This is a genomic window from Streptomyces sp. NPDC057474 (assembly GCF_042802555.1).
Taxonomy (GTDB): domain Bacteria; phylum Actinomycetota; class Actinomycetes; order Streptomycetales; family Streptomycetaceae; genus Streptomyces.
On record NZ_JBHVDX010000037.1, the window covers coordinates 1 to 57,268 of the forward strand.

42 protein-coding genes and 8 pseudogenes are annotated in these 57,268 nt (G+C 68.1%); 28 read left to right on the top strand and 22 right to left on the bottom strand.

The window, feature by feature from the left end; genetic code table 11:
* Positions 1 to 893: 893 nt before the first annotated feature.
* Together ACFU53_RS13610 and ACFU53_RS13615 are read right to left on the bottom strand one after the other, a co-directional pair.
* A complete protein-coding gene (locus tag ACFU53_RS13610; protein WP_383990416.1) occupies positions 894 to 1,988 on the bottom strand; it encodes a sensor histidine kinase in 1,095 nt (364 codons plus the stop codon).
* Positions 1,989 to 1,998: 10 nt separating this feature from the next.
* Positions 1,999 to 2,694: a response regulator transcription factor gene (locus tag ACFU53_RS13615; RefSeq protein WP_383990419.1), complete on the bottom strand. Its 696-nt coding sequence runs from the start codon at positions 2,692 to 2,694 to the stop codon at positions 1,999 to 2,001.
* An 86-nt stretch (positions 2,695 to 2,780) separates the two neighbouring features.
* On the opposite strand from ACFU53_RS13615, the pseudogene ACFU53_RS13620 reads away from it, so the two are divergent.
* Positions 2,781 to 3,451, top strand: a pseudogene (locus tag ACFU53_RS13620) (M15 family metallopeptidase).
* 23 nt (positions 3,452 to 3,474) lie between these two features.
* Positions 3,475 to 4,554 (top strand): endonuclease/exonuclease/phosphatase family protein, encoded by a 1,080-nt coding sequence (locus ACFU53_RS13625; protein WP_383990422.1) that lies wholly within the window; start codon positions 3,475 to 3,477, stop codon positions 4,552 to 4,554.
* Positions 4,555 to 5,111: 557 nt separating this feature from the next.
* Here the strand turns inward: ACFU53_RS13625 and ACFU53_RS13630 are convergent.
* Entirely contained in the window at positions 5,112 to 5,588 is a 477-nt protein-coding gene (locus tag ACFU53_RS13630) for a hypothetical protein (RefSeq protein ID WP_383990425.1), read from the bottom strand.
* Positions 5,589 to 5,937: 349 nt separating this feature from the next.
* On the opposite strand from ACFU53_RS13630, the gene ACFU53_RS13635 reads away from it, so the two are divergent.
* Entirely contained in the window at positions 5,938 to 9,600 is a 3,663-nt protein-coding gene (locus tag ACFU53_RS13635) for a hypothetical protein (RefSeq protein WP_383990428.1), read from the top strand.
* A 533-nt stretch (positions 9,601 to 10,133) separates the two neighbouring features.
* On the opposite strand, the gene ACFU53_RS13640 is transcribed toward ACFU53_RS13635, so the two are convergent.
* Positions 10,134 to 10,343, bottom strand: coding sequence for a hypothetical protein (locus ACFU53_RS13640; RefSeq protein ID WP_383990431.1), 210 nt, complete (start codon positions 10,341 to 10,343; stop codon positions 10,134 to 10,136).
* A 589-nt stretch (positions 10,344 to 10,932) separates the two neighbouring features.
* Positions 10,933 to 12,225 (bottom strand): P-loop NTPase fold protein, encoded by a 1,293-nt coding sequence (locus tag ACFU53_RS13645; RefSeq protein ID WP_383990434.1) that lies wholly within the window; start codon positions 12,223 to 12,225, stop codon positions 10,933 to 10,935.
* Between the two features lie 538 nt (positions 12,226 to 12,763).
* Between ACFU53_RS13645 and ACFU53_RS13650 the strand changes: the two genes are divergently transcribed.
* From ACFU53_RS13650 to ACFU53_RS13670, 5 genes and pseudogenes are all read left to right on the top strand, one after another.
* On the top strand, positions 12,764 to 13,693 hold the full coding sequence (locus tag ACFU53_RS13650; RefSeq protein ID WP_383990537.1) for a site-specific integrase: 930 nt from the start codon (positions 12,764 to 12,766) through the stop codon (positions 13,691 to 13,693).
* Entirely contained in the window at positions 13,651 to 13,839 is a 189-nt protein-coding gene (locus ACFU53_RS13655) for a tyrosine-type recombinase/integrase (protein WP_383990531.1), read from the top strand. The genes ACFU53_RS13650 and ACFU53_RS13655 overlap by 43 nt, the downstream gene beginning before the upstream one ends.
* Positions 13,836 to 14,048: pseudogene (locus ACFU53_RS13660) on the top strand (helix-turn-helix domain-containing protein); the annotation flags it as partial. The gene ACFU53_RS13655 and the pseudogene ACFU53_RS13660, both read left to right, overlap by 4 nt.
* A gap of 10 nt (positions 14,049 to 14,058) precedes the next feature.
* Complete coding sequence (locus ACFU53_RS13665; protein ID WP_383990437.1) at positions 14,059 to 14,268, top strand: hypothetical protein; 210 nt, start codon at positions 14,059 to 14,061, stop codon at positions 14,266 to 14,268.
* Between the two features lie 115 nt (positions 14,269 to 14,383).
* On the top strand, positions 14,384 to 15,163 hold the full coding sequence (locus ACFU53_RS13670; RefSeq protein WP_383990440.1) for a class I SAM-dependent methyltransferase: 780 nt from the start codon (positions 14,384 to 14,386) through the stop codon (positions 15,161 to 15,163).
* 237 nt (positions 15,164 to 15,400) lie between these two features.
* Here the strand turns inward: ACFU53_RS13670 and ACFU53_RS13675 are convergent, their stop codons facing one another.
* From ACFU53_RS13675 to ACFU53_RS13685, 3 genes are all read right to left on the bottom strand, one after another.
* Positions 15,401 to 15,655, bottom strand: a complete 255-nt coding sequence (locus tag ACFU53_RS13675) for a hypothetical protein (RefSeq protein WP_383990443.1) — start codon at positions 15,653 to 15,655, stop codon at positions 15,401 to 15,403.
* A 421-nt stretch (positions 15,656 to 16,076) separates the two neighbouring features.
* Positions 16,077 to 16,841 (bottom strand): class I SAM-dependent methyltransferase, encoded by a 765-nt coding sequence (locus ACFU53_RS13680; RefSeq protein WP_383990446.1) that lies wholly within the window; start codon positions 16,839 to 16,841, stop codon positions 16,077 to 16,079.
* A complete protein-coding gene (locus ACFU53_RS13685; RefSeq protein WP_383990449.1) occupies positions 16,838 to 18,463 on the bottom strand; it encodes a GNAT family N-acetyltransferase in 1,626 nt (541 codons plus the stop codon). Before ACFU53_RS13685 ends, ACFU53_RS13680 begins: the two co-directional genes overlap by 4 nt.
* A gap of 112 nt (positions 18,464 to 18,575) precedes the next feature.
* On the opposite strand from ACFU53_RS13685, the gene ACFU53_RS13690 reads away from it, so the two are divergent.
* Positions 18,576 to 19,040 (top strand): Lrp/AsnC family transcriptional regulator, encoded by a 465-nt coding sequence (locus tag ACFU53_RS13690; protein WP_383990452.1) that lies wholly within the window; start codon positions 18,576 to 18,578, stop codon positions 19,038 to 19,040.
* A gap of 201 nt (positions 19,041 to 19,241) precedes the next feature.
* Here the strand turns inward: ACFU53_RS13690 and ACFU53_RS13695 are convergent, their stop codons facing one another.
* Positions 19,242 to 19,598, bottom strand: coding sequence for a hypothetical protein (locus ACFU53_RS13695; RefSeq protein ID WP_383990455.1), 357 nt, complete (start codon positions 19,596 to 19,598; stop codon positions 19,242 to 19,244).
* A 1,204-nt stretch (positions 19,599 to 20,802) separates the two neighbouring features.
* On the opposite strand from ACFU53_RS13695, the gene ACFU53_RS13700 reads away from it, so the two are divergent.
* Positions 20,803 to 21,621 (top strand): IPT/TIG domain-containing protein, encoded by an 819-nt coding sequence (locus ACFU53_RS13700; protein ID WP_383990457.1) that lies wholly within the window; start codon positions 20,803 to 20,805, stop codon positions 21,619 to 21,621.
* Between the two features lie 127 nt (positions 21,622 to 21,748).
* On the opposite strand, the gene ACFU53_RS13705 is transcribed toward ACFU53_RS13700, so the two are convergent.
* From ACFU53_RS13705 to ACFU53_RS13715, 3 genes and pseudogenes are all read right to left on the bottom strand, one after another.
* Positions 21,749 to 21,916, bottom strand: a complete 168-nt coding sequence (locus ACFU53_RS13705; protein WP_383990460.1) for a hypothetical protein — start codon at positions 21,914 to 21,916, stop codon at positions 21,749 to 21,751.
* Positions 21,917 to 22,026: 110 nt separating this feature from the next.
* A pseudogene (locus ACFU53_RS13710) lies at positions 22,027 to 22,325 on the bottom strand (hypothetical protein).
* Positions 22,326 to 22,428: 103 nt separating this feature from the next.
* The gene (locus ACFU53_RS13715) at positions 22,429 to 22,761 is read right to left on the bottom strand and encodes a hypothetical protein (RefSeq protein WP_383990463.1); all 333 of its coding nucleotides are present in this window, start codon (positions 22,759 to 22,761) and stop codon (positions 22,429 to 22,431) included.
* Between the two features lie 279 nt (positions 22,762 to 23,040).
* Here ACFU53_RS13715 and ctaD point away from each other — a divergent pair, with 279 nt between their 5' ends.
* Both ctaD and ACFU53_RS13725 read left to right on the top strand, forming a co-directional pair.
* A complete protein-coding gene (gene ctaD, locus ACFU53_RS13720; protein ID WP_383990466.1) occupies positions 23,041 to 24,753 on the top strand; it encodes a cytochrome c oxidase subunit I in 1,713 nt (570 codons plus the stop codon).
* The gene (locus tag ACFU53_RS13725; RefSeq protein WP_383990469.1) at positions 24,750 to 25,124 is read left to right on the top strand and encodes a hypothetical protein; all 375 of its coding nucleotides are present in this window, start codon (positions 24,750 to 24,752) and stop codon (positions 25,122 to 25,124) included. Before ctaD ends, ACFU53_RS13725 begins: the two co-directional genes overlap by 4 nt.
* A gap of 273 nt (positions 25,125 to 25,397) precedes the next feature.
* On the opposite strand, the gene ACFU53_RS13730 is transcribed toward ACFU53_RS13725, so the two are convergent.
* From ACFU53_RS13730 to ACFU53_RS13745, 4 genes and pseudogenes are all read right to left on the bottom strand, one after another.
* Entirely contained in the window at positions 25,398 to 25,574 is a 177-nt protein-coding gene (locus ACFU53_RS13730; protein ID WP_383990472.1) for a hypothetical protein, read from the bottom strand.
* A 56-nt stretch (positions 25,575 to 25,630) separates the two neighbouring features.
* On the bottom strand, positions 25,631 to 26,608 hold the full coding sequence (locus ACFU53_RS13735; protein ID WP_383990475.1) for a hypothetical protein: 978 nt from the start codon (positions 26,606 to 26,608) through the stop codon (positions 25,631 to 25,633).
* Positions 26,609 to 27,094: 486 nt separating this feature from the next.
* The gene (locus ACFU53_RS13740) at positions 27,095 to 27,517 is read right to left on the bottom strand and encodes a hypothetical protein (RefSeq protein ID WP_383990478.1); all 423 of its coding nucleotides are present in this window, start codon (positions 27,515 to 27,517) and stop codon (positions 27,095 to 27,097) included.
* A gap of 69 nt (positions 27,518 to 27,586) precedes the next feature.
* Positions 27,587 to 28,033, bottom strand: a pseudogene (locus ACFU53_RS13745) (transposase); the annotation flags it as partial.
* A 200-nt stretch (positions 28,034 to 28,233) separates the two neighbouring features.
* On the opposite strand from ACFU53_RS13745, the gene ACFU53_RS13750 reads away from it, so the two are divergent.
* Positions 28,234 to 28,992: a hypothetical protein gene (locus tag ACFU53_RS13750; protein ID WP_383990481.1), complete on the top strand. Its 759-nt coding sequence runs from the start codon at positions 28,234 to 28,236 to the stop codon at positions 28,990 to 28,992.
* 62 nt (positions 28,993 to 29,054) lie between these two features.
* Here ACFU53_RS13750 and ACFU53_RS13755 read toward each other — a convergent pair whose 3' ends face one another.
* The gene (locus ACFU53_RS13755; protein WP_383990484.1) at positions 29,055 to 30,248 is read right to left on the bottom strand and encodes a transposase; all 1,194 of its coding nucleotides are present in this window, start codon (positions 30,246 to 30,248) and stop codon (positions 29,055 to 29,057) included.
* A 138-nt stretch (positions 30,249 to 30,386) separates the two neighbouring features.
* Here ACFU53_RS13755 and ACFU53_RS13760 point away from each other — a divergent pair, with 138 nt between their 5' ends.
* A complete protein-coding gene (locus ACFU53_RS13760; protein ID WP_383990487.1) occupies positions 30,387 to 30,611 on the top strand; it encodes a hypothetical protein in 225 nt (74 codons plus the stop codon).
* Positions 30,612 to 30,646: 35 nt separating this feature from the next.
* Here the strand turns inward: ACFU53_RS13760 and ACFU53_RS13765 are convergent.
* Positions 30,647 to 30,793 (bottom strand): annotated as a pseudogene (locus ACFU53_RS13765) (AAA family ATPase); the annotation flags it as partial.
* A gap of 739 nt (positions 30,794 to 31,532) precedes the next feature.
* Between ACFU53_RS13765 and ACFU53_RS13770 the strand changes: the two are divergent.
* A pseudogene (locus ACFU53_RS13770) lies at positions 31,533 to 31,802 on the top strand (response regulator transcription factor); the annotation flags it as partial.
* 416 nt (positions 31,803 to 32,218) lie between these two features.
* Here the strand turns inward: ACFU53_RS13770 and ACFU53_RS13775 are convergent.
* On the bottom strand, positions 32,219 to 32,671 hold the full coding sequence (locus ACFU53_RS13775; protein ID WP_383990490.1) for a GNAT family N-acetyltransferase: 453 nt from the start codon (positions 32,669 to 32,671) through the stop codon (positions 32,219 to 32,221).
* Positions 32,672 to 33,045: 374 nt separating this feature from the next.
* On the opposite strand from ACFU53_RS13775, the gene ACFU53_RS13780 reads away from it, so the two are divergent.
* From ACFU53_RS13780 to ACFU53_RS13800, 5 genes and pseudogenes are all read left to right on the top strand, one after another.
* Entirely contained in the window at positions 33,046 to 34,026 is a 981-nt protein-coding gene (locus tag ACFU53_RS13780) for a threonine/serine dehydratase (protein WP_383990493.1), read from the top strand.
* Positions 34,027 to 34,259: 233 nt separating this feature from the next.
* Positions 34,260 to 34,706, top strand: coding sequence for a cupin domain-containing protein (locus ACFU53_RS13785; protein ID WP_383990534.1), 447 nt, complete (start codon positions 34,260 to 34,262; stop codon positions 34,704 to 34,706).
* A pseudogene (locus ACFU53_RS13790) lies at positions 34,604 to 35,131 on the top strand (iron-containing redox enzyme family protein); the annotation flags it as partial. The gene ACFU53_RS13785 and the pseudogene ACFU53_RS13790, both read left to right, overlap by 103 nt.
* A 107-nt stretch (positions 35,132 to 35,238) precedes the next feature.
* Positions 35,239 to 35,615: pseudogene (locus ACFU53_RS13795) on the top strand (transposase); the annotation flags it as partial.
* A gap of 466 nt (positions 35,616 to 36,081) precedes the next feature.
* Complete coding sequence (locus tag ACFU53_RS13800) at positions 36,082 to 37,296, top strand: wax ester/triacylglycerol synthase domain-containing protein (protein WP_383990496.1); 1,215 nt, start codon at positions 36,082 to 36,084, stop codon at positions 37,294 to 37,296.
* Positions 37,297 to 37,392: 96 nt separating this feature from the next.
* Here the strand turns inward: ACFU53_RS13800 and ACFU53_RS13805 are convergent, their stop codons facing one another.
* From ACFU53_RS13805 to ACFU53_RS13815, 3 genes are all read right to left on the bottom strand, one after another.
* Positions 37,393 to 38,253, bottom strand: a complete 861-nt coding sequence (locus tag ACFU53_RS13805) for an SDR family NAD(P)-dependent oxidoreductase (protein ID WP_383990499.1) — start codon at positions 38,251 to 38,253, stop codon at positions 37,393 to 37,395.
* A 170-nt stretch (positions 38,254 to 38,423) separates the two neighbouring features.
* Positions 38,424 to 40,766 (bottom strand): MMPL family transporter, encoded by a 2,343-nt coding sequence (locus ACFU53_RS13810; protein WP_383990502.1) that lies wholly within the window; start codon positions 40,764 to 40,766, stop codon positions 38,424 to 38,426.
* Between the two features lie 50 nt (positions 40,767 to 40,816).
* Positions 40,817 to 48,292 (bottom strand): SDR family NAD(P)-dependent oxidoreductase, encoded by a 7,476-nt coding sequence (locus ACFU53_RS13815; protein ID WP_383990505.1) that lies wholly within the window; start codon positions 48,290 to 48,292, stop codon positions 40,817 to 40,819.
* Positions 48,293 to 48,830: 538 nt separating this feature from the next.
* Between ACFU53_RS13815 and ACFU53_RS13820 the strand changes: the two genes are divergently transcribed.
* The 8 genes from ACFU53_RS13820 (at position 48,831) to ACFU53_RS13855 (ending at position 57,195) form a co-directional block, all read left to right on the top strand.
* Positions 48,831 to 50,231 (top strand): hypothetical protein, encoded by a 1,401-nt coding sequence (locus ACFU53_RS13820; RefSeq protein ID WP_383990508.1) that lies wholly within the window; start codon positions 48,831 to 48,833, stop codon positions 50,229 to 50,231.
* Between the two features lie 37 nt (positions 50,232 to 50,268).
* On the top strand, positions 50,269 to 51,042 hold the full coding sequence (locus tag ACFU53_RS13825) for an SDR family NAD(P)-dependent oxidoreductase (protein WP_383990511.1): 774 nt from the start codon (positions 50,269 to 50,271) through the stop codon (positions 51,040 to 51,042).
* The gene (locus ACFU53_RS13830; RefSeq protein ID WP_383990514.1) at positions 51,039 to 52,841 is read left to right on the top strand and encodes an ABC transporter ATP-binding protein; all 1,803 of its coding nucleotides are present in this window, start codon (positions 51,039 to 51,041) and stop codon (positions 52,839 to 52,841) included. The genes ACFU53_RS13825 and ACFU53_RS13830 overlap by 4 nt, the downstream gene beginning before the upstream one ends.
* Positions 52,842 to 52,964: 123 nt before the next feature.
* Positions 52,965 to 53,879, top strand: coding sequence for a short-chain dehydrogenase/reductase (locus ACFU53_RS13835; RefSeq protein WP_383990517.1), 915 nt, complete (start codon positions 52,965 to 52,967; stop codon positions 53,877 to 53,879).
* Positions 53,880 to 54,400: 521 nt separating this feature from the next.
* Positions 54,401 to 54,676 (top strand): polyprenyl synthetase, encoded by a 276-nt coding sequence (locus ACFU53_RS13840; protein ID WP_383990520.1) that lies wholly within the window; start codon positions 54,401 to 54,403, stop codon positions 54,674 to 54,676.
* Positions 54,673 to 55,725, top strand: coding sequence for a polyprenyl synthetase family protein (locus tag ACFU53_RS13845; protein WP_383990523.1), 1,053 nt, complete (start codon positions 54,673 to 54,675; stop codon positions 55,723 to 55,725). Before ACFU53_RS13840 ends, ACFU53_RS13845 begins: the two co-directional genes overlap by 4 nt.
* Positions 55,726 to 55,813: 88 nt before the next feature.
* Complete coding sequence (locus ACFU53_RS13850; protein ID WP_383990526.1) at positions 55,814 to 56,974, top strand: oxygenase MpaB family protein; 1,161 nt, start codon at positions 55,814 to 55,816, stop codon at positions 56,972 to 56,974.
* A gap of 56 nt (positions 56,975 to 57,030) precedes the next feature.
* Positions 57,031 to 57,195 carry a hypothetical protein gene (locus tag ACFU53_RS13855; RefSeq protein ID WP_383990528.1) on the top strand — a complete coding sequence of 55 codons (165 nt, stop codon included), beginning with the start codon at positions 57,031 to 57,033 and terminating at the stop codon, positions 57,193 to 57,195.
* Positions 57,196 to 57,268: the final 73 nt, after the last annotated feature.

Here is a 57,268-nt window from a genome sequence, read left to right on the forward strand (position 1 = left end):
AGACCGCAAACCACCAGCCCCGTCACCGCCCAAGCCACGATCCGAAACGGAACACGACTCAAGTGGCGACGGGAGAACTCAAAACCGGCTCACTAGCTTGGCTACGTCTGCGACACGGTGCTGCCGGGTTCGCTGCCACACGGCGATGCAACGCCGCTTGTCGGCAGCGAGGCGCTGCGGCGACGCGCAACACCGGTGAGCGCGCCCCGACCCCCTGCCGCGTCCGCGCCGCCCATCCCGCCCTCCCCCTCCCTCAACTCCAGCAGGGACATGGGCGAAACCCGCCGCAACGGGGATGTCAGACCCCCGACCACGCCCATACGCCCATACGCCCATAGTGACCTGGGGCGAACCTGCGGACGCCGGCAAGTCCCGCGCAACATCCACCGCAACGCCCAGCGCAACAGATAGGCGCAACGCTCTGCGCAATATCTGTCTCAAGGCCCGGTCAGCGGTCCAGTGCGGGCAGGTGGGCGCGCCGGTGTCGAGCATGATGCGGCCGACGGTCTCGTGCACGGCAACGCTGTCGGCGCCGATGACGGTCTCGATCCCGCCGATCACCAGCCGCTTGGGCCGCAACCAGCGGAAGTACACGACGACCTCCCCAAGGGAACCCGCCTCGGCCGCGGCCGCCTCATGCCCCGGCCCAGGGCTTTCGTGAAGGCGATTTCGATGGTCCGGCCCTGTTGACCGAGCAGCATCTTCAGTTCAGTGGCGTCGGAGCCGAAGCCGAATCGGTCGTGCGTGTGTCCGGAGAAGGACGCCGGAAACATCCGAATTGCTTCGATATTCTCGAAATAATGACGGTGCCTTCTGTGAAGATGCCAGTCCCCTGCCCTCAGTGCTCTTGTCGCAGATTTATTGTGGTGGCCGCGTATCAATTCTCTGATTTTTCACCTGTCGGTGTGCGGGGCTGTCGCGGGTAGTTCAACAGTGATGCGAATCCCGCCGGCAGGGCGCGGGGTGAGGGTGAGGGTTCCGTCGTGTGCCTGGGTGATGGTCTTGACGATGGCCAGGCCGAGGCCGACGCCTGCCTGATCGGTGTGGATGCGTTCGGTGCCGCGCTGGAAGGGTTCGGTGAGGGTCGAGGCCAGCTGTGGGGTGAGCTGCTCGCCGGTGTTTTCGACAGTGAGCACCACGGTCTTGGGGCGGACGCTGGTGTGGATCCGTACGGTGCCGTGTTCCGGCAGGTTATGGACGATCGCGTTCTGTACGAGGTTCGTGGTCAGCTGCAGCAGGAGCGTCGAGGATCCGATCGCGGGGGCGATGTCGCCGTCGGTCTCGAGGGTGACGAGGTGCTTTTCCGCGAGGGGGAGAAGCGTTTCGGCGGCTTCTTCCGCCAGGAGGGACAGGTCGACGTGTTCTCGGGTGAAGGACCGCTGGTTGGCGCGGCTGAGCAGGAGCAGTGCCTCGGTGAGGTCGATGGCTCGGGTGTTGACGGCGTGTAGGCGGTCGACGAGTTCGCCGGTGTCGTGGTTCGGATCGGTGCGGGCCACGTCGAGCAGTGCCTTCGAGATCGCCAGCGGGGTGCGCAGCTCGTGGGAGGCGTTGGCTGCGAATCTCTGCTGTTCGGCGACGTGTGCTTCGAACTGCGCGAGCATGGTGTCGAAGGAGTCGGCGAGTTCGCGGAACTCGTCCTTGCGGCCCGGTAGCCGGATTCGGTGGGAGAGTGACCCGTTCGTGGCCATGCGTGTGGCGTTGGTGATCCGGGTCAGCGGGGCGAGCATGCGGCCGGCGAGGATCCACCCTCCCCCGAGACCGAACACCAGCAGGAACGCCAGTACTGCGGCTGCCCTCGGCGCGAAAACCTCCAGGAGGACGGACCGGACGGGAAAAACACCATTCGCGGGCTTGTCATCGGGGTTGATGAGCATCGCACGGTCGGGGACATAACGGAGGAGGAACACCCACACCGCCGCGAGCAGCACGGAACCGGCAAGCATGAGGAATCCGGCGTAGCTGAGGGTGAGTTTGAGGCGAACGCTCAAACCAGCGGCTCTATTCACAGTCATCTCCCTCGTGTCCGGCCTCCGGTTGCGTGTCGATGCGGTAGCCGACGCCTGGCACGGTGGCGATGATCCAGGGTTCGCCGAGACGCTTGCGCAGTGCCGAGACGGTGATGCGCACGGCATTGGTGAACGGGTCGGCGTTCGCATCCCACGCGCGTTCCAGGAGTTCTTCGGCGCTGACGACACCGCCTTCGGCGGCTACGAGGACTTCGAGCACGGCGAACTGCTTCCTGGTCAGCGCGACATAGCGGCCGTCGCGGTAGACCTCGCGGCGGAACGGATCCAGCCGCAGACCTGCGATCTCTCGCACGGGCGGCCTGTTGTGCACGCGTCGACGGTCGAGTGCTCTGAGCCTGAGCACGAGCTCTTGCAGCTCGAAGGGCTTCGTGAGGTAGTCGTCGGCGCCGAGCCCAAACCCGGTGGCCTTGTCGTCGAGCCGGTCGGCCGCGGTGAGCATGAGGATCGGCATGCCGCTGCCGGAGGCGACGATGCGTTTGGCGATCTCGTCACCGGACGGTCCGGGAATGTCGCGGTCGAGGACGGCGATATCGTAGGTGTTGATGCTCAGCAGTTCCAGAGCGGTGTCGCCGTCACCTGCGATGTCGGCCGCGATCGCTTCGAGGCGTAGGCCATCGCGGATGGCTTCTGCCAGATAGGGCTCGTCCTCGACGATCAACACACGCATGCTCCGAGGCTACGAGTCGGCGCATATCGTCGGTATATCGAAAACCACATACGTGTCGGCAACAACGCGCTGCCTTGACTGGCGGCATGAATCGAACCCCGCCTTCCGCACGAACACCGACCCGCCGGATTCGATGGCTCCTCGTCGTCGGCCTGACAGTCGTCAGCGCAGTGATCACCACAGCCCTCGGCTACCAGGGGTCGAATTCCTCGTCCTCCTCGGCGCCCTCGCCTTCCTCGGCCTCCTTGTCCCCCTCGGCCCCCTTGGCTGCACCGCCCTCGCATACTGATCGCAGTGAGCACCGTGGTGCGCTCGGCGAGGCCGGCGGTGTCGTCCCGACGGCGTGACGGTCTCCGATGACGCGATTCCGGCGGTCGCCAAACTCGATCCGGATCTACTCAAGGCCCTCCGCCAGGCTGCGATGGCTGGCGCGGACGACGGAGTCGAGTTCTACGTCAACGGCGGCTGGCGTTCCCTGGAGTATCAGACGCAGCTTCTTCGCAAGGCGGTCTCCAAGTACGGGTCGGAAGACGAGGCCGCCCGATGGGTGGCCACCGCGGCGACGTCTCCTCACGTGTCGGGGGACGCGGTCGACATCGGGCGCTCCGATGCGACGGCGCGGCTGTCCGAGCATGGCGCCGAGTACGGCCTGTGCCAGATCTACAAGAACCCTGGCACTACGAACTACGCGATGCGATCGGTCGTGGTTGCCCGCGTATGTATGCCGACCACCCAGGACCCGAGGATGCAGCAGTGACCGGCCGTGAACGAGGACAGACGATGACGCAGGTGGACACAACGGAGACCGGACAGGCCGACGCCGACCGCCGGGATACCGGATCCTGTGCCTGGCGCGCGCGCATCCGGCGGGCGATCCGCATCGGCTCCCGGCCGGGGCCCTGGAAGCGCGGCCCGGTGCTCGCGGCGCTGGCCCTGCTTCTGGGCCTGTTCATGCTGTTGCACGCGAAGATCCCAAACCGGACCGGTGGACTCGGCAGCCTGGTGGAGACCTTCCTGCCGTGGTTCGGTCTGTTCTTCCCGGTGCTGCTGGCCGGGGCGCTGTGGCGCCGCTCCGCCTCCGCGGTGATCGCGCTACTGCTGCCGGTCATGGTGTGGCTGAACCTCTTCGGCGGGCTGCTCGGCGACAAGTCCCACCCAGGCAGTGACCTCACCGTGGTCAGCCACAACGTCGGCGCCGACAACCCCGACCCGGCCGGCACCGCCCGCGACCTGGCCGCCTCCGGTGCGGACGTGCTGGCACTGGAGGAGATCACCTCGCAGGCCCAGGGCACGTACGAGAAGGAGCTGGCGAAGGCGTACCCGTACCACACGGTGCAGGGCACGGTCGGACTGTGGAGCAAGTTGCCGCTGTCCAACACCCAGCCGGTCGACATCAAGATGGACTACGGACCGCTGGCGGACACCAAGCCGCTCGACGTCAAGATGGCCTACAACCGGGCGCTGCGCACCACGGTGGCCACGGACCACGGGCCGCTGGCGGTCTACGTGGCCCACCTGGGGTCCGTACGCGTGAATCCCAGGGCGGGCTTCTGGACGGACTCGCGGGACAGAAACGCGCAGGCGCTCGGTGAGGCCATCGCCGCCGAGCAGAACAAGCGGGTGGTGCTGCTCGGCGACCTGAACGGCACCATGGACGACCGCGCGTTCGCCGACATCAACTCGCAGCTGCACTCGGCCCAGGACGCGGCAGGGGACGGCTTCGGCTTCACCTGGCCCGCGAAGTTCCCGGTGGCGCGGATCGACCAGATCCTGGTCCGCGGCGTAGCGCCGGAGAGCTCGTGGGTGCTGCCGGCCACCGGCAGCGACCACCTACCGGTGGCAGCCGGAATCAGCTGGTGAACGCCGCGCAAAGCCGACGGAGGGGATCGGCCGACGAAGCCGGCCCCAGCGCCACGGAAACCGGGCTGGTCTCCGAGCAGGGGAACCTCCATGCCCCTGCCCCGCGACACCGGCCTCGCGGCCGCCGCACTCTCCGCCCTCGCCGCGCTGCTCACCCCGACCACCACCTCCTACGGCGCCGAGCCCGGCGACCGGGTGGTCCTGCCCGTCCGCGACGCCCTGGCCGCACTCACAGTCCCGGTCACGAGACTCGTCGAGGCATTTCTGGGCGTTGACGTTCTTGATGGTCACCACCGAAAAACCCGTCGTCGTTGGTTCCCGCGTCGGATAGTTCCCAGCGCTGGTTGCTTGCCGGGCTGCTGCGACAGTCCAACAGCTGTACGCGAGTGCGGTTGGCGGTGCCGGCCTTGTGGAGTTCCAACACCTTGCCTTCTGACGCGTCGGGGCAACGGCTGTGAAGCGATCCGGTAACCACAGCGAACCGGGTGGCGGCCCTGCCTGGGACCTGGTTACCCAAGGCCCAGGCAGGGTGCCTCAAGGGGGCTCAGGAAGCACCGTCAAGCGTTCGGATTGCGTCCGGAGGTCCCACCCGTAGTGCAGCCGCCGTTCCTGACGCAGATCACAACCTGCAGGTAGGCGATGTTGTAGCCGTCGGACAGAGAGAGGTCGTTGTACGTTGTGTTGTCCCCCGTGTCGCACCCGGAGTAATCCCAGCGCTTGGTGTCCGTGAACCAGACCCCACCGTTGGTTCGGGTGACTCGGAAATATGCGTAGACGGGGTTGGAGTCGCAACCCCAGTCGGAGACGATGAGGTCGATGTTCGATGCCCGGCCAGGTCCGGTCCAGTCGAATGTCGCCCCGCCATAGCCGTAGCCGGCGGACGCGTAGATCAATTCCGCATCCGCCTTCTGTGTGTTCGCCGCTGCCGTTGGCGCCAGGAAAGCAACGACAGCAGCGAAGGCTGCGGTCAGGGCGGCAAGACCTGTGGCCCAGCGTCGGACGTCTCGTTGGCGATGTTTCGATACACCTTCCATGTGCTGCCTTCTTTCGCTCGATTCTTGGGTGTTCCCGTAAACCAGCCCTACCGGGAAGGCCGTGTCGTGTTCGGGGTTCCGGGAATACTCCGGACCCCCGATCCCAGGCTCCCGAACCCCGCGCCCCCGTACGCCGGCCCTGCTAATTTCCGGGCAGACCAACAGGGCTTTCCCCTTCCGGAGCGGTCCCCCGCACCGCTGGCATCACCGAGTTCAGCGGCCGGCGCATTGTTCGGCAGTGCTGTTCCGGGGGCCAAACAATGGCCGGGCGCGATCTTTTCCGGCCCGTGGTGGGTGCGTAGGTTGACGGTCCGGTCGGGTGCGGGGGTGGCTGGAGGGGGTTGTGCCTGTGGCGGGACGTCGTGAGGTGCCGGTGGACCCGGGTGCGGGTCCGGTGCAACGGTTCGCGTTCGAGCTGCGGAAACTTCGGGCGGAGGCGGGCGGCATTACCTACCGGGCGATGGCCGAGCGGGCCGCTTACTCGGTCACCACCTTGTCGCAGGCGGCGGCGGGCGAGCAGTTGCCCACGCTGTCGGTGGCCCTGGCCTACGCAGCGGCGTGCGGGGGCAACCCGGTGGAATGGGAGGCCCGGTGGAAGCAGGCGGTGGACGAAGCAGCCGCCACCTCAAGCCCGGAGGACGACGGCGAGGGGACGGATCCTCCGTACCGGGGGCTGGCACGGTTCGAGCCCGACGACAGCGGCCTCTTTTTCGGCCGGGACCGGCTCACCGCCGACCTGCTCGATCTGCTGCGTCGCCGGCGCTTCGCGGCAGTGTTCGGGCCGTCCGGCAGCGGCAAGTCTTCCCTGCTGCGCGCCGGCCTGATCCCTGCTCTCCAGCACGCCCAGGAGCGGGACTTACGCCCGGCGGCGATCCGGATCCTGACCCCCGGCGACCAGCCGACCCGCACCCACTCCGCTCTCCTCGCCCCGAACGGCACCGGCAGCAGCACTGGGGCGGACACGTTCGTGATCGTCGACCAGTTCGAGGAGGTCTTCACCCTCTGCCACGACCCAGTCGAACGGGCCCGCTTCATCGACCTCCTCCTTGCCGCCCGGCAACCGGAGAGCCGGCTGCGGGTCCTGCTCGCGGTGCGAGCCGACTTCTACGGCCGCTGCGCCGAGCACCGCGACCTGACCGACGCGCTGCGCGACGCCAATCTGCTGGCCGGTCCGATGAGCCCGGCGGAACTGCGCGAGGCCATCGTCAAGCCGGCCACGGCCACCGGCCTGACCGTGGAACGCGCCCTGACCGCCCGGCTCGTCGACGAAGTCGCCGACGCACCCGGCGGGCTGCCGCTGCTCTCCCACGTGCTGCTGGAGACCTGGCGCCGCCGCCGAGGGAAAACACTGACTCTCGCCGGGTACGAGGCAGTCGGCGCCCTGGACGGCGCGATCGCCAAGACCGCCGAAGAGCTCTACAGCCGGTTCACCGAAGAGCAGGCGGCCGCGGCCCGCCGCGTGCTGCTGCAGCTGGTCGCCCCCGGCGAGGGCACCCCCGACACCCGCCGCCCCGCCGACCGCACCGGACTGCAGGCCACCGGCCGACCCGAGGCCCCCCAGGCCCTGGAGGCCCTGGCCCGCGCCCGCCTGCTCACCCTCAACGACACCATCGTCGAACTCGCCCACGAAGCCCTCATCACCGCATGGCCGCGACTGCGCGGATGGATCGAGGAGGAGCGTGAACTGCTCCGGGCCTGCCGGCGGTTGACCGAAGCAGCCGCTGAGTGGGAGCACCAGGGGCGCGACGACGGATTTCTCTATCAGGGACCGCAGCTGGATGCCTGGGACGGCAGACCGCTCGACTGGCTCAATGAGCGGGAGCACGCCTTCCTGTCCGCCGCCCGCAGGCAGCGAGCCCGCCAACGGGCCGCGGGCCGAAGACGGATGGGCGTGCTCTTGACCAGTCTGGTCGCGGTGGCGGCCGCGATGACGGTGTTGGCGTCCCTGGCCATGGTCCAGACCGGTCGCGCGCGTGAGGAACGCAGCGTGGCCTTCTCCCGTCAGCTCGCGGCGAACGCCCGCGCCCAGCTGGAGCTGGATCCGGAGCTCGCTTTGCTGCTGGCCCGGCAGGCGTATCGGGTGCGACCCACCGCGGAAGCGGAGGCGGTGCTGCGGCAGGCCACGGCTGACTCCCGGATCCGTTCGACGATCCCGCCCGCACATGGCGGGAAGTCCTGTGGTGCGGCCTTCAGCCCGGACGGCCGGCATCTGGCGACCAGCGGGGCCGACGGCACTGTACGGGTCTGGACGCTCCCGCCGCATGACGGAGCACCGGCCGACCCCCTGACGTCGCGCGGCCACCAGGGGGAGGCATGGAGCCCGGTGTTCAGCCCGGACGGGCGGTGGGTGGCCAGCGGGGGCGTCGACGGCACCGTGCGGATCTGGCGCTGGCAGGACCACGGCCCGACCGTCGTGCTGCGCGGCCACACTGCCCCCGTGTGGGGCGTGGCGTTCAGCCCCGACGGGCGCCGTATCGCCAGCGCGAGCGACGACGGCACCGTGCGGGTGTGGAACACCACCGGGCGCGGGCCCGTGGCGGTTCTGGCGCAGCCGGGGCGTGCGCTCGGGGTCGCGTTCGGCCCCGATGGGCGGCGCCTAGTCGTCGGTGTGAGCGACGGCACCGTGCGGATCCAGAATGCCGACGGGAACGGGAAGGCCGTGGTGCTACGCGGCGACGAGAACACGGTGGAAGACGTCGCCTTCAGCCCCGACGGGCGGCGGGTGGCCAGTGCCTCCACCGACGGCACCGTACGCGTGCGGCCGGCCGACGGCACCGGGGAGCCGGTGGTGCTCCGCGGCCACGATGGTACGGCGGAGGGCGTGACCTTCAGCCCCGACGGCCGCCGCGTGGCGAGCACCGGCAACGACGGCACTGTGCGGGTGTGGAACGCGGACAGCGGCACCGGTCCCCTGGCACTGCGCGGTCACCGGGGCACCGTATGGACCGCGGCCTTCAGCCCCGACGGGACACGGATGGCCAGCTCCGGTGACGACGGCACCGTGCGGCTGTGGGATGTGACCGGCACTGGGAATCCTGTGGTCCTCGGCGGCAGCCGGTATCCCGTGTGGAGCGTGGCCTTCAGCCCCGAAGCGGACCGTCTCGTCACCGGCGGCAGCGACGGCACGGTGCGGGTGTGGCCGACCGGCGGCGGCAGCCCCCTGTTCACCGGACGAGGTCACGCTGGCGATGTTTCCGGCGTGGCCTTCGCACCCGACGGGCGGCGCGTCGCGAGCGCGGGAACCGACGGCACCGTGCGGCTGTGGGATGTGACGGGCCGCGTGCGCCCTGTGGTCTTCCGCGGTCATCGGGGTTCGGTGTGGGGCGTGGCCTTCGCACCCGACGGGCGGCGCGTCGCGAGCGCGGGAACCGACGGCACCGTGCGGCTGTGGGATGTGACCGGCACCGGGAATCCTGTGGTTCTCCATCCCCGGCAGGGCGCGGTGCGGTCCCTGGCGTTCAGTCCCGACGGACGACATCTGGTCAGTACCGGGACCGACGGCACCGCACGGCTGTGGGACACGGCGTCCCCGAGCAAACCGCTGGTGTTACGCGGCCATCTAGAGCTGGTCTGGAGTTCGGCATTCAGCCGGGACAGCAGGCAGCTGGCCACCGCCGGCAACGACGGCACCGTGCGCATATGGGATGTGACCGGGCGGGCCCGTGACGAACCGCTGGTACTGCACGGTCACCAGGGTCTGGTGTGGAGCGTGGCATCCGGCCCCCGCCCCGGACAGTGGACGACCAGCGGCAACGACGGCACCCTCCGGATCTGGGATCCCTCACGCACCAGAGAACCGATCACGTTCCGCGGCTTCGGCGCCTCCGTCGAAGGCATCGACGCCAGCTCCGGGACCCAGCGCCTCGCGACCGCACACGACGACGGCACAGCCCGGGTATGGCGGTGCGAGGTGTGCGGACCCATCGACCAGGTACTTCACCTCGCCCAACAACACACCACCCGAGAACTAACCACTGAAGAGCAGGCAATCTACCTCCAGGACCGAACATAGCCGTCGTTTCCAGGCGCCCGGCAGCGACTCCATCCGACGGCGCCATCGGTTCGTCCGGGCAGGCGGCCGCCTGGGCGACCAGGGCCTGCCCAAGCGGACAGAGGTTAAAGACAAAGGAGGAACACAAGCAGCATCGGCAAGATCCAAGCACGCATCAAAGTGACGCAGGCTATCGATGAGTCGAAATGCTCCTCGGACTGATGCGACGAGTGGCGTGGTGTGTGCGCGAGTGTGCGGCAAGACGCCGAAGACTAGCAGGCGCGGCAACCCTCTTCACCAGGGATTACGCGGGGGATTTCGGGTGGGAATCGGCTGGCGAGTCCGCGCCGGGGTGTGGGAATCTGTGGAAGAGTCCGACGGGAATCCGACTCCGTCGGCGGACCGTCACAAAAGATCGAGGTCAGTGTCGTTCTCGACAGTGGATCCCGAGAACGCGTCGAGACACATTTGGCGTACGACGGGCATGCGTGAACCGCCACCGGTGATCACGACCAGTTCGGGTTTTGCCGGGCCGAGCAGGCCGTGGACCTCCGTCAGGACGTCCGCGAAGCCTGGAGTTCCTGGAGGCGCACACCGGTCCCCGTGAACTGGGATTCCTTCATCCGACGGCACAGAAGCCGCAGCATTTCCTGCGAACCGTCCTCGTCAAGGGCCTTGGCGAAATTCTCGTTTCCCGCGAACGCCTCCCGCACCATTTTGACAAGACGCTGGTCGATCAGTGCGCAGCCCAGGTCAAATCCCACCGGAAGGTTCTGTGGGATCAGGTCCTCGACGAACGTGAAGTCGGTCGTGGAAGAGCCGATGTCAACGACCAGTACCCGGTCCAGTCAGCGTGCCTCACGTCGTCCGGCTCTCCGGTCCCTGACGTGTACGAGCGGCGGACTGGGACTCCGCCACGAGCCGCACAGGCACGTCCATCGACGAGAAGTGTTGCGGTACGTCGCCACCGATTCGGCATCCCAGCCCGTGGGATGGCCGACATACACCAAGCAGCCCCGCCGGACTTTGGGGTGCCGCGAGAAGAACTCGGCGAGGAGGATTTGCGCGAACCGCACAGCATCCGGTGGGGCCAGGCTCTCCGGGTTGGGTCGCGTCTTGAAATTGACGCTGAAGTGCAAGACGTTCTTCGCCAACACGGCCGCTTCACCGATGACATCCCGGTAGGCCCCTTGATCCAGGCGTTCGCGCCCCAGGGCTGTCACGATGGCTGCGCCGTCGGCTCCCCTCGTGTACACCCGTGCCTCGCTGCGCCCGTGCGTCGGCGGCCAGCACAGGGAACTCTCTCCGTCCCCAAGGTCCAGGCCGACCGAGTACCGGACGTCAGGATCCATTTCATGCACCACGAGCCACCGACTCATCAGCGGCCGACCCACCAGTTACTGTCAGCACCTCGGTCAGCAGTTTGATCACGGTAGGCGTCGGCGGCAGAGGGAAATCGAAGCCATTGCGCCGCGACGATACGGCGGCGATCAGCCGCCGTACCCCAGGGCTGTTCTTGGCGAGCTCCGCGTCCCGGCCACCGAGTTCATTGCTCTCGAACTCGGCCTCATCGAACCGCGCCCAGACACCGGCATCGCTCTGGAGGGCGGAGAAAAAGTCCGGATACTTGATCTGGAACGCGAGCAGGGTGCCTGCGTGCAGCAGCCGATCGCGCTCCGGCGGTTCGCCATGATGATGCAGCATGAGGGCCACATGATTCAGACCGTTGACGAAGCGACGCACACGGCGCGGATTGGCTGAGAAGGCGACCTCGATGAGTTCCCAGAGCTCACGCGAGCCAGTCAGCACAGGGTCCGTGACCTCGTTGCGAAGGTGTTGGTACAGGGCCTCAAACGGGATCCCTGGCAGATGGAACGGAAAGTGGATCAGCTTCTCCAGGTACTGCCGGCCGCGCGCCCCGTCCGTACGTTCGCTGTCGAACCGTTTGGCAGCGGCCTCTGCGACAACCTGATAGTCCATGGCGAGGACAAAGGCGCATGACCCCTCTCCCAGAAAGAGCTTCAGCGAGTCGAGCACGGTGATCGCCGCATCCTCGGTGCAGCGGTCCAAATCGTCGATGAACAGGACAAGCCGACCGCCGTCCGTGTAGGTGTTTACGACGTCCCTGAAGTCCTGTTCAAAGCGATTGACGTGCAGATAGGTGTCCACGCCAGGTGCGGTGAGGACAGTCTGAGCGGCGTCCACGTCCTCGGGTGTCAGGAACCCCGCCGTGAGGGGGCCAGCTGCCCGGCGGGCGAGCAGCCAGGCTGCTGCCTGGCTCAGTTGTTTGACGGTGTCCAGGGCCTTGGCGAGGCGCTCGTTAAGCGTCTCCTCGCCTGACTCCCGTCGCTTGTCCAGGTCGTGGGCGATCTCGCTGAGTACGGTCTGGATGAGGGCGTGCCAGATCTCGTCCTTCTGGTCGTACTTCCAGGGGTTGAACCAGACGGTCCGGATGTTGCGCGCTCTCAGCAAGCCCTCACAGACCTTCATAAAACTCGACTTGCCCATCCCCCAGGGCCCGAAGACCCCGATGGTCAAGGGCAAGCCTTCAGCAGTCGCAATCGCGTCGCAGAGCACCTTGGCATGGGTACTGAACCCGAAACGATCTCCGTCCGGTCCCGCAATCGGGTTGTCAGGCAGCAGCATGGTCCCCCTCCCCCAAACCGCCGCACGGCCCCAGGTCACAGTGACCAAGCGCCATCGGCAGGTTACTCATAGTGCCCCAGTGGGCCATTCAGCGAGAGGGACTTGTCGGATAAAGCCGGAGACTCGGTGAGGAGGCCGCAGCAGCGCCGCACCACGCGGGCGAGCCGTCCGTCGCCACGACGTCCCGCCAGCTCGGGGGAGACGCAAATAGCGCACCCCCGGAATACTGCCTCTCCACCAGGTAGACGGCAGCGTGGAAGCGGCGGAGTACCGGTGTGGATGCGCCCCCGACCACGTACGGCCGGTCGATGGCGTCGACCACGACCATTCTGTGTCAAGTCTGCGCGTGTTGGGTGAGCAATAGTCCTCGAGTTCCGTGTGCGTCCGTAGCTCCCTGGCGCGACTGAGAGTGCCTGGACCTGGGCCTGTTACCTCGTTCGGGTGACTGCCGACCGTTCTGACCCAGCCTCGTCCGTGGTGCGCAAGTCTCATTGCTGTCGGGATTCCTTCAGTCTGGGTGAAGTCGTGGAGGCGTGGGTTGGCTCTGGCCGTAGTGCGCGATCTGCGCGAGTACCGGGCGCCGGTGAGCGAGGAGGAGCTCGCCGAGTTCGAGACCGATGTGCTGTCGGGCTTCGTGCTCGCGCGGGCATCGGCCGGTCTGGTCGACAGCACCATCCGGAACGACACCAACCATCTGGAGCTGATCCGAGACTGGTTCGGCCGTCCGTTGTGGGAGATGGAGCCAGCTGACGCCGACGTCTATTTCGGCAAGGTGCTCCGCGACGCCATACCGTCGACCCGGACCGGTCGGGCGGGCGCGTTGACGGTGTTCTTTCAGTTCCTTGAGCTGCGCCACAAGGTCGAGCTGCACAACCTCACCGGCCGTGTGGTCGAGTGCCCGCTGGACGAGATGAACCGGCCCCGGGCTGCGGTGGAACCGCAGCTGCGTATCCCGCCCAGCGAAGCAGAGATCGAGGAGCTGTTCGCCGGATGGCGCGAGGAGCTGGTGACCTGCCGCAAGTTCGGTCCGGCCGCCCGCAATTACGCGGTCGCCCGGCTGGCGGCGGACGTGGGACTGCGGATCAACGAGGCACGGATGCTCGACCTGGACGACGTCCGGTGGGAGTTGGGCTGGTTCGGCAAGCTCAACGTCCGGCACGGCAAGGGCTCCCGAAGGCGTGGACCGAAGCCGCGGCTGGTGCCGCTGATCAACGGCGCCGACCGCAACCTGCGGTGGTTCATCGAGGACCTATGGGGCCACTTCGACGCCGACCACACCCGGTCCGGTGCCCCGTTGTTCCCCTCCGAGCGCAAGAACCGGGACGGCTCCGGCTCGCGGGCGACCGCCGACGTCTTCCGCCGATCGCTGACCGAAGCCGCCGCCCAGCACCTTCCCACCTGGGCCGGGAGCTCACTCCGCACGCGCTGCGGCGCTTCTGCGCCTCCCAGCTCTATCTCGCCGGTATGACCTTGTTCGCGATCCAGGAGTTACTCGGACATACCAGGACCGGCACCACGGCCCGGTATATCCACGTCCACGGCACCCATGTCGAAGATGCCTGGGTCGCGAGACAGCAGCGCGCCACCGACCGATGGAAAGGACTGGCCCGATGAAGTGGAACCTCCGTCTGGCGGCTGCCAACCGCGGCATCTGGAAAGCCAGCGAACTCCAGCGGATGCTCGCCGAACGCGGCGTGGTGATCAGCGCGGGAAAGATGTCGGGCCTGTGGTCCGGCCAGCCGAACACCGTCAAGCTCGACGAGCTGAACGTCATCTGCGCCGTGCTCAGCTGTGGCGTCGAGGAACTGCTGCTGCCCGAGCCGGGAGCACCTGTTGCACCAAGGCGTCTACCTTGAACGCATCCGCGGTGACCGGGTACTGCACGAGGCGCTGACCGTCGGCGCCGATCCGCTGCACCTCGCCCTGGTCTTCAACCTGTCCCACACCGCCGCGAGCCGCTACGCGACCATCGCCCAGAACCTGCTCGACGATCAGCCGGGAGTCCGCCGAGATGCGGTCGGAAGGGAGAGCGGGCGCTCTTGACGGCTGTCGAGGAGCTGCCCTTAAACCAGTGGCGCCCCCGTCGACGAGCCTCATAGCTTGTGCGTTCGTGACTGATGATCCGAAGACGCGCCCGAGCCGACACGACCTCGGCGGAGTGTTCAACGAGGTGCCGGAGCTCTACGACCGGGTCCGGCCGGGATACCCCGACGAGTTGTTCGCGGACCTTGGCTCCATCACCGGCATGGACGAACGGTCGTCGGTGCTGGAGGTGGGCTGCGGTACCGGTCAGGCGACGCGCTCGCTGGCAGCGCTCGGATGCTCAGTGACCGCCATCGAGCGGGGCGCAGACATGGCCGCACTCGCTCGCCAGCGGATCGCCTCCTTCCGCAACGTCGAAGTCGAGACGTCGATGTTCGAGGAGTGGGACGACCGCAGTCGACGCTTCGATGTGCTCGTGGCTGCATCGTCGTGGCACTGGGTCGACCCGTCGATCGGCTGGCAGCGAGCGCACGACGTGCTCTACCCCGCAGGCTGGATGGCACTGCTCGGCAACGTCGTTGTCCGCCGACCGGGAGAGCCGGAGGTGTACGCCGAGACCGCCGATCTCCACGAGCGGTTCTTCCCCGGGAACCCCGGCTGGGGTCATCCTCCTTTGGAGGACGACGTGCGCACCACCGACAAGGGCTGGGGCCTGGTCGAAGATCCCGGCGGATTGTTCGGCCCAACGATCGTGCGCTGGTACCCGACCGTTCAGTGGTTCAACGGGGACGGCTTTGCCGATCACCTTCGCTCATTGTCGCTGTACCGGAGACTCGACCGCGACGTCCGTGAGCCCCTGCTCGATGCAATCGCCGAGCGCATCCGCACGCGGATGGGCGACCGAGCACCACGCCGTTACTTGAGCGTCCTCCGTGTCGGACAGCGCGCCGAGTGAGCCCAATGGTGAAGGACCTGCCGCTTCAGCGGCAACGGACCCACCGCACTTTCATGCCTGCCTGCCGAAAACGCCGTGGGTTCCCAGTGAAAGCACGTCAGTCACGCTGAACTCACGGCCGACGTGCCGTTAACGAGCGGCGATCCAGGTGACAAGTAACCCGCCAGTAGCTTTCAGGTCCAAGGTCGGCCCCCTTGCCGGGACGTGGCGAGGGGGCCGAGTGGTGTGCGTTGGTGTTCAGGCCGCGGCCACCTCCGGTTTCGGCTCAGGATCGGTCGGGGTGGGGACCGCGAGTTGGAGGCGGCTGCCCATGGCCTCGGTGACGAACTGTTCGGCGAAGGCCACTTCGGTCCGCCACACCTCCCATGCCGCAGCGACGACCCTGGGGTTGTCCGTGGCGCCGTCGAAGTCCTCGTCGGAGTCGGCAGTCGAGGAGAAGAGGGCCAATGCGTCCTGCCCGGCCAGGTCCCGCCGGAACCAGCGGCGTTCCACATCGGCGAGGTGTGGACCAGGCCGAGGAGCGAAAGCGTGGACGGTTCCACGGACCGCAGGTACAACTCCGGGCCCAGGCCGGAGCACTTCAACTGCAGTGTGGCGCGCTGGGCGCTCAGGACATCGATGAGCATCCGCCGTTCGTCGCCGGTCGTAGGGCCGGTGAACCGGCGATCGCTGTCGGCGCCGCCGAACAGTTCGGCTCGGGATCGCTCATGTCCGCCCTTCCGTTCGCGCTGTGCGCGCGACCGTGACCGCCACGGTCGCGTACCGCATGGTTAAGCCGCCACCCATCGTCTCTGGCCGACGCCGGGCACCTGCTGTTCGCCAACCGGGAAGGCACCGAGCCAAGACCGCGGCCGTCCGCGCGGTCGTCACCCCACGGTCATCGCCGGTGTCGCACGAGAGCCATGAATGCCCGTCAGGGCTTCACAGCGTGGAGGATCCGCATCCCCCTGGAATCTGCGGCGTCGTGGCGGACGTCCAGTCCTGCCGCCCGGCACTGTTCGATCAGCCAGGAGGACGCGAGTCGCAGCTTGGGGTAGCTGCTTGCCTGTTGCTGCCAGGAGCCGTTCGTCCGGGTGTGGAGCAGGTCGTGGACGATCACCGTGTCCTCGTCGCGGTATTCGAGGAAGCAGGTGAGCAGCCGGTTGTCGCTGCTGCGGACCGGGATGAAACGGTTCGTGCCGCGCAGCTCCGCTGTGAGATCGCGGTAGGTGACGACGAGATGGCCGCCCGAGACGAGGGCACGGTTGATGTGGCCGAGCAGCACGCGGACGTCCGACTTGGACGGGAGGTGGGGAAGCGTGTCACCCATGCAGACGACTGCCGCGACCGTGCCCGGCTCGGCCGCCTCGGGCAGCACGGTGCGGATGTCGCCGTGCACCGGCCGTACCGCCTCGGCGCCCCGGACGTACGAGACGAGTTCGTCGAGCAGCCGGCGGCTGGTGTCCACGGCGATCACGGGGGAGAAGCCGAGGCGGATCAGGGCCAGCGTCTGTGCACCGGAGCCGCAGCCCAGGTCGATGGCTGTCCCGTCGTCTTCGGTCCCCGCCAGGCCGAGTTCCGCGAGCAGCGCGGCCTGCCGGTCGGCGACCTCGTGGACATCCCCGCCCAGCATCCAGGTGTAGTGCTCGGCGAGCAGCCGGTCGTAGTGGTCGACGGTGGTACCCGCGTCGGGGGTCATGGCGTGCTCCTTCGGGTTGTCTGTCCGCCGGTCTGCGCGAGCAGCGAGGCGTCGGGCCAGGTGAAGCGGAGCTTGGCGGGGGAGCCGGCGAGCCGGGACGCTACGCCACCGGGGGGCGAAACCGGTGTTTTCTCGACGCAGGTGCCGCCCAGGGCTCGGTAGAACTCCTGGGCCGCCGTGTTCTGTTCGAGCACCCACAGGTAAATGGCGTTGCTCCTCGCGCGCTCGGCAACGGCCTCCGCGGCGCGGGAGAGCAGCGCGGTGCCGAGGCCCGTTCGTCGGCGGTGCTGGGTGACGTGCAGGTTGTCGATGAGGCTGCCCCAGCGGCCGTCCTCGTCGAAGACCACGTGGACGAACCCCGCAAGCCCGGTGTCGTCCTCGGCCACGACTGTCACACTGCCGCTCGGGGCGGAGAAGCGCGAGGACCAGACGGCCCGCCGGTCGGCCACCACATCGCCGTCCAGGAACGCGTCGGAGTACGCGCCGCGGTAGTGCCGACGCCAACTGTCGGCGTGCAGCAGTGCCATGTTCTCGGCGTCACCGGGCCCCGCTGCCCGGAACCGTAACGACGCCGTGGGTGAGCCGGTGGGCCCGGAGGTGGCGCGCAGGCGACGCCGGGCCAGTTCGCTCGCCGCCTGCGCCGGGGTCTGGCCGTGGCGCTGCGCGGTGTCCAGCAGGTCGTCGACGGTGTCCTCGATGGCGCGGACCCGTACGCGGGCCTCGTCGGCGCTGACGCGGTGAAGTTCGGTGCTGATGGCGTTGATGACTCCTCCCGCGCTTGCGACATAGTCCGGCACCCAGAGGATGTCGCGCTGGTGCAGTAGGTCTGCGACATCCGGCGTGGCGAGCTGGTTGTTCGCCGGTCCGACCACGGCACGGCAGCGGAGATCCGCCACGGTCCGCCTGGTCAGGGTGGAGCCGAGAGCTGCGGGGACCACGATGTCCACGTCCGCGGCGAGGATCTCGTCGGGCGACCGCCAGACAGCGCCGAGCTCGTCGCTGATCTTCTGTCTGTCCGGGTCGATGTCGGTCACCGTCAGGGCGGCTCCCTCGGCCGCGAGGAGGCGGGCGAGGTCGGCGCCGACCCGGCCCAGCCCGACCACGGCAAGAGCGCGGCCGCTCAGGCTCGAGGTGCCGTACAGCCGCCGGTTGACGGCCCGCAGCGCAGCAAGCGTCCCCCGCGCGGTGTGTGGGGACGAGTCGCCGCTGCCGCCCAGATGGGCCGGTCGGCAGAACACATGGGGGGTCGTTTCCCCGATCAACGCCATGTCGTCGGGGCTGGTCCCGACATCCGGCCCGGCCGCGTACACACCACCCAGCGACGCGATGACGTCCGCCACGTCGTGCAGCACGTCGCGGCGCCGGTCGGCATCGAGTTCCCTCCCTTCCGGCATGGCTACGACGGCCTTCCCACCGCCGCTGGGCAGCCCGGCCACAGCGAACTTCGAGGTCATCGCCGCCGACAGGCGAAGGGCGTCGGCGAGGCCGTCCCGCCAGTCGGGGTAGTGCCAGAGCCGGAGGCCGCCGGCCGCCGGACCGAGCGCCGTCGAGTGAACAGCCACGATCACCGGTAGCCGGGAGCGCCGACCGGTGTGGATCGCGACCTGCTCATGATCGAGCATGAGTCCGCCAGTCCCTTCGTTGCCCGATTCGATGACGTCATACTGGACGGCTGACTCGCTGGTGAGGCACTTGGCCGAACGTTTGGCTGAAGATCGGGTACGGTAGCCGGCCATGGATGAACTTGATTCGGAGATCGTCCGGCTTCTCCAGACAGATGCACGGCAGTCCAACCGCGAACTCGCCCGGCAGCTCGGCATCGCCCCCTCGACCTGCCTGGAGCGGGTTCGGGCGCTCCACCGCCGGGGAGTCATCCGCGGCTACCACGCCGACATCGATCCCGCGGCCCTCAACCGCGGCGTTCAGGCGCTCGTGTCGGTTCAGGTCCGCCCTCTCAGCCGCGCCGTCATCGACGCCTTCAAGGTCTTCGCCAGCGGCCTGCCGGAAGTCCTCCACGTCTTCGTACTCTCAGGGGGCGACGACTTCCTCCTTCACGTCGCCGTTCAGGATCTGGACCACCTGCACGCCTTCCTCACCGACCGGCTCAGCAAGCGCGGAGAAATCACCGGCTTCCGCACCTCGGTCATCTTCCAGCAGGTGAGCAACACCGCCCCCGCACGCCTTCCCACGCGCAACTAGGCACCGTCCGGGGGCGATCCAGGTGGAGCAGAGCTGGCGGCGCAAGGTGTCGTAGGTCCACCGACGGCACAACGCGCCATATGCGTGCCGCAAGCTCAGAAGACTTCCCCGCCCGCCGGACGGAAGGGCATCTGACCAGGTATTTCTCCGTCTCCCCGGCAGGTTCGAACCTGCGACACCCGCTTTAGGAGAATGTCCGGCTCAGCTCCGCGGGCCGGGGAACGCCCGGACAGTCCCGGCGATCGATGTCGCCTCGACGGAGCTGTTCGTTCTCCACTCCAGCACTTGTACGACGCGGGCGAGCTGCTGGACCTGCGCTTGGAGCTGGGCACGCTCTTCCTTCGCACGGGTCAGCGCGGCACGCAGGGCCTCGTTGTCATGGTGTAGACGATCAGCGATGGCCGGACGGCCGGCCAGGGCCAGGGCATAGAACAGATCTTTGAGCCCGGTGTGCTTGTGGGTGAGCTTGTTATGGCGAAGCCCGGCCTCGGCGGCGAGGGACTTGATGGTCAGCTTGCCGTCAGACCGAAGCGGCGCGCCAGCCAGGAGCCTGATCATGGCGTCAGTGATGGCCTGATCTCGGCCTTTTCCTGGGCGGAAGCGGTGGTCTCGGTCAGCACGGAACCGATGGCGGCGGCTACCTGAACAGGGGACTCTGAGAGTTGGCTGGTTGTGGTTGTCAAGGGGTGCTCGTCGGATGGGCGCGGTTGGCTTCGTGCTGGCTGATGATTGGGCTCCCGGCTGTGCACGCTGTGCGGAGCCGCGCAGGAGCTGACGCCTCTGCTGCGCGGCTTCGACCACATCACCGACTCCGCCCCCGACGACTCCTGACCCCTGCCGCCGCACCGTCGGCGGCCTGGAGCGGCGGGCCCCGCCCTGCGCGCAACACCGGCGAGGCGCTCCGATCCCCGGCAGTGGCCGCGCCACCCATCCCGCCCTCCCACTCCTCAACTCCAACCAGGGACACGGGCGAAAGGGGCCGCAACAGGGATGTCAGCACCCCGACCACGCCCACACGCCCGCGGTGACCTGGGCGAACTCCAGGACACTGGGAAGGGTCGCGCAACTTTCATCGCAACACCTAGCGCAACAGATAGACGCAACATCTGCGGCAACAGCGGTGCGGCGCTGAGGCGGCTTGTGCCGCTGCCCGGGCGCGGGCCGGCTGCCGCAGCCGCGTGCCCGTCCCGCGCGCCGTCCGCAGTGTGTTCCGGCCGCATCACCCGCCCGGGCCAGCCGTGCGGGAGGGCGAGTGTACGACGATCGGCGGGCTCAACACGCTCCGCAGGTGACACTCACTTCCAGGCTGGATGTGAACCGCCTGGCGGACTTTGTTGCCGCTTCAGCGGGCCGTCACAGACCGCGTGTTACCCCGTTCGGGTGACATCCTGGAAAGAACCCTTGTCTGTGCACCCGGCCGCAAAGTATCACTGAAATACCGGCAGGCAGCCCATCCACGCCGGAAGGCGTGACATCTCGCATGTCCGCCGGTCTGCGGAGCTGCCTCAGCTCTTTACGGCGTCGTGATGCCCCCATTGACGCGGCAAGCAGGCCACACGGTGGCCCCCGCGCAGGGCCACTCTCACTCAGTCAGCCGTTCCGATGCGTGCCGTAGTGAGCAGACCCATTTCTGACATTGGGTGACGACGCCACAGGCGTTTTCAGTCGCTCGCGTTCAGGAGTCGAGGCGACCTGCTCGGTGTAAACGTACACCGGCGGCATCGAGCGGATCATGCACCGACCACTCCTTCAGGAGACCTCCATGTCAGTGAATCTGCTGCCTGTCCTGCCCCCCGTCCTCACGCAGCCGACCCTGTTCGCTGCCGTTCCGGGCTTCGGGTCCACCGCAGGCGGGAACACGGTGCTGCTCATCGGCGCCAACCTCGGCGGAGCCACCTCGGTCACCTTCGGCGGTACGCCGGCCACCATCGTGTCCCAGGACCCGCTCGGCTTCCTGCTCTACGTCACCGCGCCGGCGCACGCTGCGGGCAACGTCCCGGTCATCGTTACCACGGCCGCCGGGGCGAGCACTCCCGCGAACTACACCTACATCGCCCCGCCGGTGCCCCCTCCGCCGACCGTCGTCGGTATCACCCCGCAGTTCGGACCGGCGAGCGGCGGGACGCCGTTCACCATCGTAGGCACCAACCTCACGGGCGCGTCGGTCACCTTCGGCGGTGTACCGGCCACCAACATCCACGTGATCGCCGGGGTGGTGTTGACCGGCCTGACGCCTCCCGGGGCTGCGGGCAACGTCGCGGTTCAGGTGACCACCCCGGCGGGCAGCGTGACCGTTCCCGGGGGCTTCACCTACGTCTCCCCCGCACCGCCGATCGCGGTGTCCATCACCCCGGTGACCGGGTCGATCACGGGCGGCACGCCTTTCGTGATCATCGGGACGAACCTGACCGGTGCTCAGGTGACCATCGGCGGTGTGGCCGCGACCAACGTCGTCGTCGCCCCGACCGGAACCGTCGTCGCCGGTCTGACTCCTCCCGGAGCGGCTGGTAACGCTTCGGTCGTCGTCACCACTCCCGCGGGCAGCACAACCGTGACCGGCGGGTTCACGTACACCGCCTAGGTGCGCTGTCCCGGGACGTCGGTGACACGCGTGCTGGGTGCTTGAGCAGGTGAGGGCCTTCTGGCTCGGTGTGGACCGCGGATCTGCACCGGCAGCCGGAAGGCCCTCATACGCTGCAAACAGACACTCATTCACGCAGCACTCCACTGGTGCGCGCGGCCACCGCGCCACTCGATCCACCGGTCGTCGTCCAGGATCTGCCGGAATTCTGGATGCCCGAGCCCTCGAGGAACACCACCAGATCGTGATCACTGTAGGCGGTGCCGAGGAGCTCGTCCCGGCCCTGGGAGTGCACGGTGACTCTCCGGCCAGCCGCGCGGGAGGGCGGATGTACGACAATTGGCGCGCTGCTCACGATTCCCAGCCTGCCCCGGGCAGGCCCGCCCGGCGAGCCCGCTGCGGCAGTCAAGGGCTATCGCCGGAGCAGTAGAAGCGGCACGTCACGCCGGGGCCCCGGGGTGCGTGGTGCGTGTTCGCCAGGGCGCGGGTCGGACAGCGCGTGGCCACCGGGCCACCGCGACAGCTCAGTGGACAGGGGCGGCGCCGTCATCGACTTCCTCCGGCCCCCAGCCCGTGAGGTCCAGCAGCAGTCCGTCCAGCGGCCCGCCGATGAGCGCGGTGTACGTCTCGTGCGGCAGCGGGCCGGGGTCAGGGTCGTCGTGGCCGTGACCCCGGCCGCGCAGCAGCTGCTCATCTCCGTTCATCCGACCAGCCTTCCAGCCGCCACCGACAACAAGATCCGTCAGCACCGGCCCCCAACGCTGTTCCGGCGATCAGCCAGCTTTTTGGGCTTCGTGACCCAAGGACTCAGGTGGTGCGCCGGGGCTTGCGCGGTCCAGTCTTCTTCGTGATGGTCTTCTTCGCCATGGTCTTCCTGGCGGGCGCCTTCGCCGTCTCCTTGGAGGCAGCTTTCTTCTCGGGCATCTCGTGGACCGTGGCGGCGTCGCCCTCGCCCTTGGCGCGTCTGGCCTGTGCCTTGCGGACGCTCGCCTGCAGGGCAGCCATGAGGTCGACGACCTCCCCGGCCGGTGCCTCCGGCGCCGACGTGGTCGGTGCCGCACGGCCTTCGGCCTTCGCCTCGATCACCGCCGTCAGCGCCTGCCGGTACCCGTCCTTGTAGCCGGTGACGTTCCCGGCCAAGCCGTATCCGCGACCCACCGCGCCGCATCCTGCAGAGTCCGCCGTCCATGCGCCCTGGCGAACGCTCGTACTCGTTCTCACGTAGGCGCAACACCTCAGACGGATGGATCGTTCGGTCATTCAGCCCAGAGCCCAGCCCATGTCGGGCGCGCTTCCGAATCGGTGGGACTACCTTCCGCTGGGCTGGCTACACACCGCCCGAACACCAAGACCGTTCAGGGCACAGCGTCTGCTCCACTCCCGTGCCTGACCGTCCGCCACTGCCGATCGAGGGACTTGATGGCAACACGTACCGAACCGGTTGCTCCGGTCCCCGCGGTAGAGCGCCGCAGGAGGGGGCAGGTGCTCGTTTCCTGGCTGACGACGACCGATCACAAGAAGATCGGTCACCTCTACCTGATCACGTCCTTCGGGTTCTTCCTGGTCGCCGGGGCGCTGGCGATGGCGGTCCGGGCGGAGCTGGCACGCCCGGGGCTGCAGCTCTTGTCCAGCGAGCAGTACAACCAGGCGTTCACGATGCACGGCACGATCATGCTGCTGCTCTTCGCGACGCCGACGTTCGCCGGGTTCGCCAACGCGATCATGCCGCTGCAGATCGGCTCTCCGGACGTGGCATTCCCCCGGCTGAACATGTTCTCGTACTGGCTGTTCCTCTTCGGCGGCCTGATCGTCCTCAGCAGCTTCTTCACCACCCAGGGCGCCGCCGACTTCGGCTGGACCGCCTACACCCCCCTCAGCGGCGGCGAGCGCACCCCGTACGTCGGCGGCGACATGTGGGTCATGGGGCTGGCGCTGGCCGGGTTCGGCACCATTCTCGGCGCGGTCAACTTCATCTCCACGATCATCTGCATGCGCGCCCCCGGCATGACCATGTTCCGGATGCCGATCTTCACCTGGAACGTACTACTCACCTCGGTACTGGTCCTGCTCGCCTTCCCCGTCCTGGCCGCAGCCCTGCTCGCGCTGGAGGCGGACCGCCAGTTCGGCGCCCACGTCTTCGACCCCGAAAACGGCGGTCCCATCCTCTGGCAACACCTGTTCTGGTTCTTCGGCCACCCCGAGGTCTACATCCTGGCCCTGCCGTTCTTCGGCGTGATCACCGAGATCCTGCCGGCCTTCTCCCGCAAACCGATCTTCGGATACATGGGACTGGTCGGCGCCACCATCGCCATCACCGGCCTGTCCGTGACCGTGTGGGCCCACCACATGTTCGCCACCGGCGCCGTCCTGCTGCCGTTCTTCTCCTTCATGAGTTTCCTCATCGCCGTACCGACGGGCGTGAAGTTCTTCAACTGGATCGGCACGATGTGGAAGGGGTCGATCTCCTTCGAGCCACCCATGTTGTGGGCGTGCGGCTTCCTCGTCACCTTCCTCTTCGGCGGCCTCACCGGCGTCCTCCTCGCCTCACCGCCGATGGACTTCCACGTCACCGACAGCTACTTCGTGGTCGCGCACTTCCACTACGTGCTCTTCGGCACGATCGTCTTCGCCATGTTCGGCGGGTTCAGCTTCTGGTGGCCGAAAATGACCGGCACCATGCTCGACCACCGCCTGGAGAAGATCCACTTCTGGACCCTGTTCGTCGGCTTCCACACCACGTTCCTCGTCCAGCACTGGCTCGGCGCCGAGGGCATGCCCCGCCGCTACGCCGACTACCTCGCCGCCGACGGCTTCACGTGGCTGAACACCCTCTCGTCCATCGGCGCCTTCCTGCTCGGCCTGTCCACCCTGCCGTTCCTCTACAACGTCTGGAAGACCGCCAAGTACGGCAAGCGGATCGAGGTCGACGACCCCTGGGGCTACGGCCGGTCCCTGGAATGGGCCACATCCTGCCCGCCCCCGCGCCACAACTTCGTCACCCTGCCGCGCGTCCGTTCCGAATCCCCCGCCTTCGATCTGCACCACCCCAAGCTGGCGCAGATCGAGCACCGTGAGAACGTCGGCAAGCGCGACGCCGTGGACGCCGAAAGCCACAAGGACGAACCGCGGTGAAACGCGCCCGACACCAGACACCGCACGACGGGCGCGACAGATCGCCTACCGACGCAATCGAGGCCTATCTCCTCGTCCATGCCCACCATCAACAGGCACACCGCGAAGCCGAGAACCTCTGTGCCCGGATGCCCTGGCTGACCACCGCCCAGGCCGAGGACCTTACGCGCCACTACCTCCGCCAGCGCATCGACCTCACCCGTCGGATGCTGCTGACCACGACCGAGCGGGCCACCCAACTCCGGCAGGAGTACGAAACCCGCTACGCCCTCCTGCGACGCTCCCTGCTCAAACGCCACGCCGCCTGCGCGTCCGCCGTACTCGCCTGCGTCGGTGGCATCACCACACTGGCCTGCCTGCTCACCCGCTGACCTGGGACCCCGTCGAACGGGCACGAGCGGCTTCAGCCGTCGCCGCAGTCGGCGGTCCGCGAAGTACTCGGGGAGCGCCGGCCTTCGGGGCGGGTGCTGCAGAAGCTGGGCGGCGGCTGTGGTCCGGCCCGGGGTGTCCCACACGCCGGACCGTGAGAAGACGCCGCAGGGCGCGCCCCGCTGTTCGACTTCGAGGGGGAGCGCGCCCTGGATGTCGCGGAGAACCCGTCGACGCGACTGTGCACGCCGAGCGAGAGTCGCGCGACGATCAGATCACCGGCGCTGCCGGCCTTCGACAAGTCGGTGCAGCAGGTCCAGGAGCCGGTCACCCATGGTGGGAGAGCCTGACGTGGCAGCGCGTTCCGCCCGCAGGAAGTACTGCTTGCTCGACTCCTTCCCGTTCAGCCAACGCTGCCCGGATCCGACGATGACGGTTTCACGATCACTCATTGGATTCCCCCAGTGCCTCGACGCAGTCTGGCTGATCTCTTTCACTGTATCCAGTCTCATTCCCCGCCATGGATGGAATCCGCATCAGCCCCGGACACTTTTTCCGGATCATGTCCGTCAGCGGGTGCACCGTTCACGGACGGTGATTTTCTGAGGGAACCGTTGGCCTGAGCGGGTAGGCTCCGGACATATGCCGTGAGATCAGCTACCGCCTGATTGGCGCCGATCAGGTGTGCGATTGCCCCGTACTTCTTCCTTTCGTTTCCGTCTTCAAGGCACCCGGCCTCGACGGCCTGCACGATCAGGATCCCCTTGGGGATCGCCCCCGCACGGACAGGAACAAAGAGAGCTGTGGTGTATCCGTCGATGAGATCGATGCGCCACTTCTCGGGATCTTCTTCATAGTTTTTGACGTACCGGTCTTTGGTTCCTGTAGCAATATCCAGGAGATAAGATCCGGTACCCCGGTCCACTTTGTAGTAGGCGGGGAGTTCTGCGGTTTCTGTCGAGGTGACACGCTTGGCGAGCCTTTCCGCCCCCTTGTTGTCGGGGTCTTCTGCCAGCGCGTAGAACGCAGCAACGCAGTCGGCTCCCTCCATCAGATGTGCTGCGGTCTGCACCAGGCCCCGGTTGATTCCCCCTCGCAGGTCAGGGTCGTCTGTCGACATCGACGCGAGAGACGCCAGATTTTCGGCCACAGGATGCACGCCCGCCTGGAAGATCACATCTGCGCGTTTGTCGGCCGGCAGGTGGGCGGCGGGAACCGACTGGTGTCCCTGCACGAGAAACGTCAACCCAGCCGCTGCCGCGGCGGCGAGACCTCCGAGAACCAAGAAGACGGCGTTCAACTGCCGGTCGCCATTGGCAATCACACCGAACACAGCCGACGCCCCACTGAGCAGCCCGACGATGACCGTGACCACCAGCCGGAATTTAGAAGTATGACACATACAAGTCCTTTCCTGCCGTTCAGTGAAGTTCACACCAAAACACAGCAGGACAGAGTTTCCGGTTCCAGAGAAAAACAGATTCACGCGCAAGAGTGAACACAACACAAGCCTCGACCAACCGGGAAAACAAGGGACGGCGCAGCAACGAACCGATGCACCCCCTTCGCATCAGCGAGCCCCACACCTCGCCGGACACATAATCAATAGATATATCTACCCGGGAGGCAGAAAACCACTCTTCGACTGCCTAGAGAGCGGGCATACCCGGCCAGCAAAAAAAGCCGTGGCCATCAGGGCGTGATCTTCCTTGCCCCCAAGCTCGGTCTCGTGCCTCGGCAAGGTAGCGACTGGTGAACTTGGCCGCGAACGCTTCCTGGTCACCAACGCCTACTTGGGTCGAGGAGTCTGGTCGGCCGGAGAGCGCCGCGTATCCGCGCCGCTTTGCGGGCCTTCGGTAGGCAAACAATCGTGCCCCGGTCCCGCAGCAGTGGGCCGGGGCGCATGCACGAGGTGGCCCTCACCGGTCACGGCCGGTGGCTGGCGCACTCCCGGCAAGGTTCGCCCTGCCGCCTATGCGCAGCCCGGTGGTTCATCCTCGGTCGGTACGAATTGCATCGTGGGCATCCCGGCGGTGTCGAAGTTGGCGGTATCAGGGCCGATCAGGGTCATGTAGCCCGCGAGCCTCTGGCTGTCTTGCGAGGGCAACTCCCCCTCGACCTGCTCGACACCGGGGAACACGGAGTCGAGGACCCACCAACGGCCACCGAACTTCACCCACTTGATCCCGCAGTGCGTATAAATGTCGTACGGATACGGCCTGTGCTGCTTGGGCTTGGCCGGCCCTTCCTGCCACTTGCCCTCCGCGACGGTGCGGGCGGGCAGGGTGGGGCCGGTGTACCCCTCGTCGCCCGGGTTGTCGGACGAGGACGAGCACCCGGAGAGCAACAGCCCGGCACTCAGGAACAGGACGGCGGCTTGGCGCGAAACTCTCATGTACCTCAGACGCTCCACACACACGTTCCGTTCGATCCCTGCCGGTTAAACGACTTCCCAACGAGAATGTCAAGCAGCTGTGACTGATAGTGCAGCTTGATGCCACGCTCCGTCGCGGATCATCGCCCATAGAGCGTTGGCTCTGCGACGGGCGAGGGACAGCACGGCCTTGTTATGTCCCATACCCTCCGCGCGCTTTCGTTCGTAGTACGCCCGCGACGCGGGACACGACCTCAGGCTGGCCATGGACGAGAGGTAGAAGGTCCGCAGGAGGCCGCGGTGGTAGCGGCGGGGCCGACGCATGTTGCCGCTGACGCGTTTGGGGTCGCATGGAACGGGTGGCGCGCCGGCGAAGGCGGCCAGCCGGTCGGATGTGCCGAAGGCTTGCATGTCGCCGCCGGTCGCGGCCATGAAGATTGCCCCGAGCATGGCGACCATGCCGGGCAGGCTGCGGATCACCTCGGCGTTCGAATGCTCGTGAAACCGGGCCTCGATCAGGGCGTCGAGCTCTGTCAGCGGTCAAACAATTCCCCACGATCTGCATGATCAGCGTCACGCAATTCGGCTCTGTCGCTGATCTTGTGACTGGTTGCCCGCCATCGTAAGCGGCTGGGAAACTGGGTAACTGCCGTGACGATGGCTGATGGGACCCGGTAGGGTTGTGATCTTCGGTTGGCGGAAGCCACCCGGAGTCCCCCTGAGGCTGTGCCGACACGATGAACCCCGACGACACTCCCGCACGGCTCCGACTCGACCGGGCTCTGGACTGCTTGGACGTCACCTTTCGCAGAATGACCGCCCGCAGCGATGAGACCCAGTGTGACTGCCACTGGGGCAGCGAAGAAGAGCTTGCGCAATTGAAGGTCCCGGACGTGGTGCTCGACCCGGACCTTCTGCGTCGCACCTGGGATGCCCCCGACTGGAACGACCACGGCGCGGTGCTGCGCCGTATCCTGCCTCAATTCGCCAGGGCGCTGGTCAGTGGCCTCGTGGAGCCCATGTTTGGCATGGACGAGGTCGGACGTTCGTTCATTCGCGGCCACTGGCGGCAATGGCCTGCGCACCAGAGCGCGGCGGTGTGGGAGTTCCTGCGTGCCTGGTGGGCTCACACCCTCGCCGAATCGGATCCGGCCGTCCCCGTGCATGAGGTCCTCGCGCTGTGCGCCGAGGCATCTGCCACGCTCAGCCCTTGGCTCAACACCTGGGAGGCACTCGAAGACCGCGTTGCCGACCGGCACCTGACCGAAGCAGCTGCCCACTGGGAGTACGACCTTCTGGGCGATCAACTTCCATGGGACGCGTGGGACAACGCAGATGACCTGCGCACCGAGCTCGCGGCCTGGTTGGTCCGTCACGCCCCTGCGCGGCTTCAAGCCCAGGACGCTCCCGAGGAACTGCTTCACCGCATACGACTCATCGGACTCACCGGCCCCGCCCGCTGGGAGGACCCGCACTGGCCCAACCACCGCTATTGAGCCGGCTTCACCGCGCACCCTTCCCTGGTATCAAGGGGCCGCCTTGACCTGATTGGGCAGCTTCAGGGCGTGAGGAGTACGCGCTTGCGGAGCAAGTCGAGGTTTGCTCGTCCATATCCTTGCCTTTTGAGTAGTTTCGTCCTTGTGGCCTGCCCTTCGACCTGGCCGGAGCTCCAGGGGGTGGAGAGTCCGGCGGTGACGGCGTCGATGTCGCGGCTCAGTCCGTTGATCAGGGAGTGGAGAGCGGGCAGGTCGTCGGCGAGGACGCGCTCCATCCAGGCGGGCAGTTGGTCGCCCCGCAGGTCACGCATCATGGTGGCGAAGTCGCGGACGTGGTGGGTGACGGCGTCGAGCTCGGGGCAGTTGGTCCGGATCTTTTTTAGGTCGGCGGCATCATGGGCGGCCAGGTTTCCGGGGTCGGTCATGATCCAGCGGACGATACGACGCGATCGTGGAGCCGGGCGGCGTGCGGGTGGCGTGGCGATGGCGGCCTTGAGCGGGCGGAGGTAACGCTGGACGGTCTGGATGCTTCCGATGAAGCCCAGGGTGACGATCTCCTGGTGGAGCTGGGCAGTGTCATGACAGCCCTCATTCCATCGCTGGTGGAGGTAGGGCTTGTACTCGTCCAGGATGGTGGAGCGGTTGGTCGCTTTGACCAGCAGTTCGTCGATGCTGGTGGCGCGGGCGAAGCGGCGTACGGTGGACCGGTCCAGCTGCATCGTCCGGCAGATGTTCTCCAGCGTGCTGCCGTCCAGGAGCTGTCGCACGGCGATGTAGCGTTCCCTGGTCCGGGTCACCAGGCGGCGTTCGCGTCCGCAGACGTCGAGCATCTCGGCAGCCGGTGCCGGCGGCGGTGTCTGCCAGATGTCGTCGCTGGTCGGCGGGGCTGCCGGTGCGGTGCTCTCGAACCCTGCGCGGACGCAGGCGTGGTGGGCGGAGACGATCTTTTCCACTGCCTCACCGAGGTTGTGCCACAGATGCCAGGCATCGGCGACCTGCACCGCTTGCGGCGCTCCGTTGCGAGCACCTTCGGCATAAGCCCCGACCCGGTCCCGGCAGATGATCTCTACTCTGGCGCCACCGACCGCGGCATCCGCGAGCCGTCGTATGTACCGGCCGTGCACCCGGCCCGACGTACTACCGCAGTGCGGGCATTCCGCACCCGACGAGCGGGCCCGCGCATGCAGCGTGACCACCCCGGCCACAGCCCGCTCGACCAACTCCACCACGACGCCGGCCAGATGAGGGAACAGCACCTCGAAACTCCGCGAAGAACACGCGAGCCACGATCACAGCCACCACTGACACCGACAGCGTCACAAGATCAGCGCCAGCGCCGAACTACGTGACCGTCCACAGACGATGGGGCCCGGGTAGCGGGGGGGGACGCGGGGATGTACTTGCAGACGGTCATGCTGTTGCCGAGGGCGGAACGGCTGCACAGCTGCCCCCAGGTGATGTCGACGATGTATCGCAAGACCGTCAGCCAGATACTCGGAGCCGATGACGGGCTCGTGCTGTTCTGCGGCGTCGCGGTGGGATTCGAGAAGGAAGGCGTGCCACGGCTGCGTACCGGGCGGGCGGACATGACAGAAACAGTGAGCTTCATCGGAGTATGACCCGCTGACCAGTGGTGCTCGCAGCAGACGGGTCGTCAGTCCGTGTTGCTCCGCTCACCGCGGGCTCGGGTTTGGGCGAGGCGGAAGGAGTCGGTGCCGGTCTCGATAATATTCCCGCCGAAGGTGAGCCGGTCGACGATGGCCCCGCAGAGCCGCGGATTCGTGAAGGTTTTCGTCCAGCCCACCCAAAGTGGGTCACGATTTCAGCCGACGCCGACAACCCATAAGGGTTGGGGTCCTGTGTCGGGGAGGAGGCGGCTCGTCAGGTACCGGGGCTCAGACGGTTCCCGCAACGGGGGGCCGTCCCCCGCGGAGCGGCATGATGCGCGGCTTCGACCGCGCCAGCACTCTGGTGACGCCACAACCACAGAGACGTCACGGACAGCAGGCCGGTAAAGACCACCAGGAAGAGCACGGACACCCACATGGGCCGGCTCCCGGGATGCTCCCATCCCTCCCAGGCAGCAAGTGCCGCCCACAGGAATGCGGCCGCCGCGTAGAAGACGCGGATTTGGCGCAGCTGCCGCACGGCCCGCACGGGCATGGAGTGATCACTTTTCGGTGCCATGCCAGCCCGTGTACCCCCAACTCTCCCCGATTCACCGGGCACGCGCCCAGAAAACCGGCCTGACGGCCACCCCCCGGCCATGTGCGCCTCTTCCGTACTCGGCCAGGGGGGCGAAAAGCGCACGCAGTACCCCTGTGGACGAATGCCGTACAGCCCTGCCCCCCACACACGACCGCTGACGTGTGCGAGTGAATTGACCCATTTCCTGATGGTATCGAGGTGATCGGGTCGGCGTATGCGGGGGACCCGGAGGGTCAGACAGTGAGGAGCCGCCATGACCAGCCCGCACGACGATGAACTGTCCCCGTCGGAGCAAGTCAGCTGCCCAGCTCGGAGGAGAGAACAGCATCCTGGTCACCCGCGAACTGATCTACCGATACGTCACCCAGCCACTCCCCACTACCGGCGCCGCACTGGAGGAGCTGACCAGCCGCGAACGCGAAGCGGTCGCCCTGGCCGCACAGGGCCTGTCCAACGACCAGATCGCCGACCACATGGTGATCAGCCCGATGACCGCGAAAACCTACATCAATCGGGCCATGACCAAACTCCACGCCCGCGACCGGGCCCAACTCGTGGTCCTCGCCTACGTATCCGGCCAGGTGGCCCCGCGCAACCGCTGACAGCCGGGCAGCGGTGGCCGACTTCGCGGTGGCGGGGACGGGTCAGGTGACCGCCAGCCGACCAGCACGGCTACGACCCCGAGCGCCCTGCTCTCAGCAGAGCGTTCGCAACCCCCGCTGCAGCCCCAGCAACCAGACGGCCGCTTGCGGCCAGCACACCGAACTGCCGGCCGTGCTGCAGCACGAGGGCCAGAGAGATCACAGATCCGCCGATCGCACCGATCAGCGCCGGCCCGGCACCGGCGTAGGAACCCTTGCGCCGCGGCACTGCTGCGCAGCCGATCGAACCGGGAGCCTCCGAGGATCACAAGCAGGAACGGCGGCCCGAAGGCCACCGCGGCAGACTACAGCTCGCCGGCGAGCCCGGCGGGGGCAAAACCGACCACCGTCAACCGTCTGCACCACTGGCCCAGGCTTTATGGATCCGCCCGTGAACCGCTCGACCTATGGCTCCCGGTCGTCACGCGGTACATGCCGATCGAGCCGTGTGCGGCGGTGTCGGCGAAGCCGAACTTCTCGTAGAGGAAACGTGCGGGACCGTCCGCGATCAGTGAGACGTAGGCGGTTGCGGGCGCCCGGCGCTCCAGTTCCTCGATGAGCGCGGCCACGATGCGCTTGCCGAGACCGCGGCCCTGATGTGCGGGGTGGACGCACATGTCGACGATCTGGAACGCGGTACCGCCGTCACCGATGATCCGCCCCATGCCGATAAGCTCCTTCTCATGGTGGAGGACCACTCCGTGCCACGTGTTGGGCAGGGCGAGCGCCACCGCCTCGGGGTCCTTGTCCGACAGGCCGGCATCGGTACGCAGGCGGCGGAAGACCTCGACGGAGGGAACGCCCACGCTCAACTCGTACGGGTCGTGCATGCTATCCACTTCCGATCGTGCGACGGGTGCCGTGACGGCCTACCGCGATGCTCGACTTGTTCGTCAGTGACCGGCTTCGGCGTGGTCGCCGTGGTCGCTGAGCTGCGCTTCGAACCAGTCGTGCAAAGCGTCGACAGTACCGGCTCTTCGGTCTCGCAGGTGAGGGTGGCTCCGTCGGGCCACTCCCGGTAGCGGACTTCGATGCGTTTGTAGCCGTCTTCTCGTCGAGTCCGCCCAGCCAGGCTGGCGATCCGTGTACGCACCCCACCTCGTCGAACGCCCCGAGGCTCACGCAGCCTGATCAACCTCAACCGACCCGCAGGAATTGACAATTACTCGATGGAACAGCGCCGGCAGCACTACGCTGATGTGTCGTGCAGGAGACGCGCCTCGACACTGCTCGGATCCGGGCGGCTCGCCGGGTAATCGACCCGATTTTTCTCGACACTCCGCTGTACCGCTGCGAGGCGCTGGAGCCCGACCTCGGGTGCACGGTGAGTATCAAGCTCGAAACGGCGAACCCGGTCCGCAGCTTCAAGGCCCGCGGCACCGAGGTCGTCGCGAGCCTGCTCGCCGACAATGGCTCGCGAGCCGTGGTATGCGCCAGCGCGGGCAACCTTGGCCAAGCCCTCGCTTGGTCCGGTCGCGGCCGGGGCCTCGACGTGACCGTCGTGGCATCCCGCTTTGCGACTGTGGCCAAGCTTGATCGCATCCGCGCGTTGGACGCCAGGTTGGAGCTGGTGGACGGCGACCACGAGATGGCTCGCGAGCGGGCGGCGGCCATCGCGCGGTACGACCGTATCCGGCTGGTCGAAGACAGCCTGGACATCGAGACCTGCGAGGGCGCTGCGACCATCGGCCTGGAACTGGTGGACACCGTGCCGTCGTTCGACGCCGTCCTGATTGCCCTCGGCGGCGGGGCGCTGGCCACCGGCGTGGGTCATGTGGTGAAGGCCTTGGCACCCGAAGTCGAGGTGATCTGCGTCCAGCCGCTGGGCGCACCGGCGATGACACACTCGTGGCGCAGGCGGCGCGTCGTCACCACCGACTCGACCAACACCATCGCTGACGGCGTCGCAGGCCGGTATCCCATCCCGGACGTCCTGGACGACCTCCTCCTGGTCGCTGACGACGCCGTCCTGGTCCAGGAGGCGTCGATCATCGCCGGTATGCGGATGCTTTTCGACCACGCCGGCCTCGTCGTCGAACCGTCGGCCGCGCTCGGTATCGCGGCGATCCTCCAGGACCGTGACCGCTTCGCCGGCCGACACGTAGTCACCATCGTGTGCGGCAGCAACGTCGACGTAGACGCCTATCACCGCTGGGTCGGTGCAGCTCCCATCCGCAGGTCTTGACAACTGCTCCCACGAAGCTGCGTAGGGCCTATCGACGGACCCAGCAGAGCAGCAGGCGCTCGCTGGCCCGGCCACCGGGTGCCCGAACGAGCCAAGCGCCTACACCGTTGTCGTGCTGGTCACCTGAGTAGCGCTTCCGCCGTGCGGCGCACCCGGGATCCCGGACGCTGACAGCGAATGGACTCAACTCGAGACCGTGACCCAGAAGGGAACGAACGATGGAAATTTCAACCATGCGTGCCAGTGAGGTTGCCGCCGAGTACACAACGCCTGACGGCTCGCTCGTGCGTCCGCTTGGCGTTCGTCCGGAGGCCGCAAACGCAGTTCGAACTTACGCCGAATCAAGCTTCACAGGCCATGTCCACCGCGGTGTGCAGGAGATCTGGTACGTCGTCTCCGGCTCCGGAGAACTGTGGCGGAGCCTCCACGGAAAGGATGACAGGACTGATCTGGAACCAGGTGTCTGTGTGACCATCCCGGTCGGCACGTCCTTCCAGTCCCGCGCCGAAAGCGACGGCCTGCAGATTGTCGCGACCCGCTGGACAGCGCGGTGGAGACCTGTCTCGCCGAGCAGGCGATGCTCGAGGAACTGGCCCGGTTCGTCCAGGCTGATGGCTACCCCAACTACCGTTTCTACGACGTCCTGGTGCTTGCTCAGCCGCACTTCATGGAGACCGTGAAGCACCAGATCAGCCGCCATATGTGGGATGAGTGCGGCGAAGGAGACATGCCGACGGCACACACCGTGCAGTTCACCCGCAGCCTTCGCCGACTCGGACTGGAGCTACCCGCGGTGCCACCCTGGGAAGACTGGCGCCCCTACGCCGGGTACAACCTGCACTTCATGCTGGCGTTCAACAGGCTCCACTACTTCAAAGCACTTGGCAGTCTCGCCATGCCAGAGCTCTTCGACGCAGACCGGGATGCCGCAGTGGTGCGCGGCTTCCAACGGCACGGGTTCGATCCTCAACAGGACTTCGAATTCTTCTTCAACCACATGGAGGCCGACGCCGAGCACGGCCCAGAGTGGCTGGACGGTGTAGTGATGCCGATCGTGGAGGCAGAGCCGGAGGCGGGCATCGAACTGATCACCGGCGGGGCCCTCCGGATGCTGGCAATGCGTCGGTACAACGCATATCTCGCTCTCCGCCTGGGCTTGCGGAAGCCTCGGCGTGCGCGCCGCTGGCCCGCTGGTTTCCGTGCGGCCCGGCGGGGCCCAAAAGCGGTCCCAGCCCGGTCGACCGAGCGCGTCCGGGCAAGCACCACCTCATCGTCGACGAGCCAGGGCAGCCTGCTCGCGTTGTCGCTGACCGGCGGAAACCGCAACGACGTCACCCAACTCCTGCCCCTCTGAACAAGATTCCGGCCGTCGCGGGCCTGGTCGGCAGACTGCGCCGACGGCCGGGCGCCCTGCTGGCCGACCGCAGCTACGACCACGACAGGTACCGCTGGCTGCTCCGCAAGCGCGGGATCCGCCCCGTGCTCACGGAGCGAGGCCAACCCCACGGAGCCTGCCTGGGCATCTTCCGCTACGTCGTCGAGCGCGCACAGTCTTCTGGCTCCACGGCTTCCGCAACCTGCGCATCCGTCGGGGAACGACGCGACGACACCTCAAAGGCGAGCCGATGGCCGCTGCCCTATGCCCCACATCGCCCGCGTGCACGCTCAAACTACCCCGGCCAACGACGGTCGCACCAACCCGCCGTACACCACGTCCGTGGAGGTGACCCTCCACACGGCGACGCGGGGTGTCGCCAGGACGAACACAGGCCACCCGGGTGCGCTGAGCCTCGCGTCCCCTGAACGGGTGACGGGCAGTCACTGCCGCACGTGCCAGCCGGTAGTGTCCACGCTGCACCGGTGCCGCCGACACGAAATGCGACGGAAGACACTGCGTTTCCCAGCCAATGCCTTGACTGCACCCGGCCAGTCCGACGGTACGGACGTGTTGGGCCCCACCGGGGCCGGCAGCCCGATTCCGGATCGGTTTGCCATGAGCATTCCATCGGATGAGGCACCCGTCATCCGTGCCGTCATGGAGGAAGGAAGGCTCGCATGACCGCCCGCCCGAGCCACACCAGCGGCCCCCTGGACCGACTGTTCGTCAAGCGCGGTACCGCGGCCGGGTTCATCATGGACTTCGACGGCCCCGCCCCCGACCGCGGGCAGTTGGCCGCGCGAGTGCTCGATCGGGCCGTGAAGCTGCCCGCGTTGAATCTCCTTGTCCCTCCCCCCGGCCGACAGCGGTGGCGATCGGCCACTGGTCCCCTCGAGGAAGCGGCGCACCTCTACGACGGCATCGTCCCCCTTGAGGACCTGGACGCAGCCACCAGCGAAATGTTGCACCGACCCCTGCCAAGCGCCCCACATCCCCCCTGGGACATGTGCTTGCTAGAGGACCCCGCCCGCCGCCACTTCCGGATCTGCTACCGCGTCCACCACGGCATCCAGGACGGGGTCGGCGCGGCTCACGCCGTGCTCGCCCTCCTCGGAGACCAGGCTACCGCGGGCCCGCATCCGCACCGCCCCGCTGCGCCCACCCCCAAAGGGGCCCTCCTGGCAGGGCGTGGCTTTTGGCACACCATGCGCCCGAAAAGGCACTGGGCCGCGCTGTATGCACCGCCGTCGCACCACATCCGGTGGATCTACCAAGACGTACCCGAAGCACGCGTACGCGAGGTGGCCGCGTCCCACGGAGTCACCACCAACGACGTGTGCTTGGCCGCCTTCGCGCAAGCACTCCGTCAATGGCACCGCACCCATTCGGCACTCGATGAGCCCTGCCCGAACATGCACGCCCTGATGCCCATGTCCCTGCGCCAAGAACACGAACGCCACGCACTGGGCAACCACCTGGCCGGCCACCGGGTGACCCTTCCCTGCTCCGCACCCGACCTCGACCAAGCCGTCCACCATGTGCACCGCCAGACCGACGCGGTGCGCGTCACCCGCGCGCGCGACGCCTTCCGCCTGGCCATGCGCATCCTTCCGCCCTGGTTGGGCGAACACGCCAGCAACGCGTTCACCGCCAAGAGGTCGACCCCGATCGTCGTGACCAGCGTTGCCCTCCCGGCCCCGATGACCTGCCTGGGCACGCAGCTGCGCGCCGCATCCATGTTCGGCAGCCTCTACAACGAGCGTCTGTGCTACGTATCCTTCACACGGGCCGTCGGCATCATCCGGTGCGGCATGCTCTATGACAGCGCGCTGCCCCATGCGGCGACCCTCCCACGGCTGTGGAGCGCCGCCTTGCTCCGGCGAGACCCATGAGCCCGGATCGTCTGTACCGGAGACCGCTGCCGCGAGCAGACGGTCTCCCGTACGACCGCCCGGATGAGCAACGGCTTCGGTGCTTCGGTTTCCCGTTCATGGCGTGGACGAAGGCCGGTGGCAGCCTGTGGGTGAGGCTGCCGCACTGGCCTCGGTGATGGTGGTGGTCGTGAAGCCGATGCGTTCGATGAGGGGTCGGAAGATGCCGGGGGCCTTCGCGATGAGCGTGTGAGCTCGTCGCACGGTGATTGTCTCTGCGCGGCGTTCGATGCCGGACACGATGCCGTGCACGACCTTTTCGATGGGAACCATTTTCCACAGCCCGCGTTTGTTTCCTCCCCAGAGGCGTTGGCCTGCCGGATCGGCATGGACCGCGTCCATCATGGGCGTCTTGAGGAAGGCGGGGTGCACGCTGCCGACCCCGATGCCGAGATGACGGACCTCAAGCCGAATGCTGTTGCACATCGCCCAGATGCCGGCCTTACTGGCGGTGTAGGAGCCCTGGAGTGGAGAGTGCACGAAGGCCGCCATGGAGGAGGTGGCCAGCAGGTAACCGCGCTCGCGCTCGACGTGCGGAATGGCGGCCTTGAAGGTCCGCCAGACTCCGGTCAGGTTGATATCGATGACACGTTCGAAGGCGTCGGGGTTGATGGTAGCCATCGGCCCGACGGTGGTGACGCCGGCGTTGGCGATGACGATGTCGATGCGGCCGAAGTGGTCGGCAGCGCCGTCGATCGCCGTCTGGATACTGTCAAGGTCGCGCACGTCCGCGTAGCTTGCCCAGGCGACGCCGGGGCCACCGAGGGCGTCGGCTTGGGCTGCGGCCGCGGTTTGGTCGAGGTCAAGGAGAGCGAGGTTCGCGCCTCGTTGGCGGAGGGCAAGTGCGACGGCGGAACCGAGCCCGCCGGTGGATCCGGTGATGACGACTGTCCGTCCGGTGAGCTCGTAGCACTTCACGGTGGAACTCCTCCAGGTGTCAAGGTCGGGCGGTTGGCAGGTGGTTGCAGGTGATGATGTGCGCCTGAACCGTGGGGTGAACGGTCACTGGGGCCAGCTGCTTTCCCCTGTCACGTCGTTCTCCGGTGCGTCACGGGGCGACCCGGGCCAACGAAGGTGTTCTGCGGCCATCACGTGGACACGGGAGTGTCAGCTGCAGGCGAGGCGGGGTCGTGCGGGAGTGGGGGCTCTGGATGCAATGGCAGACGGCTTCGCAACGCGATGGGGAGCCACCAGTTGGCTGGTCCCGCCAGCTTCATGATCGCCGGGACGAGCAGGGGGCGGATCACAGCAGCGTCCAGGAGGACGGAGAAGGCGACGGTGACAGCGATGGCTTTGATGTTGGCTACGTCGGTCACGGCGAGCGCCAGGAGGACAACGAGAACCACGGCGGCGGAAGCGGTGAAGAGGGGTGCGGCAGCCTGGAGGCCTTCGGCTGTTGCGCGGATGGTGTCGCGGGTGCGGCTGTGCGCCTCGCTGATGCGAGCGAGGAGCAGGATCTCGTAATCCATCGACAGCCCGAAGGCGAGAAAGAACGCGATCAGTGGCAGCGTGAGGTCGGTGGTGCCGGTGACGGTGAAGTCGCCGACCAGCCGGCGCAGGTGTCCTTGTTGGAAGACGAAGACCATCGAACCGAATGTCGCCGTCAGGCTGAGGAGGTTGATGAGGAGGGCTTTCAGGGGGAGGAACAGGCTGCGGGTGAAGACCAACAGCAGAGCCAGTGTTGCGACGGCCACGATGGTGAGGGAGCCGGGCAGTCTTTGGAAGACCGCGTCGCGGGTGTCGAGGAAGTCCGCTGTGGCCCCGCCAGTGATGGCGGGCGCGGGGGCCGGCTGGGTTCGGACGCTGTGCAGCAGATCGATGCCGGCGGTGCTGTAGGGCCGAGGGCTGGAGCTGATGGCCAGCCAGGTGCCGGTGGGCAGGGTGAATCGCTGCAGGCCTGCGCATGGGCTGTGGGCGGCCGCTTCGGAGGAGGGCTTGCAGAGCGGACCGAGGGGTGCCCCGTCCAGGTAGGTTCCGGTTGCCGTGCGCAGTCCCTGGACTCCGGGGAGTTCGGACAGTTGCCGAGCGTAGGCGTCGAGACGGTCGGCGCTGTCTTGGCCGGTGGGGTACCAGTCGGGGAGGACGATGTCGATCTCGGTGCCTACCTGGGGAAAGTCGGTGCGTAGATCCTGCATCGTCCTGGCCACTGGCGAGTTGGGCGGAAGGGCCCGCTCGTCGCTGAGACCGAAGACCACGTCGCGGAAGGGCAGGGCCAGCAGGAGTAGGAGTGTGCTGGTGACGGTGAGGACGGTGATGGGGCGACGCATGACGGTGATGGCCATGGAGTGCCACCGGGCGGCGGATCGGGCGGCACGGCGTCGGTGGGCGAGGTAGTCGCGCCTCGCTCGCCGCTCGCCGAAGCAGGCGAGGGCTGCAGGGACGATCAGGAGAGAGGCGGTCGCGGCCAGCAGGACGACGCTGATACCCGCGATGGCCAGCGACCGCATGAGGGTTAGGGGTAGTACGAGGAGTCCCAGCAGTGAGACGGCGACGATACCGGCGGAGACGGCCACGGTGCGTCCGGCTGTGCAGGTGGCGCGGACCAGTGCCTGATGATGCGGCAGACCGTTCGCGATCTCCTCGCGGTAGCGGGCGACGATGAACAGGCTGTAGTCCACAGCCAGGGCGAGACCAACGGCTGTGGTGAGGCTGAGTGCAAAGGTGGAGACGGGGGTGAAGGCAACGATGACGCGCAGGAGCGCGGTGGTGCCCGTGACCGCGACGGCGCCGACGGCCAGGGGCAGAAAAGCCGTCGGAACGCTGCCGAACACCAGGATGAGCAGGAGGAGGGTGGCGGGCATCGCCAGCAGTTCCAGGCGCAGCAGGTCCTGCTCGCTGTGCTGCTGGAACGCGCGCGTGACGGCGGCTTGGCCTGCGACGTGTGTCTCCAGTGGGCCGTGGCGGCCGGTGGCGCGTGCCATGACACGACCGGTGGCGTCGTGTTGCACATGCTGGTCGGCGTCGAGCCACAGGGCGATGAGGGCGGTACGGCCGTCGGTGGAACGCAGCAGCGGGTCGGGCGGAGGCGGCGGGGAGACTTCGGTGGCCGGGCTGCGTGGCCCGGTCCAGTACGAGTCGATGGCGGTGACGCCCTGTTCGTGCCGCAGGTCCTCGACGAGTCGGGTGCCGGCGGTGCGTGCGGCGACGTCGTCGACGGACCCGTGAGTGCGGGCGAGGAGCAGGAGGTGTGGCATGCCGCCGTGGGAGGACCGGTTGAGCATGGCGCGTGTGTGGGCCGACGAAGTGTTCTCGGCGAGCCAGCCGACATTGCCGAGCTGCGCGGAGACGCCGGCGGACAGGAGCCCCGTGAGAAGCACGAAGAGTGCGGCAGCGGCCAGGACCAGCCGGTTTCGGCGTACGGCCCACCGGGCGAGCACGGTGAGGGGGCCCGGGCTGCGCGTGCGGTCGGGGTGCGGGGACTGCTCGCACATCACTGGTGGCTCCTCCACAGGGCGGTGGGCGGGCGGGCACGCGGGTGGGGTCAATGGGTGAGCGGGGTCTGGGTGGGGGCTTGGTGGCCGAGGCGGATCAGGGCGCGCCTGGCGAGATCGGTGATGCCTTGGGCGTTGAGGAATTCCAGAGTCGGCAGTTCGCAGCCCAGGCGGCGGCGGGCGGCGATGACGGCTTCGACGGCCATGAGGGAGTCCAGGCCGAGTTGGTCCAGGCGGCGGTCGCGGTCGAGTCGGGCGGGATCGGTCTGCAGGATGTCGGCGAGGACTTGGGTGATGGCGTCTGCCACCAGGGTGAGAGCCTTGTCGGGGGTGGCGGTGGCGAGGCGGTGGCGCAGGTGGTCGGGGCCGTCGTCCTGGGGGGTGTGGGCGGGGATGAGACCGGCCAGCCGGGGGGTCTGCACGGCCGGCATCATGCTGCGGATGCGGGCCCAGTCGATCCTGGCGGCGGCGCTTACGTCGGTGTTCCGGGCGATGGCGTCTTCGAGGGCGGTGCAGGCTTCGTCGGGGGTGAGGTTGTCCAGGCCGAGACGGGCGAGCATGTCGGTGATGCCGTGGCGGGCGGCGTAGCCGGTGTCGCCGATCGCGCCCCAGGCCACGGTCGTGCCGGGCTGCCCGGTGCCGCGCCGGTTGCGGGTGAGCGCTTCGAGGTAGCCGTTGGCGGCGGTGTAGTTGGCTTGGTAGGCGTTGCCGAACCAGGCAGTGACCGAGGAGCAGGCCGCGAAGATGTGAAGGTCGTGGTCGCGCGTGAGGGCGTTTAGGAGGGCTGCGCCCAGCATTTTGGGTTCCAGGGCGGTGCGGATGCGCTCGTCGGTGAGTTCGGCGAGCGGGGCGTCGTCCAGGACCATCGCGGCGTGGATCACTCCGCGCAGCGGGTGGTGGCCGGCGTCGATGGCAGCCAGCGCCCGGCGCAGGTCCCCCTCGTGTGTGACGTCGGCGGTGTGCGCGGTGGCTTCGGCGCCGCGGTCGGCCAGGGCCTGGATGAGGCCGGCGGCACCAGGGGTGTCGGCGCCCCTGCGGCCCAGGAGGGCGAGGTGGCGGGCGCCGTGGTCGACGAGGCGGTGTGCGAGAGCGGCTCCGAGGCCGCTGAGTCCGCCGGTGATGAGGTAGGTGGCGTGAGGGGAGAGCCGCAGGGGCGGATGGGTCCTGTCGATGGGCGGCGGCTCCTCGAAGGTGATGACGACCTTGCCGAGGTGGCGGGAGCGTTGCAGGGCTCGTAGTGCCTCGCCGATGCGGGCAGCGGGGTAGGCCAGGTGCAGCAGTGGCCGGTAGGTGCCGTCCGTGATCAGTTGTGCCATCTCGTCGAAGCAGGTGCCGGCCTGGGGCAGGCGGCTGGAGATGAGTTGGTGTGCATCGACGCCGAAGAAGGCGATGTTGTTGCCGAAGGGCCGTAGGGCCAGGGGGGTGGAGGCGTAGATGTCGCGCTTGCCGAGTTCCAGGAAGCGCCCGCCTGGCCGCAGGAGTTCCAGGCTGCGGCTGATGGCCTCGCCCGCGAGGGAGTTGAGGACGACGTCGATGCCTTGGCCGCCGGTGACGTCACGGACGTGTTCGGCGAAGTCGAGGGTGCGGGAGTCCAGGACGTGGGGGACGCCGAGCATGCGCAGCAGGTCGCGTTTGGCGGGGGTGCCGGCGGTGGCGATGACGGTGGCGCCTCGTGCCCGGGCGAGTTGGAGGGCGGCCAGTCCGATGCCGCCCGCGGCGCCGTGGATGAGGACGGTCTCGCCTGCCTGGAGGCGGGCGAGTCGTTCGAGGGCGTGGTGGACGGTGAAGTAGACCACGGGAAGGGTGGCGGCTTCGGCGAACGTCACGTCGTCGGGGATCGGGCCGACGAGGCGGGCGTTGACGGTCACCTGGGAACTGAGGCTGCGGGGTGCGAGCGCGTAGACGCGGTCGCCCGGTGCGACGTGGGTGACGGTGCTGCCGACGGCGGTGACCGTACCTGCGCATTCGAGGCCCAGGGCCGGCCCGTCCTGCAGTGGTGTCTCCGCTCCCGGTGGCAGGAGGCCCACGGCCAGCATGACGTCTCGGTAGTTGAGGGCGGCCGCTTCGACGGCGATGGTGACCTCGTCGTCGGCGGGCTGTTGCGGGTGGTCGGGTGCCCAGGTGAGCCGGGGGTGCAGGCCGGCGTCGTGCAGGCGCAGGGTGAAGGGCACCGGGGCGGGGTTGTCGTGGGTGTCGGTGGCCGCGCGCAGGGCGACGGTGCGTGGGACAAAGCGCCCGCCGCGGGTCAGGACGACCTCGTCCTCGTCGGTGGGGTGGAGCAGTTCGGCTGCCAGGCGCCGGGCGTCGTCTTCAGGCTGGGGTCCGGCGTCCAGGGAGATGCGCCGGACGGCCAGGTGGGGGATTTCGTTGGCCAGGGAGCGGGTGGCCCCCCACAGCACCGCGTCGTGGGGGACGTGGGGCTGTTCGGGGGCCGGGTGGATGCCGCTGGGGCGGGTGATGATCCACAGGTTGGCGGTGGCTGCGGTCTGCAGATGCGAGGCGGTGCCGGCCAGGGTCTGTAGCGCACCGAGTCGGGTGACGGCTTGTTCGGAGGTCTGGGAGGGGCCGTCGGCGGGGTGGCCGGCGTCGAAGATCAGGACGGTGTTCGGGGGCTGCTGGTCCGCCGCGATCTGGTCCCAGTGCTGGGGGGCCTCTTGCAGACCGGTGAGGTGGACGTCGGCGCCCGTGCGGGTGAGGGCGTCGGCGAGGGTGTGGATCAGGTCGCTGTCCGGGGTCTCAGCGGCGAGCAGCCAGCGGGTGTCCTGGGCGGTGTGCGGGGCCTCGGGGGCGGGGCTGCCGGTGGTGGCCCGTTCTGTGCGGCGAGCGCAGATCACTGAGTACTCGAGTTCGGGCAGGGGCTGGTCGTGCCCGAGCTGGGCGACCTCGTCGAAGCCGCATTCCTGCAGCAGGGATGCCCAGGCGTCCGCCGGCAGTAGGGGGGAGTTCTGCCTGAGCGAGGTGTCGGTGAAGTCCCAGAACCCGTCAAGGGTTCCGAAGCAGGGGGCCAGCAAGCCGGGCTCGTGGGTCTCGTGGGCGAGGAGTTGTCCACCGTCGGCGAGCAGGTGGGTGATGCGGGCGAGGGTCGCGCGCAGGTCTCGGGTGGCGTGCAGGACGTTGGTGGCGATCACCAGGTCGAAGGAGGCCTCGGTGAAGCCCTGTTCGGCCGGATCCTGGTTCAGGTCGAGGCAGCGGTAGTCGACGAAGTCGAAGTCGGCGAAGCGGGCCTTGGCGTGGGGGAAGAAGCCGGCAGACAGGTCGGTGAAGGTGTAAGCGGTTCGTTCGGCGGGGAGGTGGGGCAGCAGCAGGGCCGTGCTGCTGCCGGTGCCGGCGCCGATCTCCAGGATCCGGAGCGGCCGGTCGGCGGGCCAGGTGCGGATCTGCTCGCGCACCAGGGCGCGCAGCAGTTGGTTGTGGAAGCGGGGCTGGACCGCGTCGCTGTAGAAGTACTCGATCAGATGGCGGTCGGGTTCGTCGAAGAGCAGTGTCAGCGGATCGCGCTTGCCCCGCAGTACGTCGGCCAGGTGCAGGCAGCACCGGCCGAACAGGGAGATCTCGACCGCTTGATGGGGGAAGTCCCGTACGAGCCGCTGGAACAGCTCCAGCGGCGGGGGGCCGTCCGTGTCGGGGAGGTGCCAGCGAGCGGGGCGGTCCTCCTGGGCCGGCCGGGTCTGGCGCACGAGGCCGCGGGTGGCGTGGGCGAGCAGTTCGGCCAGCCGGGCGTGGTTGGGCCGCATGCCGCCCGCCATCAGGTCAGCGGTGTCGAACTCGACTTGTCCCGGCAGCAGTAGCTGGGCGAACGCGTCGGCGATGAGGCGGGAGCAGCACTCGCGCAGGCTTTGCAGTCCGCTCTCGTGGCCCTCCCCGCGCCAGGCGTTCTCCAGCTGGTCGCGGTAGGGCAGGCATGCCTGAGCCAGGACGGTGGGCGAGGGCAGGGGTGCGGGCTGTGCCGGTCCGGCGGCGCTGGGGGCGGCGCGCAGCACATTGACGAGGTGCTGCACGGGTTCGGTGGGGGTGTTGCCCATGCGGCGCAGACGGCAGCCGGTGAGCTGGAGGCAGACCTGGCCGTCGGCGTCGGAGAGGGTGATGTCCCAGCACAGTTCCTGGGGGCTGCTCTCACGCAGACGTACATGGATCAGGCCGGTCTGCGGCGGGGTGTTCCACAGTCGCAGTGCTTCGACAGCGACCGGCAGGAAGGGCAGGTACTCGCCGTCGACGGTGGACAGGCAGCCGCCTGCCTGCAGTGCGCCGTCCAGCAGCGCGGGGTGGACGTGGTAGCCGTCGGCGGGTTCGGTCAGTGTGTAGGAGGCGAGGACTTCGCCGTCCTGCAAGCGCAGGTCGGTGAGGACCTGGAAGGCGGGGCCGTAGGCGAGGCCGGCGCGCCGGGCGCGGGCGTAGTGCTCGGCGGCGTCCAGGTGGGTGTGCAGGCGCGAGCGCAGGGCGGCGGGGTCGATGGGGGCCGGTGCGGTGGCCAGCAGGCGCCTCACCCGGGCGCGGGCGTACGGCTGCCAGGGCAGGTCGTCACGGGTGCGGGCGGCGATCTCCAGGGCCTGGTCGGGTTCGTGGAGGGAGACCTGTACGCGGACGTCGGTGGTGTCGTCGTCCCAGGGCAGGTCGAGGGCGCGTGTGATGAGGAGGTGATTGACCTCGACGGGGGCGTCGTGGACGAGTCGGCCCGAGGCGAGTGCCATCTCCAGATAGGCGGCGGCGGGCATGACGACGGCGCCGGCGACCTGGTGGTCGGTCAGCCACGGTAGCCGGGTGGGCTCCACCAGGTTGGACCAGGCGGGTTGCTGGACAGAGACGCGCGCTCCCAGCAGCGGGTGCTGGACAGGGGTGGTTTCGCCGGTGACGCGCAGCCACCACTGGGGGTCGCCGTGCCAGTGCCGTTCGCGCTGCCAGGGGTAGGCGGGCAGGTCCGCTGTCCGGCCCGGCCGGGGGAAGAAGGTGTCCCAGTGGGCGCGGGCGCCGGCGGCCAGCAGGTGGGCGGCCGCGGTGTCGACGGCGGCGGGCCCGGGCACCGCGCGGGCGCAGGTGCCCGTGGTCAGTACCGGCCGTTCCAGGTCTTTGGTGGCCTTGCGCAGGTAGGGCCGCAGGACGGGGTGGGGGCCGATGTCTACGAAGGTGTCGTAGCCGTCGTCGAGCAGGGTGCGCAGCGCCGGTCCGAACAGGACGGGTTCGCGGACGTTGCGCCACCAGTAGTGGGCTCCGAGGGCCTCACCCGGGCAGGTGGCGCCGGTGACCGTCGAGACGAACGGAATGCCGGTGGCGCGGGGGCGCAGCCCGTCCAAGGAGTCGAGCAGGGTGTCCTGGATGGGTTCCATGGCGCGGCTGTGGAAGGCGTAGTCCAGTTCCAGCATGCGGAAGAACGTCGCGCGCATGTCCAGGTCACGGCCCAGGGCGCGGAGATCTTCCTCGGGGCCGCAGACGGTGACGTCCTGGTCGCCGTTGACGGCGGCGATCTCCAGGGTGCCGGCGTAGGGGGCGAGTTCCTTGGCCGCTTCCTCCGCGGACAGGCCGATCGCGGCCATGCGGCCCTTGCCGCGGGTGGCGGCCTGTGCACGGCTGCGTTCGGCGACCACCCGGGCGGCGGTGGGCAGGTCGAGGGCGCCTGCGACGTGGGCGGCGGCGATCTCGCCGACGCTGTGGCCCAGGACCGCGGCGGGGCGGATGCCGCGTGCCTTGAGTAGTTCCACCAGGCCGATCTGGAAGGCGAACAGCAGTGGCTGGGCGATCTCGGTGGCCTGGATGCGGGCGGGGTCGGCGCCGGCCATCTCCTCACGCACCGACCAGCCCAGGTGGGGCGTGAGTGCGTCGTCGACCCGGGTGAGCGCGGCGCGGAAAGCGGGCTCCTCGCGCAGGAGGTCCGCGCCCATGCCGGCCCACTGGGAGCCGTTGCCGCTGAAGGCGAACACCACCCGGCCGTCCGTCACCGCCTGTCCGGTGGCGGTGGCGGCGGGTAGCGGGGTTGCGCCCTGGCCGACGGCCTCCAGCGCTTCGGCTGCCTGCCGGCCACCGGAGGCAAGGACGACGGCGCGGTGCGGGTGCAGGGTGCGTCGGCGTGCGGCTGTCCACGCGGCGTCGTAGAAGCCCTCCGGGGCCTCTTCCCGCAGCCGATGGGCCATGCGGGTGGCCGCGGCGTCCAGTGCTTCGGGTGTACGGGCCGACACCACCACCGGCAACAGACCGCCGGGTTGCTCGGGCCGGTCGGTGTCGGGCACCGCGGGTGCGGCTGCGAGGACGAGGTGCGCGTTGGATCCGCCGAAGCCGAAGGAGTTGACGCCGACGACCGGCCGCTGCTGGGTCAGGGGCCTGGCCTCGGTGCAGGGGGCGAGTTGCCAGCCGCCGAAGTCGATGTGGGGGCTCAGCGGCTGGGCGTGCAGGGTCGGCGGGATATGGCGGTGGCGCAGGACGAGCAGGGCCTTGAGCAGTCCGGCCATGCCGGAGGCGGCCTCCAAGTGACCGGTGTTGCTCTTGACCGATCCGATCGGCAGCGGCCCGGCAGTGCGGCGAGTGCCAAGGGCGCGGCCGATGGCATCACACTCGATCGGGTCGCCCACCGGGGTGCCGGTTCCGTGGGCTTCGAAGTAGGCGAGGTCGTCGGCCGACACCCCGGCCTGGGTGTAAACCTGCTCCAGCAGTGCCGCCTGTGCCTGGGCGCTGGGAAGTGCCAGCCCGGTGGTGCTGCCGTCGCTGTTGACGCCGCTCGCCAGGATCACCCCGTGGATGCGGTCGTCGTCCGCGAGGGCGTCGGTCAGGCGTTTGAGCGCCACCACGCCGCCGCCTTCCGCGCGCACGTAGCCGTCGGCCTCGGCCGAGAAGACGCGGCAACGGCCGGTCGGCGACAGCATGGAGGCGGCTGAGAACCCGGTGAAGGCGAACGGGCTGAGCAGGACGCTCACTCCGCCGGCCAGTGCCATGCGGGCCCGGCCCGTCCGCAGTGTCTCGCACGCCTGGTGAAGAGCGGTCAGCGCCGAGGAGCAGGCGGTGTCCACCGTCATGCTCGGGCCGTGCCAGTCGAGCAGGTGGGAGATGCGGTTGGCGGCGTTGGTCGCCGCGAGACCGGCCATCGTGTACGCGTTGGGGGCGTCCGCGCCGGAGGCCTGGAGGTCGGCGTAGTCGTGGCTCGACATGCCGACGAACACCGCCGTGTCGGAGCCGGCGGTCGCGCTCTGGTCGAGGCCGGCATCGTCCAGGGCCTCGACCGCCATCTCCAGCAACAGCCGGTGCTGCGGGTCCATGCGGGCTGCTTCGCGCGGTGAGATCCGCTTGAAGTAGCCGTTGTCGAAGCCGGTCACGTCCTCGAGGAATCCGCCTGCGGCCGTGTAGCTCTTGTTGTTCTTGCGCCGCTTCGTGTCGACGAACCGTTCGGGATCGAAACGGTCGGGCGGTACCTCGCCCACCAGATCGCGTCCCTCCCGCAGCGCCTCCCACAGGTCCTCCAGGCCGGCGATGCCGCCCGGCAATCGGCACGAGAGGCCCACGATCGCCACGGCCTGCCTGTCGAGGTTCGCGGGGGCCACAGTCACGGAGTTCTCCCGGTGCACAAGGGGGTAGGCGGCAGCGGCGCGCTGCATGCGATGGCGGTCCGGCGGTGTGTTTCCGTCGCCGAAGCCTCCGCGATCTTAGGGAGTGGGGGGACGGCCCTTTCGCTCGTTACTGCATTCGGGGGAACGCGATAGGTGATGTCGGCGCGTGTGGAGGAGCACTTCAGCCAGTTGGCGCCCTGTTTCAGCCAGTCGGTGCCCTGTACCTGCCCTGGCGTATTCACCACTGCGGGTGAACCTGCGTAGGCCTCCATCGGCCTCCACCTGCAGACATGCCGGATCGGGAGGTGGAGTGGCGTCAACCTGCCGCCCGCCGGCCTCCCGAAGGGTTGTTGGCAAGCCGTCGGTCCACCCGCCGCCGGTAGGGTCGCCGTCGCCCCGGTGCCCGCCCCGCAGGGCCCGCCACCTGCGCGTCTACAGGCAGGCGGACCCCTGTCCATCGCACTCCCGCACGGCCGGCCACAACGGGGCCCGCGAAGGCCCACCCGGCGGCCTCGACGACGTTTCTGGAAGGTAGGCCATGAGCAGTTCACCGGTTGCCGCATCCACCGTCTGCACCGACCTGACCGCATGCGACTGGTGGCGTCCGTGCACGGTTCAGGTGATCGGGGAGGTGCCGGCCGGGCAGCAGGCACTGCGGGCCTTCCTGGACCGTCTGATCGCCTCGTTCGAGGTCCAGGGCCACACCGTCTTCGACCGCTCCCATGGCGATGTCGACCTGATGCTCATGTGCGGGCAAATCCCGGAGGGAGACCAGCCCCTGCGGGAGCGGGTTCCCGAGGACTACCCGCCGCTGAGCGCGATGCTGCGCAAACGCCACGGTCTTCGCCGCAACCCGCGCCATGTCGTCGCCGTGGTCGAGGTGCCCGAACGGCTCAGCGCCCTGCCCCATGCCGAGGTCGTCGCCACCGCCCGCACGGCCATGGGCCGGCTGGGCGCGGCCAAAGTCCTGTTCGTGTCGCGCGGTGGAGCTCCCGGCCAGGTGCGGGAGGTGACCTTGTGCACCATGGAGGGCGGCCACCCCACGGAGGTGGACGACATCGCCGACCGCATGCGCGATCGGCTGGTCACCACGGCGTGCGCCCAACAGGTCGCCGAGGACTACGACACTGTCCGCGACGCCATCACCGCCGAGGCGTGGCAGGCCAGCACCACACCCGAGCAACTCGCTACCGCGGGACGCCGAATGGGTGAACTGGGTCTGCTGTCCCCGCCGTTGAAGGTGTCCGACTTCGTCTCCGACCAACTGGCCGACAAGTACGAGATCTACATGGGGGTGCGGGGTTTCAGCGAGGGCATGCTGTTCGCCTTCGACCCCGACCTTGACTGCCTGGTGGTCAGCGCCTCGGGCTCCTGGGACGTCGACAAGCGGGCCCTGACGCGTGAGCAGGTCGTGGCCGTCGAGCCGCGCCTGACCGGCGGACGACGTCTGCGCGTTCTGGCCCCGAGCGGCGTGCTGCCGATGCAGCCCTCGGTGGAGACATGGGAGATCTGCGCCCTCATGGACGCCTGCCCCACCGTCCGTATCACCAAGGACCGGGCAGGCTCATGGGTGCTCGACCCGGACGGGGAACGCGAGGTCCCCCTCGTCCGAGCCGGCATCCACGCCCACGTCGGCGTCACCTCCAGCGATGACACGGTGATCGAAACCGTAGGAGCGGACCGCGAGCAGTTTCCCTACGGCTTCGGCTGTGGCACCGACCTGACCGTCGAGATCGCCCGCAACACCGTCCGTCGCTCACACGCCATCAACGACCCCGCCGACCCGCGGACCTACGTGCGCTGGCCTCTGCTGTACCACGGGGAGATGGCCGTCGAACTGTGGAAGCCCGACCTGCCCTCCCAGCCCTTCCAGGGCCTGCTCGACCTGTACGGCACGGCAGTGCGGTTCACGCCCGACCACATCCCCCAGCCGGTATGAGCGGACGTTCGCCCTCCCAGCGAAGCGGAGCACCGTCGTGCCCACTGCGGTGATCACCGGTGCCACCTCGGGCAGCCTCGGACCGGCCTTCGCCACGCACCTGGCCCGGGCCGGTTACGACCTGACGCCGGTCGCCCGCACCGAGCAAGGCTTGGCGGGCACCGCTGACCGGCTGCGGCACCCCAGTCACCGGGTCACCACCATGGCCGCCGACCTGGTCACCGGCCCTGGCAGCCGCCGCCTCACCGGCAGTCCGGCCCAGACCGTCCCGGACCTGCTGGCCAAAGAGACCCTTCTGCAGCTGAACATCGGTTGTGTGCTGCGCACGACCCAGACCGTCCTGCCTGGCATGATGCAGCGCGACTCGGGCGCCGTTGTCAACGTCGCGTCCGTCGCCGCCTACGGACCGACCTGGCCGGCCGGCGCCTACCCCGCCAGAAAGTCCTGGGTACTCGCCTTCACCGAGTCCATCGCCCGCTCCGCATCGGTCAGAAGCAGCCGAGTACGCATCAGGGTTCTGTTGCCGAGCTACATCCGCACGGCATTCCACCAGCGCGTGGGGCTGGAGGTCGGTCAGTTGCCCTCGTGGATGTGGCTGAGCAGCGAGCAGGTAGTCACCGCCGCCATCGCCATGCGGAATCTCGTAAAAGGCCGCCTGGTCAGCATCCCCAGCCGCTGCTGCAGGGCCTGTGCCTGCGGAATTGGCCACCTGCCCCAGACTCTGACCTCCGCATTCAGGTGGCACCTTGGCCGTAACCAGTCCGTCCTTCCCCCGCCCGAGGCCCCCCGCACTGCAGACATCGCGACATGACCCTCCTGACGGCTCACACCCGACACGCCGATACGACCCTCTCCCCCGGCGACAGCACGGTGTCCGGACTGCGCATCGGCCCAGATCTCCTACGCGGCAACCGGGCGCTGCTCGCCTTGTCCGCCGTCCTGTCCCTGGCCTCGGCCGCCGTCGGCCTGGCTGTGCCGTGGCTGGCCATGGACGTGACGGACGCCCTGACCCGGCATCAACCGATCACCCCTCCCGCCGTGGGCATGAGCGTCGCGGTCCTGGGCGCAGCCGGGCTCCACGCCCTATGCGGATGGCTGCTGGCCGGAGTCGGCGAGCGTGCCGTGCTGCGTCTGCGACGCCGGGCCATGGACCACCTGCTGAGGCTGCCGCTGCGCGCCGTCCGCGACCAAGGCGCCGGAAGTCTCACCGCCAGGATCACGTCGGACGCCGTACTGCTGCGCGTACTCATCGAAACTGGTCTCGTCCACCTCCCGGTGGCGCTGATCGCCGCTGCCGCCACGCTCACTGCCATGGTCGTCATCGACCCAGTCCTCACCCTGGTAGCCGCCTGCGCCTTCGGCCTGGCCGGCGCCTGTGTCGCCGTGATGACGGCCCGCATGAAACACCTCGCGGGTGCACAGCAACACGCCCTCGGACAACTCGCCCAAGGCCTCACCGCCCACATCACCGCGCTCATCACCATCAAGTCCTGCCGCTACGAGGCCGTGGCCGCACGAAAGCTCGGACACGCCGCGGCCAACGTACGCTCCGCGTGTTTGCCTGTCTCCCGTCTCCAGTGCCTCATCGGCCTAATCGTGAGCGTGGGCCAGCAGGTCGCGGTCCTGGCCGTCGCGCTGGCCGCAGGGCAGCGGATCACGCGGGGGGAACTATCTCTCGCCTCCTTCAGCGGCTTCTTCCTTTACCTGCTGCACCTCACCTCTCCCCTAGCCGTCGCCGCCATCGGCATCGGCCATCTGCAGGCGGGTCTGGCTGCGCGAGGCCGCTTCCACCAACTCCTCACCCTTACCGCGGAAACGGACAGCGCCGCACCACCCGCCCTGCAACCCCCATGCCCGGAAGCGGAAGCCGTGACCTTCCACCACGTGACCTTCCGCCATCCCGAAAGCAGCCCGGTTCTGGACCGTGTGAGTTTTCACGTCCCCGCAACCGGCCTGACCGCCCTCGTTGGCTCCTCAGGCGCGGGGAAGTCCACGGTGCTCACTTTGATCAACCGTCTTACGCTGCCCGATCAGGGTGAAATCCGGGTCCTGGGAATGCCCGTCGACAGCTGGCCCCTCAGCGAGCTACGCCTGCGCGCCACCTACGTCGACCAACAGGCCACCCTGGTAGAAGGCACCGTCCGCGAGAACCTCCAACTCGGCCTCACGAGACCGGCCAGCGACGAAGTGCTACTGGACGCACTGGAGAAGGTCGGCCTGCGCAAAGCGGTCTCGCGCCTCCCCCAAGCCCTCGACACTCCCCTCGGCCGCGCGCAGGACCTTTCCGGCGGCCAACGCCAACGCCTGGCCGTGGCCCGCGCCCTTCTCACCGACAGCGTGATCGTCCTCCTCGACGAGCCGAACTCCCAACTGGACGGCATCAGCGAACGACGCATCACCCAAGCCATCAACGACCTGGCGGCCACCCGTTGCGTCCTCGTCGCCAGCCACCGACTGTCCACCATCCGCAACGCCCGGCACGTCATTCTGATCGGAGAGGACGGAACCGTTGTCACCGGCAGCCACAAAGACCTGCTCACCACCAGCAGCCACTACAGAGAACTCGCCGACGGTTACGCCACAGCGCCCTTCGACCACTCCCCGTTCTGACCGCTGCCCAACGATTCGCTGCGACCGCCTCAACTCCCGTGCGGCGCCGCAAAAGCGGGTGCATGCGCACACCGTGCAGCCGGAGACTCCAAGATCCCCACACTCCCCATGAGGACACCGTCCATGGCCAAGTACTCCCTGTCGAACAAGACTGTGCTCATCACCGGTGCCGCCGGTGGCATCGGGGCAGCCAGCGCTCGAGCACTGCACGCCCTTGGGGCCAACCTGGTTCTTGCCGGTCGTAACGCTTCCTCGGTCGCGGACCTGGCACGCGAGCTTGGAGAGGAACGAGTGCTGTCGCTGAGTGTGGATGTGACCGATTGGGCGGCCTTGCAGAACGCGGTGGCTTGCACGGTCGACCGGTTCGGCGTGCTCGGCGTCGTCTTCGCCAACGCGGGCGTCGGTCCCGACGTTCCCGCCACCATCGCGACCATCGATCCAGAGCTGTTCGAGCGCATCATCGAGGTGGACCTACTCGGTGTGTGGCGCACGGTGCGAGCGTCTCTCCCGCAGATCGTCGCCAATCGTGGCCATGTCCTGGTCACCGCATCCACCTATGCCTACATCAACGGTGCCGCGAACGCCCCCTATGCGGCATCCAAGGCCGCGGTCGAGCAGTTCACCCGTGCCCTGCGCGTTGAGTTGGCCATGCACGGGGCCACCGCCGGTGTTCTCTATCCGGGGTGGGTGGAAACCGCGATGAGCCGACCGGCCTTCGGGGGACACGATCTCACGACCAGGATGCGCGCCGCCGCCTTTCCCCGCCCCCTCGCCGCCGCGATCTCCCCAGACGCCGTGGCGCGCCGGGTGGTCCAGGGGATCGAGCGACGCGCGACGAGCATCACCGCTCCTCGCCGCTGGCAGCCGGTCGGTATCCTGCGTGGCGTCGTCAATCCCCTCACCGACCGCGTCCTGACCCGGCACACCAGACTCCAACCGCTGCTGCGGGCGCTCGAAGACGCCGCGCGCGACGGCGCGGCACGAGACCAGGCATGGCCTGCCCCAGAGCCGGTTCCCCCGCAGTCGGCATCCTCCTAGAAGGTGCTGTTCGGACAGGTTGGTGATGCGGCCGGCTGGGTTGGTGATGCGGCTGGTCGTGCCGGTCTAGGGCGTGATCGTTGACAGGTGATCATTCGGCCCATTGCCGGTTTGCCAGAATCGCGATGCCGGTTGGGAGTGCCCCGTAGCGACGGGGAGAGCCGGCCGACTGCCAGGCGAACCCGAACGAGCAGGCAGCCCTCAAACGCGTCCACAACCGTCATGTGCCTCGTCCCACCGGCCAGGGACGCAAACGCTGGTCACAGCGATGAGGCCGCCCTGAACGCATTCGAGATCACCTTCGACGTACGGCTCTCCGCCGCCCGCCGTTGAACCTCCAACGGCTCCAGAACCACCACTCACTGGACGGCCCCGTAGGCACCAACTGCCAGATCTCCCGATATTCCTATCTATCACTCAATGGTGTATTTCAGGATTTTTTTGGCTTATGTCGCGCCATGCTGTGACGGGAGTGCTGTGGACGGGTGCTCTGATCGGTGAACAGTGCATGGGGGAAATGAATGACGCAGAAGACGCCGCTGGATGAGCGGGCCGTGCTGCTCGTTGCGGGTTTGGCGGACCTGGCAGTGAGCACGATCGGATCAGCGGCGGGCACCTTGCGTGCGCTGCTGCGCCGCTCCGACACCGCCGACCTGGCACGGGGCGCGGAGCAGGATCTGCGGGCGCGGGGCCGGCTAGTTCTGGACCGGTACGCGAGTGCGCCGACCGCCCACCTGGAAGTACTGGCCCAACACGTGCTCGCGCGCCAGGCCGCCTCCGCCTCCCGCCAGCCATGACCGACCACTGGGCGCCGGTGGCGTTCAAAACCCGTATCGACGACACCCTGCATGGATTTCTGGCCGACGAGGCCGACCACCTGCTGGCCATCGATGCCGATCTCAAGCCGGTGGCCGAGAGGCTCCAGCTCGCGGCCGGCCGCGGCAAGCGGCTACGGGCGGCCTTTTGCTACTGGGGCTGGCGCGCTGCAGGGCAGCCCGACAGCGAGGCCCTGGTGCGCGCTGCGGCATCCATGGAACTGGTGCACGCCGCGGCGATGGTCCACGACGACCTGATCGACGACAGCCCGCTCCGCCATAACCTGCCCACCGCGCACATCGCCCTTCAAGCGCCTCTGCGGGGGCGACCCCGCGGCCGTGCGGGCGCACGGTCCCTGGCCATGCTGGTCGGCGACTATCTGATGGCCCTGGCCGGGCAGTTGTTTGTCACCAGCGGCCTGCCCGGCGCCTACCTCGCCCGTGCCCGCCCGCTGTGGGCCGCACTTGCCCGGGAACTGATCGCCGGCGAGTGCCTGGAGATCCTGCGCACCGGCAGCCGCCCGGACACCGACGCCTCACTGAAGGTGATCCGCTACAAGACCGCGAAGTACACCGTCGAGCAGCCTCTGCTCCTCGGCGGCCTGCTTGCCGGCGCCGGTCTCTCACTGCGGAAGGGCCTGTCCTCGTACGGGCTCCCCCTGGGCGAGGCATTCCAGCTGCGTGACGACCTGCTCGGCCTGTTCGGTGACCCGGAACGAACCGGCAAGGCCAGTCTGGACGACCTCCGCACCCACCGGCCCACCGCACTGCTGGCCGAGACCTGGCAGGCCGCGGACCAAGCCCAACGGGAAGAGCTCCGCCTCGTGCTGGGCCGCCGCGACCTCAGCGGGGAACACCTGCACCAGGTGCGCACACTGATGACCGAGCTGAAAGCGCCGCAGAGGATCGAGCAGATGATCAGAGTGCGGGTGGAAGAAGCGGCCCGCGCCCTGGACGACCTCGACGTACCGCCGCCCGCCCGGCGAGCCCTGAGCAACCTGGCGAACTCCGCCACCGCACGCCTCCACTGACCCCCTGCAGACCCGCTTCCCGCGATGCAGCACCGGCCGCACCCCCAGTCGGCCCGGCATGCCGGGCCGGCCCTGTGAGGAGACTGAGATGACTTACACCGAAGCGTCGATGGACGCCCTGCGCCACCGTGGCGACGAACTGGCCGACTCGGTCGTGGCCACCCTGTTCGAGCGCGGCGAAGTCGGCCAGTTCAACACCTTGCTGCGCTACGTCTCCACAGCCGGCCAGCGCCTGCCCGACGGCCTGCCCGACGTGGCCCGCGACTACCTCGAAGCAACCAGCACACCGCCGCCCTGGGTGGACTGGGCCGAGATGGAGAAAGCGCGGTTGTTCTTCATCGACAACAACGTGCACATCTCCACAGCCCTGTCCTTCGCCTCCATGCCCGCTTGCTACGTAGTCCCGCACGTGGCGAAACTACTGTCGGCCACCCACGGGCTGCAGTACCCCTCCAAGCGGATGGCGGAGACCGGGCAGTTCACCGTCTACCTGATGCAACCTGACGCGTTCGAAGCCGGCAGCCGCTTCATCCCCGCCGCCCAGAAGGTCCGCCTGCTGCACGCCTCCATCCGTCACCACCTCAAACGTGAAGACCGGTGGGACACCGCCACGCTGGGCGTGCCGATCTGCCAGGAGGACATGATCGGCGGGCAGATGTTCTTCTCCCTGCTCGTCCTGGACAGCCTGCACCGCCTCGGAATCCACATGAGCACCGAAGGCGCCCAGGCTTACTTTTACGCCTGGCGAGTGGTCGGCGCCATCCTCGGCGTCGACCAGGACACCGTCCCCAAGACACTGGACGAAGCACGTCAGTTCCTGGACCTGTACATGCTGCGCCACATGGGCCCCTCACCCGAAGGCGCCCACCTGACCCGGCAGCTGATCGACCTGTACGAAGAAATCGTCCCCGCCACCTTCTTCGACCCGATCGTCTCCGCGCTGATCCGCTACCTGATCGGCGACACCTGCGCCGACTGGCTCGACGTGCCACGGACCACCTGGGACACCGTCGTCAAAGCCGTACCCAGTCTTCTCGGCGTCCTGGAAACCATCGAAGACACCTCCCCCCTCGGCGCCTGGGCTCTGGACCGCCTCGGACACCTCACCACCGTCCTCGAACTGTCCTCCCTTACCCGCGGCCGCGTCATGCACTACGCCATCCCCGAACAACTGAAGGCGGACTTCGGCGTCTCCTGCGCGGTCCCCCGCACCCACCGCTGGACACCGCCCCCCGCCACGGTCGGCTGAGGACAAGACCGACAGAGCCTCCGGAGGCGTCCGGGATCACACCGGGTGGGCCGCCGATGCGTGAGGGCGACTGGGCCAAGCTGATCAAGGGCTGGTTCCCCGAGCTCGCCGACCGGCGGCTGCGGCAGATCACGTGGCTGGACATCGACGAGCACCGCGGCTACATCAAGGATCTGCCGGGGACGGTGGGAGCTCGGCGTGTCCCTCCCCTCGTAGCGTAGAGACCGTGACTGCAGGGGAAGTTGGGAGTCATGGCGGAGAAGCGACGGAAGTTCGAGCCGGAGTTCCGTGAGG

Excerpts from the sequence above, each read along its gene's own strand:
- ACFU53_RS13835 (WP_383990517.1), top strand. The coding sequence starts at position 52,965 with ATGGCCAAGTACTCCCTGTCGAACAAGACTGTGCTCATCACCGGTGCC.
- ACFU53_RS13630 (WP_383990425.1), bottom strand. The coding sequence starts at position 5,588 with ATGGAAGGTGTATCGAAACATCGCCAACGAGACGTCCGACGCTGGGCC.
- ACFU53_RS13840 (WP_383990520.1), top strand. The coding sequence starts at position 54,401 with ATGACGCAGAAGACGCCGCTGGATGAGCGGGCCGTGCTGCTCGTTGCG.
- ACFU53_RS13785 (WP_383990534.1), top strand. The coding sequence starts at position 34,260 with ATGCGTGCCAGTGAGGTTGCCGCCGAGTACACAACGCCTGACGGCTCG.
- ACFU53_RS13700 (WP_383990457.1), top strand. The coding sequence starts at position 20,803 with ATGTCAGTGAATCTGCTGCCTGTCCTGCCCCCCGTCCTCACGCAGCCG.
- ACFU53_RS13820 (WP_383990508.1), top strand. The coding sequence starts at position 48,831 with ATGAGCAGTTCACCGGTTGCCGCATCCACCGTCTGCACCGACCTGACC.
- ACFU53_RS13740 (WP_383990478.1), bottom strand. The coding sequence starts at position 27,517 with ATGAGAGTTTCGCGCCAAGCCGCCGTCCTGTTCCTGAGTGCCGGGCTG.
- ACFU53_RS13810 (WP_383990502.1), bottom strand. The coding sequence starts at position 40,766 with ATGTGCGAGCAGTCCCCGCACCCCGACCGCACGCGCAGCCCGGGCCCC.
- ACFU53_RS13685 (WP_383990449.1), bottom strand. The coding sequence starts at position 18,463 with ATGCTCGATCATGAGCAGGTCGCGATCCACACCGGTCGGCGCTCCCGG.
- ACFU53_RS13775 (WP_383990490.1), bottom strand. The coding sequence starts at position 32,671 with ATGCACGACCCGTACGAGTTGAGCGTGGGCGTTCCCTCCGTCGAGGTC.
- ctaD (WP_383990466.1), top strand. The coding sequence starts at position 23,041 with ATGGCAACACGTACCGAACCGGTTGCTCCGGTCCCCGCGGTAGAGCGC.
- ACFU53_RS13800 (WP_383990496.1), top strand. The coding sequence starts at position 36,082 with ATGACCGCCCGCCCGAGCCACACCAGCGGCCCCCTGGACCGACTGTTC.
- ACFU53_RS13615 (WP_383990419.1), bottom strand. The coding sequence starts at position 2,694 with ATGCGTGTGTTGATCGTCGAGGACGAGCCCTATCTGGCAGAAGCCATC.
- ACFU53_RS13625 (WP_383990422.1), top strand. The coding sequence starts at position 3,475 with ATGACGCAGGTGGACACAACGGAGACCGGACAGGCCGACGCCGACCGC.
- ACFU53_RS13855 (WP_383990528.1), top strand. The coding sequence starts at position 57,031 with ATGCGTGAGGGCGACTGGGCCAAGCTGATCAAGGGCTGGTTCCCCGAG.
- ACFU53_RS13730 (WP_383990472.1), bottom strand. The coding sequence starts at position 25,574 with ATGAGTGATCGTGAAACCGTCATCGTCGGATCCGGGCAGCGTTGGCTG.
- ACFU53_RS13750 (WP_383990481.1), top strand. The coding sequence starts at position 28,234 with ATGAACCCCGACGACACTCCCGCACGGCTCCGACTCGACCGGGCTCTG.
- ACFU53_RS13680 (WP_383990446.1), bottom strand. The coding sequence starts at position 16,841 with ATGACCCCCGACGCGGGTACCACCGTCGACCACTACGACCGGCTGCTC.
- ACFU53_RS13760 (WP_383990487.1), top strand. The coding sequence starts at position 30,387 with ATGTACTTGCAGACGGTCATGCTGTTGCCGAGGGCGGAACGGCTGCAC.
- ACFU53_RS13690 (WP_383990452.1), top strand. The coding sequence starts at position 18,576 with ATGGATGAACTTGATTCGGAGATCGTCCGGCTTCTCCAGACAGATGCA.
- ACFU53_RS13850 (WP_383990526.1), top strand. The coding sequence starts at position 55,814 with ATGACTTACACCGAAGCGTCGATGGACGCCCTGCGCCACCGTGGCGAC.
- ACFU53_RS13830 (WP_383990514.1), top strand. The coding sequence starts at position 51,039 with ATGACCCTCCTGACGGCTCACACCCGACACGCCGATACGACCCTCTCC.
- ACFU53_RS13845 (WP_383990523.1), top strand. The coding sequence starts at position 54,673 with ATGACCGACCACTGGGCGCCGGTGGCGTTCAAAACCCGTATCGACGAC.
- ACFU53_RS13695 (WP_383990455.1), bottom strand. The coding sequence starts at position 19,598 with ATGATCAGGCTCCTGGCTGGCGCGCCGCTTCGGTCTGACGGCAAGCTG.
- ACFU53_RS13645 (WP_383990434.1), bottom strand. The coding sequence starts at position 12,225 with ATGCTGCTGCCTGACAACCCGATTGCGGGACCGGACGGAGATCGTTTC.